Annotated in this window: 59 protein-coding genes and 1 pseudogene (2 of these 60 running past the window's edge); 16 read left to right on the top strand and 44 right to left on the bottom strand. The window is 61.7% G+C overall.

The annotated features are described in order from the left end of the window. The 11 genes from P7228_RS09970 to P7228_RS09920 form a co-directional block, all read right to left on the bottom strand. Positions 1-587, bottom strand: the start of a protein-coding gene (locus tag P7228_RS09970; RefSeq protein ID WP_278015090.1) for a thiamine pyrophosphate-binding protein. 1,123 nt of this gene lie to the left of the window's left edge; only the first 587 of its 1,710 coding nucleotides appear in the window; the start codon lies at positions 585-587; its stop codon lies beyond the left edge, outside the window. Beyond that, positions 584-1,789 (bottom strand): MFS transporter, encoded by a 1,206-nt coding sequence (locus P7228_RS09965; RefSeq protein ID WP_278015089.1) that lies wholly within the window; start codon positions 1,787-1,789, stop codon positions 584-586. Before P7228_RS09965 ends, P7228_RS09970 begins: the two co-directional genes overlap by 4 nt. Continuing rightward, the gene (locus P7228_RS09960; protein ID WP_278015088.1) at positions 1,782-2,342 is read right to left on the bottom strand and encodes a cupin domain-containing protein; all 561 of its coding nucleotides are present in this window, start codon (positions 2,340-2,342) and stop codon (positions 1,782-1,784) included. Before P7228_RS09960 ends, P7228_RS09965 begins: the two co-directional genes overlap by 8 nt. Then, positions 2,339-3,082 carry a VOC family protein gene (locus P7228_RS09955; protein ID WP_278015087.1) on the bottom strand — a complete coding sequence of 248 codons (744 nt, stop codon included), beginning with the start codon at positions 3,080-3,082 and terminating at the stop codon, positions 2,339-2,341. Before P7228_RS09955 ends, P7228_RS09960 begins: the two co-directional genes overlap by 4 nt. Then, positions 3,075-4,400, bottom strand: a complete 1,326-nt coding sequence (locus tag P7228_RS09950; RefSeq protein WP_278015086.1) for an MFS transporter — start codon at positions 4,398-4,400, stop codon at positions 3,075-3,077. Before P7228_RS09950 ends, P7228_RS09955 begins: the two co-directional genes overlap by 8 nt. After that, positions 4,378-5,244, bottom strand: coding sequence for a cupin domain-containing protein (locus P7228_RS09945; protein WP_278015085.1), 867 nt, complete (start codon positions 5,242-5,244; stop codon positions 4,378-4,380). Before P7228_RS09945 ends, P7228_RS09950 begins: the two co-directional genes overlap by 23 nt. A 68-nt stretch (positions 5,245-5,312) precedes the next feature. Then, entirely contained in the window at positions 5,313-5,954 is a 642-nt protein-coding gene (locus P7228_RS09940; RefSeq protein ID WP_278015084.1) for a GntR family transcriptional regulator, read from the bottom strand. Positions 5,955-6,077: 123 nt separating this feature from the next. Continuing rightward, the gene (locus P7228_RS09935) at positions 6,078-6,986 is read right to left on the bottom strand and encodes a winged helix-turn-helix transcriptional regulator (protein ID WP_278015083.1); all 909 of its coding nucleotides are present in this window, start codon (positions 6,984-6,986) and stop codon (positions 6,078-6,080) included. A 114-nt stretch (positions 6,987-7,100) separates the two neighbouring features. Continuing rightward, positions 7,101-8,672: a tannase/feruloyl esterase family alpha/beta hydrolase gene (locus P7228_RS09930; RefSeq protein WP_278015082.1), complete on the bottom strand. Its 1,572-nt coding sequence runs from the start codon at positions 8,670-8,672 to the stop codon at positions 7,101-7,103. 3 nt (positions 8,673-8,675) lie between these two features. After that, entirely contained in the window at positions 8,676-10,094 is a 1,419-nt protein-coding gene (locus tag P7228_RS09925) for a TonB-dependent receptor (protein ID WP_278017748.1), read from the bottom strand. 56 nt (positions 10,095-10,150) lie between these two features. After that, positions 10,151-10,966: a TonB-dependent receptor gene (locus tag P7228_RS09920; protein ID WP_278015081.1), complete on the bottom strand. Its 816-nt coding sequence runs from the start codon at positions 10,964-10,966 to the stop codon at positions 10,151-10,153. 191 nt (positions 10,967-11,157) lie between these two features. Here P7228_RS09920 and P7228_RS09915 point away from each other — a divergent pair, with 191 nt between their 5' ends. The 5 genes from P7228_RS09915 to P7228_RS09895 are packed head-to-tail and all read left to right on the top strand — an operon-like array spanning position 11,158 to position 17,656. Further along, positions 11,158-12,048 (top strand): NAD(P)H-dependent flavin oxidoreductase, encoded by an 891-nt coding sequence (locus P7228_RS09915; protein WP_278015080.1) that lies wholly within the window; start codon positions 11,158-11,160, stop codon positions 12,046-12,048. A gap of 4 nt (positions 12,049-12,052) precedes the next feature. Next, positions 12,053-13,549 (top strand): carotenoid oxygenase family protein, encoded by a 1,497-nt coding sequence (locus P7228_RS09910; RefSeq protein WP_278015079.1) that lies wholly within the window; start codon positions 12,053-12,055, stop codon positions 13,547-13,549. Position 13,550: 1 nt separating this feature from the next. Beyond that, positions 13,551-15,245, top strand: coding sequence for a class I adenylate-forming enzyme family protein (locus P7228_RS09905; protein ID WP_278015078.1), 1,695 nt, complete (start codon positions 13,551-13,553; stop codon positions 15,243-15,245). A 1-nt stretch (position 15,246) separates the two neighbouring features. Continuing rightward, entirely contained in the window at positions 15,247-16,476 is a 1,230-nt protein-coding gene (locus P7228_RS09900) for an acetyl-CoA acetyltransferase (protein ID WP_278015077.1), read from the top strand. 4 nt (positions 16,477-16,480) lie between these two features. Then, positions 16,481-17,656, top strand: coding sequence for a thiolase family protein (locus P7228_RS09895; protein ID WP_278015076.1), 1,176 nt, complete (start codon positions 16,481-16,483; stop codon positions 17,654-17,656). 29 nt (positions 17,657-17,685) lie between these two features. Here P7228_RS09895 and P7228_RS09890 read toward each other — a convergent pair whose 3' ends face one another. Genes P7228_RS09890 through P7228_RS09870 form a run of 5 tightly spaced genes read right to left on the bottom strand, consistent with a single transcriptional unit; the run spans position 17,686 to position 21,278 of the window. Beyond that, positions 17,686-18,057: a putative quinol monooxygenase gene (locus P7228_RS09890; protein ID WP_278015075.1), complete on the bottom strand. Its 372-nt coding sequence runs from the start codon at positions 18,055-18,057 to the stop codon at positions 17,686-17,688. A 46-nt stretch (positions 18,058-18,103) separates the two neighbouring features. Continuing rightward, entirely contained in the window at positions 18,104-18,508 is a 405-nt protein-coding gene (locus P7228_RS09885) for a hypothetical protein (protein ID WP_278015074.1), read from the bottom strand. Positions 18,509-18,551: 43 nt separating this feature from the next. Then, positions 18,552-19,100 (bottom strand): dihydrofolate reductase family protein, encoded by a 549-nt coding sequence (locus tag P7228_RS09880; protein WP_278015073.1) that lies wholly within the window; start codon positions 19,098-19,100, stop codon positions 18,552-18,554. After that, positions 19,081-19,872, bottom strand: a complete 792-nt coding sequence (locus tag P7228_RS09875) for a methyltransferase family protein (RefSeq protein ID WP_278015072.1) — start codon at positions 19,870-19,872, stop codon at positions 19,081-19,083. Before P7228_RS09875 ends, P7228_RS09880 begins: the two co-directional genes overlap by 20 nt. Positions 19,873-19,877: 5 nt before the next feature. Further along, complete coding sequence (locus P7228_RS09870; protein ID WP_278015071.1) at positions 19,878-21,278, bottom strand: hypothetical protein; 1,401 nt, start codon at positions 21,276-21,278, stop codon at positions 19,878-19,880. 118 nt (positions 21,279-21,396) lie between these two features. Here P7228_RS09870 and P7228_RS09865 point away from each other — a divergent pair, with 118 nt between their 5' ends. Continuing rightward, positions 21,397-22,422 (top strand): GlxA family transcriptional regulator, encoded by a 1,026-nt coding sequence (locus P7228_RS09865; protein ID WP_278015070.1) that lies wholly within the window; start codon positions 21,397-21,399, stop codon positions 22,420-22,422. A 107-nt stretch (positions 22,423-22,529) separates the two neighbouring features. On the opposite strand, the gene speB is transcribed toward P7228_RS09865, so the two are convergent. The 4 genes from speB to P7228_RS09845 form a co-directional block, all read right to left on the bottom strand. After that, complete coding sequence (gene speB / locus P7228_RS09860) at positions 22,530-23,495, bottom strand: agmatinase (protein WP_278015069.1); 966 nt, start codon at positions 23,493-23,495, stop codon at positions 22,530-22,532. A gap of 4 nt (positions 23,496-23,499) precedes the next feature. After that, the gene (gabD, locus tag P7228_RS09855) at positions 23,500-24,942 is read right to left on the bottom strand and encodes an NADP-dependent succinate-semialdehyde dehydrogenase (RefSeq protein ID WP_278015068.1); all 1,443 of its coding nucleotides are present in this window, start codon (positions 24,940-24,942) and stop codon (positions 23,500-23,502) included. Positions 24,943-25,194: 252 nt separating this feature from the next. Further along, a complete protein-coding gene (locus P7228_RS09850; RefSeq protein ID WP_278015067.1) occupies positions 25,195-25,914 on the bottom strand; it encodes a Type 1 glutamine amidotransferase-like domain-containing protein in 720 nt (239 codons plus the stop codon). A 197-nt stretch (positions 25,915-26,111) separates the two neighbouring features. After that, positions 26,112-29,174 carry a TonB-dependent receptor plug domain-containing protein gene (locus P7228_RS09845; protein WP_278015066.1) on the bottom strand — a complete coding sequence of 1,021 codons (3,063 nt, stop codon included), beginning with the start codon at positions 29,172-29,174 and terminating at the stop codon, positions 26,112-26,114. Positions 29,175-29,299: 125 nt separating this feature from the next. On the opposite strand from P7228_RS09845, the gene P7228_RS09840 reads away from it, so the two are divergent. Beyond that, a complete protein-coding gene (locus tag P7228_RS09840) occupies positions 29,300-30,211 on the top strand; it encodes a LysR family transcriptional regulator (protein WP_278015065.1) in 912 nt (303 codons plus the stop codon). A gap of 89 nt (positions 30,212-30,300) precedes the next feature. Here P7228_RS09840 and P7228_RS09835 read toward each other — a convergent pair whose 3' ends face one another. The 6 genes from P7228_RS09835 to P7228_RS09810 all read right to left on the bottom strand — a co-directional run bounded on the left by P7228_RS09835 (position 30,301) and on the right by P7228_RS09810 (position 36,657). After that, positions 30,301-31,371 (bottom strand): Ldh family oxidoreductase, encoded by a 1,071-nt coding sequence (locus tag P7228_RS09835; RefSeq protein ID WP_278015064.1) that lies wholly within the window; start codon positions 31,369-31,371, stop codon positions 30,301-30,303. After that, positions 31,364-32,650: a carboxylate--amine ligase gene (locus P7228_RS09830; protein ID WP_278015063.1), complete on the bottom strand. Its 1,287-nt coding sequence runs from the start codon at positions 32,648-32,650 to the stop codon at positions 31,364-31,366. The genes P7228_RS09835 and P7228_RS09830 overlap by 8 nt, the downstream gene beginning before the upstream one ends. Next, positions 32,647-33,705: a hypothetical protein gene (locus P7228_RS09825; protein ID WP_278015062.1), complete on the bottom strand. Its 1,059-nt coding sequence runs from the start codon at positions 33,703-33,705 to the stop codon at positions 32,647-32,649. The genes P7228_RS09830 and P7228_RS09825 overlap by 4 nt, the downstream gene beginning before the upstream one ends. Positions 33,706-33,744: 39 nt before the next feature. Beyond that, positions 33,745-34,407, bottom strand: coding sequence for an RraA family protein (locus tag P7228_RS09820; RefSeq protein WP_278015061.1), 663 nt, complete (start codon positions 34,405-34,407; stop codon positions 33,745-33,747). Between the two features lie 175 nt (positions 34,408-34,582). Beyond that, positions 34,583-35,254, bottom strand: a complete 672-nt coding sequence (locus P7228_RS09815) for a phytanoyl-CoA dioxygenase family protein (RefSeq protein WP_278015060.1) — start codon at positions 35,252-35,254, stop codon at positions 34,583-34,585. Between the two features lie 896 nt (positions 35,255-36,150). Beyond that, complete coding sequence (locus tag P7228_RS09810) at positions 36,151-36,657, bottom strand: MarR family winged helix-turn-helix transcriptional regulator (RefSeq protein WP_278015059.1); 507 nt, start codon at positions 36,655-36,657, stop codon at positions 36,151-36,153. 106 nt (positions 36,658-36,763) lie between these two features. On the opposite strand from P7228_RS09810, the gene P7228_RS09805 reads away from it, so the two are divergent. From P7228_RS09805 to P7228_RS09790, 5 genes and pseudogenes are all read left to right on the top strand, one after another. Next, on the top strand, positions 36,764-38,002 hold the full coding sequence (locus P7228_RS09805) for a cytochrome P450 (RefSeq protein ID WP_278015058.1): 1,239 nt from the start codon (positions 36,764-36,766) through the stop codon (positions 38,000-38,002). Positions 38,003-38,047: 45 nt separating this feature from the next. Further along, on the top strand, positions 38,048-38,323 hold the full coding sequence (locus P7228_RS09800; protein ID WP_278015057.1) for a hypothetical protein: 276 nt from the start codon (positions 38,048-38,050) through the stop codon (positions 38,321-38,323). A 12-nt stretch (positions 38,324-38,335) separates the two neighbouring features. Beyond that, positions 38,336-38,512: pseudogene (locus P7228_RS16115) on the top strand (TonB-dependent receptor plug domain-containing protein); the annotation flags it as partial. A 135-nt stretch (positions 38,513-38,647) separates the two neighbouring features. After that, positions 38,648-40,453, top strand: coding sequence for a TonB-dependent receptor (locus tag P7228_RS09795; RefSeq protein ID WP_278015056.1), 1,806 nt, complete (start codon positions 38,648-38,650; stop codon positions 40,451-40,453). A 23-nt stretch (positions 40,454-40,476) separates the two neighbouring features. Then, positions 40,477-40,872, top strand: a complete 396-nt coding sequence (locus P7228_RS09790) for a nuclear transport factor 2 family protein (protein ID WP_278015055.1) — start codon at positions 40,477-40,479, stop codon at positions 40,870-40,872. Between the two features lie 574 nt (positions 40,873-41,446). On the opposite strand, the gene P7228_RS09785 is transcribed toward P7228_RS09790, so the two are convergent. Next, a complete protein-coding gene (locus tag P7228_RS09785) occupies positions 41,447-41,980 on the bottom strand; it encodes a J domain-containing protein (protein ID WP_278015054.1) in 534 nt (177 codons plus the stop codon). 170 nt (positions 41,981-42,150) lie between these two features. Here P7228_RS09785 and P7228_RS09780 point away from each other — a divergent pair, with 170 nt between their 5' ends. Continuing rightward, positions 42,151-42,318, top strand: a complete 168-nt coding sequence (locus P7228_RS09780) for a hypothetical protein (protein ID WP_278015053.1) — start codon at positions 42,151-42,153, stop codon at positions 42,316-42,318. Here P7228_RS09780 and pal read toward each other — a convergent pair whose 3' ends face one another. The 13 genes from pal to hisB form a co-directional block, all read right to left on the bottom strand. Continuing rightward, complete coding sequence (pal, locus tag P7228_RS09775; protein ID WP_278015052.1) at positions 42,319-42,831, bottom strand: peptidoglycan-associated lipoprotein Pal; 513 nt, start codon at positions 42,829-42,831, stop codon at positions 42,319-42,321. Positions 42,832-42,898: 67 nt separating this feature from the next. Beyond that, positions 42,899-44,284: a Tol-Pal system beta propeller repeat protein TolB gene (tolB, locus tag P7228_RS09770; protein WP_278015051.1), complete on the bottom strand. Its 1,386-nt coding sequence runs from the start codon at positions 44,282-44,284 to the stop codon at positions 42,899-42,901. Further along, on the bottom strand, positions 44,281-45,051 hold the full coding sequence (locus P7228_RS09765) for an energy transducer TonB (protein WP_278015050.1): 771 nt from the start codon (positions 45,049-45,051) through the stop codon (positions 44,281-44,283). Before P7228_RS09765 ends, tolB begins: the two co-directional genes overlap by 4 nt. A gap of 10 nt (positions 45,052-45,061) precedes the next feature. Further along, positions 45,062-45,538 carry an ExbD/TolR family protein gene (locus tag P7228_RS09760; protein ID WP_278015049.1) on the bottom strand — a complete coding sequence of 159 codons (477 nt, stop codon included), beginning with the start codon at positions 45,536-45,538 and terminating at the stop codon, positions 45,062-45,064. Then, on the bottom strand, positions 45,538-46,239 hold the full coding sequence (gene tolQ, locus P7228_RS09755) for a protein TolQ (protein ID WP_278015048.1): 702 nt from the start codon (positions 46,237-46,239) through the stop codon (positions 45,538-45,540). Before tolQ ends, P7228_RS09760 begins: the two co-directional genes overlap by 1 nt. Beyond that, on the bottom strand, positions 46,236-46,691 hold the full coding sequence (locus tag P7228_RS09750) for a YbgC/FadM family acyl-CoA thioesterase (RefSeq protein ID WP_278015047.1): 456 nt from the start codon (positions 46,689-46,691) through the stop codon (positions 46,236-46,238). Before P7228_RS09750 ends, tolQ begins: the two co-directional genes overlap by 4 nt. A gap of 80 nt (positions 46,692-46,771) precedes the next feature. Then, positions 46,772-47,152, bottom strand: coding sequence for a histidine triad nucleotide-binding protein (locus tag P7228_RS09745; RefSeq protein ID WP_278015046.1), 381 nt, complete (start codon positions 47,150-47,152; stop codon positions 46,772-46,774). 2 nt (positions 47,153-47,154) lie between these two features. Then, complete coding sequence (locus P7228_RS09740; RefSeq protein ID WP_278015045.1) at positions 47,155-47,469, bottom strand: phosphoribosyl-ATP diphosphatase; 315 nt, start codon at positions 47,467-47,469, stop codon at positions 47,155-47,157. Positions 47,470-47,484: 15 nt separating this feature from the next. After that, complete coding sequence (gene hisF, locus P7228_RS09735) at positions 47,485-48,249, bottom strand: imidazole glycerol phosphate synthase subunit HisF (protein WP_278015044.1); 765 nt, start codon at positions 48,247-48,249, stop codon at positions 47,485-47,487. Beyond that, positions 48,249-48,668: a hypothetical protein gene (locus P7228_RS09730; protein ID WP_278015043.1), complete on the bottom strand. Its 420-nt coding sequence runs from the start codon at positions 48,666-48,668 to the stop codon at positions 48,249-48,251. Before P7228_RS09730 ends, hisF begins: the two co-directional genes overlap by 1 nt. A gap of 2 nt (positions 48,669-48,670) precedes the next feature. Then, on the bottom strand, positions 48,671-49,399 hold the full coding sequence (hisA, locus tag P7228_RS09725) for a 1-(5-phosphoribosyl)-5-[(5-phosphoribosylamino)methylideneamino]imidazole-4-carboxamide isomerase (RefSeq protein WP_278015042.1): 729 nt from the start codon (positions 49,397-49,399) through the stop codon (positions 48,671-48,673). After that, complete coding sequence (gene hisH / locus P7228_RS09720; RefSeq protein WP_278015041.1) at positions 49,396-50,025, bottom strand: imidazole glycerol phosphate synthase subunit HisH; 630 nt, start codon at positions 50,023-50,025, stop codon at positions 49,396-49,398. Before hisH ends, hisA begins: the two co-directional genes overlap by 4 nt. Then, a complete protein-coding gene (gene hisB, locus P7228_RS09715; protein ID WP_278015040.1) occupies positions 50,018-50,611 on the bottom strand; it encodes an imidazoleglycerol-phosphate dehydratase HisB in 594 nt (197 codons plus the stop codon). The genes hisH and hisB overlap by 8 nt, the downstream gene beginning before the upstream one ends. A gap of 117 nt (positions 50,612-50,728) precedes the next feature. Here hisB and P7228_RS09710 point away from each other — a divergent pair, with 117 nt between their 5' ends. Genes P7228_RS09710 through gmk form a run of 3 tightly spaced genes read left to right on the top strand, consistent with a single transcriptional unit; the run spans position 50,729 to position 52,403 of the window. Beyond that, positions 50,729-51,232: an SspB family protein gene (locus P7228_RS09710; RefSeq protein ID WP_278015039.1), complete on the top strand. Its 504-nt coding sequence runs from the start codon at positions 50,729-50,731 to the stop codon at positions 51,230-51,232. A 41-nt stretch (positions 51,233-51,273) separates the two neighbouring features. Beyond that, positions 51,274-51,699: a hypothetical protein gene (locus tag P7228_RS09705; protein ID WP_278015038.1), complete on the top strand. Its 426-nt coding sequence runs from the start codon at positions 51,274-51,276 to the stop codon at positions 51,697-51,699. 56 nt (positions 51,700-51,755) lie between these two features. Beyond that, on the top strand, positions 51,756-52,403 hold the full coding sequence (gene gmk / locus P7228_RS09700) for a guanylate kinase (RefSeq protein WP_278015037.1): 648 nt from the start codon (positions 51,756-51,758) through the stop codon (positions 52,401-52,403). A gap of 32 nt (positions 52,404-52,435) precedes the next feature. On the opposite strand, the gene P7228_RS09695 is transcribed toward gmk, so the two are convergent. From P7228_RS09695 to P7228_RS09680, 4 genes are all read right to left on the bottom strand, one after another. Then, the gene (locus P7228_RS09695) at positions 52,436-53,440 is read right to left on the bottom strand and encodes a M14 family metallopeptidase (protein ID WP_278015036.1); all 1,005 of its coding nucleotides are present in this window, start codon (positions 53,438-53,440) and stop codon (positions 52,436-52,438) included. 14 nt (positions 53,441-53,454) lie between these two features. Next, positions 53,455-54,876 (bottom strand): glutamate-cysteine ligase family protein, encoded by a 1,422-nt coding sequence (locus P7228_RS09690; RefSeq protein WP_278015035.1) that lies wholly within the window; start codon positions 54,874-54,876, stop codon positions 53,455-53,457. Between the two features lie 88 nt (positions 54,877-54,964). After that, positions 54,965-55,771 (bottom strand): SDR family NAD(P)-dependent oxidoreductase, encoded by an 807-nt coding sequence (locus P7228_RS09685; protein ID WP_278017747.1) that lies wholly within the window; start codon positions 55,769-55,771, stop codon positions 54,965-54,967. Positions 55,772-55,785: 14 nt separating this feature from the next. After that, positions 55,786-56,652 carry the 3' portion of an acyl-CoA dehydrogenase family protein gene (locus P7228_RS09680; protein WP_278015034.1) on the bottom strand. The gene runs 273 nt beyond the window's last position, so the window shows 867 of its 1,140 coding nt (coding positions 274-1,140); its start codon lies beyond the right edge, outside the window — the gene reads right to left on this strand; it ends in the stop codon at positions 55,786-55,788.

Raw genomic sequence — 56,652 nt, 5'->3', positions numbered from 1 at the left:
CTCGCCGCGTGTTCGATCTGCGCCTCGTCCGGCTCGCTTGGTGTCGCCTCAATCGGCTCGTGATTGCACGCGGGCCCTTCTTCGCGAAACAGGTCCTGCGGAATGAACAGCACCGCCGGCCCCGGGCGGTCCGAAATCGATGCGAGCACGGCTTCGCGGACCAAATCGCCCAGTTCGGCCCTGACCCTAGCGATCCTGGCCCATTTGCTCACGGGCCGGACAATATCGAGCTGCGCCGATGCGATCAGGTTGGCAGGCTCGACGAAGCCCGCAGGCGGAATGGCAGCCAGCACGACGACGGGTGAACCGAGTGCGTAGGCGACCGCGAGGCCGCCCACAGCGTTGGCGATGCCCTGCTCGCTGACGATCAAACCCACCCCGGGCCGCATCGGTCGCTGGTCCGCCAGCGCTCGGGCGTAGCCATCGGCGGCCCCTACAGTGCCCGCCTCATGGCGGCTGGGGACGATGGCGAAGCCGCCCAGTTCCAGCTGATCCAACAGGTGGGTGTGCGAAGCACCGGCCAGCGCAAAGACGGTGCGAACCCCTTGCGCTGAAAGGATTCCGGCGATGGCCTCGGCACCGGTCAATGCTTCTCTTCCCTATTCGCAGGAGGCAACATGGTGAGCAGCGCAATGGATACTGCGAGCGACACCATCGATCCCCAGATCACCCCGTCATAGTGACCGGTGCGGTCGAAGACCCACCCTGCAAACGGTGAGGCGAAGGCGGTGAGCGGCACCATCGCGAGGCTCGTCAAACCCAGCGCGCGCCCGAACGAGACCTCGCCGAAATATTCGGCGACGATCAGGTTCCACAGGGGGAGCATGCCGCCGGTCGAGAGCCCCAGCAAGACGCAGGCAACAACCAGGGCCATCATCCCATAGGCGACCAGCAGGAGCGCGAAACCGACGATGGTGAGCGCAATCGCGAGGATGAATAGCGCGCGCGGCGTAAAGCGCTCCGCCAGCGTGCCAAACCCAAGCTTGCCGACCATCGAAGTGATCGAAAGTACCGAGACCATCCCCGCGGCGGCAATACTTTCCACCCCGATCTCTCTTGCGAAGCCGGCCAGGTTGTTGACGAGCCCGATGTAGGTGGCGAGCTTCACACCGACGGCTACCGTGATGATCCAGAAGGCCGGCTGGGCGATGATCTGGGCGATTGTCAGGCCGCCTGCGCTGTCGATATCGAGCGCGGCGCATGCCTGCTCGCTTTTGGGCTCCTCCGGACGATCCCTGATCCCCAACCATACGATCAACGCCATTGTCGCCGCGGTGATTAATCCGATTGCCAGCAGCGCACCGCGCCACCCCATCGCCTCCGATGCAGTTGCGATCAGCACCGGGAAGATGAATCCGCCCAGCGAGGTACCCAAGGTCGAGATTCCCATGGCGCGGCCGCGGCGCTCCGCGAACCAGCGCGTAATGAGCGTGGCGCTGGTCAATTGGCCGAGGAGCACGTTCCCGAAGGGAAGCACGAGGGCATAGGCCAGCCATACCTGCCAGATTGCCTGTGCGACCGAAACCAAGGCCAATCCCAGCCCCAACATCGCCGCACCGATCAGCATCAGTCGTCGTGCCGATCCCTTGTCGACCCAGCGGCCCGCGACTGGTCCCAATGCGCTCGACGCCAGCGACAGGCATGTCGTGGCGAGCATGACTTCGAAACGGGTCGCCCCGAACTCCTGCTCGAGTTGGAGAGCCAGCGCCGAGAATCCGTAGATCAGCAAGCCGGCCTGCGCCGCCTGGGTCGCGACGGTGCTGCCGACGATGGCCCACGGCCTACTCACCGCGCTCTTGTGCCTCGTCCTTGCGGCGCTCGCCCGTGAGGACAACACACAGCAGGCGCGCCGGAACCTTGCCCCTGTTGACCCAGCTATGCGCATTGCCCGCTTGCACCAGCACATCGCCCGGCTTCATTGCCAGTGTCTCGCCATTGTCGAGCACGAGGTCGATTTCGCCTGCCAGGAGCGCGATGTAGTCGAGGCTGTCCTGCTTGTGCAGCGGTATGTCCTCAAGCCCGGATCCGGGCGAGATGTCCGCGATATAAAGGCTGCTGCCGACAAAGCCCTCGCGATAGGCATTGCCTGCTGCCAATCCCAGGTCCTCTTCGACCGGGATCGACACGGGCATTGCTTGTGTCTCCCACAATCGTTCGATCCGCGAACCATTGAGCTCGACCACATTGGGACTTGGCCCGTCGGCGAGGATGAGGGATTTCCCGTCTGCACCCTCGGTCGTCACAATTCGGCGCACCTCGGGCAGCGTATCGTCCTGCGGCTCGGAGCAAGACGACAGGGCGAGCACAAGCCCGATCAGCGCGAGTCCGGAAAACGGCTTCATTGGCCCTGCCCTCCTCCCGCTGCCGCTACGGCGCGAAGCTGCCAGCCGGGATACTTGAGAACGAAGGGGTCGGCGCCTACGATCTCCACGCCAGGGATCGCAACGCCGGGCGAAGGGGTAATGCGGCTGTGCGGCGCGAAAGCCTGTGTCGCCCTGCCCAAACATTCGAGGGGTCTCGCCGACGCACCAAAGAGAACGGCACCGAGCTTTCGCGCACCGTTCGAATGTTCGGTCAGCTCTGGTGCGAATACAATTTCACGGTCGCGATGCTCGACATAGGCGACGAGTACACCCTCAACCATGTCGGACAGGCTGAACCAGCGAAACCGAGCCGTCTCCGAGCCTCGTGAAAGCAACACCGTGCGCGCGGCGTCAGAGACCGGACCGCAGGCAATTCCTGCGGCTTGCAGCCTGTCGCGCCCCTGCTCGCAATCGTCGCAGGCAAATACCAGGATCTTCCATCCCTCGCCCATCGCCAGAAACGGCTCGAGATGGTTGCCGCTGCCGGGATTAGGCGCGCTGATCTCAAGGTAGCCATTCTCGAACACGCAATGCGCGCTGCGCTGCCCGAGCGGGCCTGCTGAAGTCAAAAGCGGTTCGGGATCGCTGACCTTGAGGCCAGTGCGCCGTAATTCGTCCACCGTAGCCTCGATGTCACTGACGACCAGCCCGACATGGTCGATCACCGGCAGGTCGAACGGCTCGGCTTGCGACCAGAGATCTCCGCTTGCCTCATTCATAGGTCGGCATCTTGCGCCGGGCGATGAAGAGCAGCGGCACCCCGATCAGCGAGCTCACCCCGCCAGCCAGGCCCAGCGCCTCGCCCAACCTCGTGCCATCGCCGCCCAAGGCAAAGTCGGAAATGGCCGCGACCACCGTCCCGCCGAGCCCGATCCCCGCTAGGTTGACCACCAGCAGGAACAGTGCCGAGATGCGCGCCCGCAGGTCCAGCGGTGTGGCAAGTTGCAGCGCGATTACCGCCGGCCCGAAGCAAAACGCGGAGAGCGCCATGATCGGCGCGAACGCCAACAGACTCAAGGTTGCGCTCGGCATCAAGGGTGCAATTGCCGTGAAAGGCGTCATCGCGATTGCTCCACCGCACGCCGCGGTGAGCGCGCCCTTGAGGTCGCCGCGCTGGCGCAGGCGATCGGCGGTGTATCCCCCAGCCAGCATGCCCCCGACTCCTAGGGTCAGCACGATTATCCCGATGCCGAAACCGCTGGTCGACTTGCCGACCTCGAAGCTGCGTAGGAGAAACTCGGCCATCCAGGCAAGATAGCCGTTGAAGGCCAGGCTGAGCGACGAGAATCCCAGGAAATGCGTGATCAGGAACACGCGATTCCGCCCGATCCAGGGAAATATGGCGGGCCTGATCTGGCCATTGTCCGCCTGGGTTCCAGAGGCGGCACTCGCCCGCAAGCGCTCGAGGCGCGGCTCGCGTAGGACCAGCAGCGCAAGCGGCGCGAGCAGAAGACCGGGCAATCCGACGATAATGAAGACCTGTTGCCAGCCGGCGAAACTGCCCAGTCCGCCGAGATCGAGCGGCGGCAATGCCGACAGCCGTTCGACCAGCACACCGCCCAAGGCAAAGCTCAACCCGACGCCAAGATAGATGCCGGTTCCGTATATACCGAGTGCACGGCCAACCCGGTCGGCAGGATAGGTTTCCGCAATCAACGAATAGGCGCTGGGCGAAAGCGCCGCTTCGCCCACGCCCACGCCGACGCGCATGAGGAACAGGGCGGTGAAACTCTTTGCGAAACCACAGAGCATGGTCATCAGGCTCCACAAGCCAATCCCAAGCGCCACGATCCGTGGACGGTTGCCGCGGTCTGCCCACCACCCGAAAGGGATGCCGAGCGTGGAGTAGAAGATCGCAAACGCCAGACCGCCGAGCAGGCTGAACTGGGTGTCGGTCAGGCCAAGATCGGCACGAATAGGCCCGACCATCAGCGCGATAATGGTCCTGTCGATATAAGACAGCACATAGGCGGCGGTCAGCAGCGCGAGCGCCGCGTGGATCGATCCAGGGGCCTTAGGCGAGGGGTGGTTCGACATAGGGCCGCGAGTAGGGCTTGAGGCGTTCCGGGACTTGCGGCGCAAACGGCGGCTCCCAGCTGAACGGGCGCTTCTCCGTATCGAAAATGTTGTCGAGCGGCCCGTTCACGGTGCGCACGAAGAGGAGATAGCCGACATCGGTCCCGGCCGGCCCGTGATAGACCCCCTCGCGCCACCAGGCGTAGCCCCCCGGCCCCATCCTGCCGCAGTCCCCCCAGACATAGGTACCGGCAAGGCAGAACAGTTCCTCGACCATCGAATGGGTCCATTGCGGTTTTGCCATCCCGGGAGGAACCCGGTGGGGCGGTGACATGTAGAGGAACGACGTCTCCTGAGTGTAGGGGTCGGTCCTCAGCGGCTTGATCGCCACCCCGGCTGCAAGCTGCGGGTCGACGAGACCCGGATCCCATTCCATCGCCAGCGGATCGATATGGCGGACCAGCAGTGCCTCGTCGAACGGCGTGTCGGGAGTTCCCGGCACCACCTGCGGGACATCGTAGAACATGGTGAGCACCTTCGCCCCCCGGGCGGAGGACTGGCGCTGTCGCACGTAGCCGGCCGGCAGGAAGGCGTAGTGCTGGGGCCCATACACCTCGCCGTCGATCTCAATCTCTCCTTCGAGCACCAGGAATTCCTCGTGCGCTGTCAAGTGCTCGGGCTCAGAGCGGCTCCACCCGGCAGGGTATTCGATCACAACGGTGGCGTCGGTCGCTTGTTCGTCGATCGAGAGAACCTTCGACCTGACCTCAGGCCGAGCGCCCGAATAGAGCCCTTTCTCCCATGGGAGATCCGGCGCGTGAATGAAGAGCGTGTGTTCCCGTGCCAATCCCGATCCCCCAGCCACCAGTCCAATCCTGAGCAAAGGCTAGGCCAGCGAAAGCGGAAGAGTCAATAATTTGGTATACCAAAATTCTATGGCGCGGTCCCCGGCGTGCGGTTCCTCGGGCTTACATGGCGGGACATTGCGTTCGCTGCGGCACCTTCGTCGCCCTTGGCCAGCGCGGCGACAATGTCCCGATGATCGGCGATGGACCGGGCGAAATCCTCGTCGGAATACTCGTCCATGACATTGGTCAGCAACCGCAGGCTGATGGTCTGGTTGATGATCTGCGCTATCCGCGCGTTGCGAGCGATATCCGAAATCGCATTGTGGAATTCATGGTCAAGGCGGGCAAAGGCCATGACCTTCTTGTCGCCCTTCCCGCCAAGCACTTCCTCCATCTGGCCGATCAGATTCTGGAGCTTGCCCAGATCGCGCTTCGTGGCCTTGCGCGCCGCCATTCCGGTAACGTGCGACTGCAGCACGTTGCCCATTTCGTAGATCTCGGCGAGTTCTTCGTCGCCGAAGCTCGACACCCGGATCGATCGGCGCGGTTGCATGTCGACCAGGCCATCGGCGCTCAATCTGCGCAGCGCCTCGCGGACCGGCGTGCGACTGATCCCCAGTTCGGCGCACAGGTCACGCTCTTTCAGGGCCGTACCGCCCTTGAGCTCGCCATCGAGAATTCGATCGCGGAGCTTCCGGTAGGCGATATCGGACGAATTAGCGTTCAAAGGAGAACCTCCTCGTTCAGTCGAAGCGGAGCGATGGCCGCAAAACGACAATTGCTCTGCGAAACGTGGCAAAGCAATCCCGCGGGTGTCAATGCCGGCGCGGCAAGGCCGCCGAACGCCCCGCTAGACTTCGAATGTGGTGTTGCGCGGATCCAGTTCGCCGCTGCACTCGCTGCACAGGACTTTGAGGCGCAGTCCATGCCCGCACTTCCGATGGGTCAGCAACAGCGGCGGCCCCTTGGCGTCGGCAAACCAGGCATCGCCCCACTGCAGCAGGGCAAGCAGGACCGGATAGAGATCGCGGCCCTTGGGGGTCAGGCGGTATTCGAACCTGTCCTGGTGGGTCGAATATGGCACCGCCTTGAGGATGTCTTGGGCCAGCAGCCGTTCGATCCTGCCCGACAAGATGTTCGTCGCCATCAGCGTGTCGCGCTGGATTTCATCGAAGCGATGGATACCAGTAAAACAGGCGCGCACGACAAGCGTTGCCCACCGATCTCCGAACAACTCGATTACCGAGTCGACCATGGTCACGTTGCCGCGCTTCGCGCTCGCCGCGGCGGTCTGTTGGCGACGCCGTGAATAGGTCGGCGTCACTTGCGTGAGGCCTGGGCCGGGCTCCCAGTCGACATCGCGGGGATCGATCTCGAACTCGCACTCATGGCAAACCGGCACAGCCACCATGGCCTTGCCACAGGCACGATGGATCAGCTTGACGTTGATGCTGCGCCCCTCGGGCTCCCAGATCGATTGCCAACGCAGGATCATCAAGGCGACGGGGAACAGGGTTCTACCCATCTCCGTGAGGGCATAGCCTTTCTGGCGCTCCTTCGCCTTGACCAGCACACCTGCCGCAACGAGCTTCGCCAGGCGATTGCTCAAGACCGACCGGGAAAGTCCAGTCCCGACGACGAACTCGTCGAAGCGATGCCGTCCCTGCAGGGCCTGTTCGAGTATCAGCAACACGGGAACGTCGCCGACGACTTCGAGCGCCCGCCAGATCGAACAAGCCCGGATCGATTCCATTTTCATGAACCGAAGCCTCGGCTGTGGACCGAGACACGAGGGGAGCGGGTCGAGGTTTTCCAGCCCGCCTTGTCAGCAATAGTTTCGTTCGGCCGCTTCATCTCTGTTCAAGGTATGGTGTCATTGATCCGGACCGTCAAACTGCGCGCCATCGAGCACATTGGGGCCAGCCCGATATGGGCGATAGTGGATTTCGCTGACTGCAAGATCGCCTTGCCGCGCGGAACTACGCGCAACCAGCACGTCAGGCGCTTGCCCCTGTTCCACCCATTCCTCGATAGCGGTCAAGGGATCGAAATCTTCAGGAGCGGTGGGCGACGGCGCCTCCCAACAATGGCCCAGGCCAGGAGCGAGGAACAGGCGGAAGAAACTCTGGACCTGTTGCGGGCCGCCCATGCGTTCGAGCACCCATTGATAGTAGTCGACCGATTGGGAAGGCACGACCAGAGCGTCTGCCATGCCGTGCCAGAGGAGCAGCTTGCCCCCGTTGTCGCGAAACTCCGAGATGTCTGGATCGGTCGCATTCAGCAGGCTGGCGCTCGCCGTCATGCGCGCGGGATCCGCGTCAAAATCGAAGGACGCCGCAGAGTAGCTGGGGTCCTTCTCGCTGAATGCGAGGTAACGCGTGAAGCCCTCGGCGAGTTGCGTACCGATCGCTTGTGATGGATCCTGCAAATACCAGATCGTCCAATAGAACTCGCTACCGGGCGGCATGCCTCCGAACAATTGCCGCCCGCTACTGTCGGCTGGACCACCAAACCATTGCGCGACCACACGCTTCTCTTCGGCGGTAAGACACTGGCTGGACGTATCTCCGTCAGCGGCGCTTGCGCAGCCCGGTATGGCTGCTACGTCGACTGGGCAACCAAGCTGCGAGATCAGTCCGTCGCTCCGGCCATCCCGGGCGTCACACTGCATCCTCACCTGTTCAGCCAGGAAAGAGAGCTTCCGGTTGAATGCGCTGCCGAGCACCGGCGCGGTGGAGTCTCGGTTCGTCTGAAGTTTCCAGGCGCCGAAAATTCCACCCGATCCCGTCAGATCGAGGACAGGACATCCGCTGATGATGCCGTTGAACAGCCTTGGATATCTTTGCGCCGCGATCAGCGCCACCCGCCCGCCATTCGAACAGCCCGAAAAGTAACTTAGGCGCGGGGCATCACCGTAGAACTTCTTCGCAATAGTGTGACCGGCTGAATAGGCCAGCGGAACCCAGCGATGGGCGAAAAGCTCGACGGCCTCCTGGTCGACGGCCCAGGTCGCGTCGCCGGGTGACGAGCCGGTATGACCGCTGTCGGTGACGATAGCCGCGTATCCCCGCCTGACCGCTACTCCGATCCCGTTCGAGTAGCCATTGGCGTCGGGCAGCACCTGCCCACAGAACCCCCCGCAACCAGCCTGGTAGAACTTGCCGTTCCAGCCTCTGATCGGCAGCCGCATCTCGAAGCCGATGCTCGGAAGCACAACTCCCGTCACTCGGCAGTAGGCGGGAGAACCTTCCCCAGCCTCGACCGTGCTGGCCTCGATTTTCTCGACGTAGCCCGCCCCCAGACGCGACGGCAGAGACTGGCAATCCCCTTCAGGCAGCTCTGCCTGCATTACCGGACTATCGGAACGCTGCTCGGCCTGAGCTCGCGAGGGGGAACAGACCAGCAGCAGTGTTCCGACAAACAGCGAAGAGAGGGTGGCCCTCACTGGCTAGAATTTCACGTCGAACTGCAGCGCGATGTTGCGTGGCCGATCATAAATCGCGTTGTAGGCGATTCCGGTGCCACCGGTGAAGGTGGTCGCCAGTGGCAAGGCACCGGCCGTCTGCATGATCCGCTCATTGGTCAGGTTGCGCCCGACCAGCGCGACGGTCCAGTTGTCATCGATGTGGCCGAGCGAGACCCTCGCACCGATCTTGACGTAGCCGTCCTGGCGCGTGCGCGGATCGAGATTGGCGGCAGCGATATAGCTGCTGGAGAAGTCCGCGTTCAGGTTCACGCCGAACTTCAGATTGCTGCCGACTTCGTGGCTGAAGTCGCCGTTGAGGTTGCCTGACCATTCGGGCGTCAGCGTGTTGCGCTTGCCGGTGTAACTGCAGAAGGTCCCATTGTCGGGCACTTGCTGGAAGAAGCACTGGCCTTGGGGGAAGTTGGTGAACTCGAAGTCGAGATAGGCGACGGCGGCGCTGAAGGTGAAATGTTCGTCCACCGCCCAGCGCATGTCCGCTTCGACACCCTGGGTCTTCGCGCCCGATGCGTTCTTGACGTTGAAGCTCAGCACGCCGTCGAACACGTTCGTCTGCAGATCGCTGTACTTCGTGCGATAGGCGGAGACGTTTATCGCAAGCTCGCGGGTCTGGTACTTGAGCCCCACTTCGAAATTATCGGCCCGCTCGTCCCCGAACTTGAAAGCCCCTGGCGTCCTGACAGTCGTCGAAGTGGGCAGCGAGTTGCCGCGAATATCGAAACCGCCCGCCTTCGAGCCGCGCGCAAAGGACGCATAGAACATCAAATCGTCGGTGACGTCGTATTGGATATTGGCCATCGGGTTGAACGAATCCTCGCTCAGCTTGCCCGAGATGCTGTGCGCCTCGATATTGAGCGCGCGGAATGTGCCGATCACGACCGGATCGATGATGGCCGGAACGGCACCAAGGCTGAGCGGCCCGCGGTTGATCGCCAGCGCGCGGCTACCGGTCTTGCTCTCATGGTTGAAACGCGCACCCAGCGTGATGCGCAAGGCATCCGTCAGCGAATACTCTCCCTGGGCGAAGACCGAGATCAGGTCGGACTTCTGCGAGTAGACGCGGTCGTTGGCGGTATCGCCCAGCGCCCGGAATGGCGTCGCAAAGAAGAACGGGTTGAACTGGACGTGATCGGTCACGCCCAGCTTGGTGTTCTGGTAGTAGACGCCGGCAATGTAGTTGAATGCCGCATCGCCGGGCGAGGCGATCCGCAACTCCTGCGAAATCTGGCGGTAATCCTCCGACTGCGCGGTGCCGTCCAGCAATGGCAGGTTGGTAAAATCGACGTCGATCGTTTCCTCGACATCGTAGTCGAGATAGCCTGTGACCGATGTGAGCGTGTGATCGCCCAGCTCCAAATTTGCGTTGAGAACGGCGTTGAAGATCTTGTTGCGGCTTTCATATCCGCCGTCGGCACGGACATAATCCTCGTCGGTTTCGACTAACAGCGGACCGGCAAAGATCGCACTGTAGGTCCCGACCGGCCAAAAGCTTCGCGCGGCTGTCCCTTGGTCTTGAAGTCCGCGTATTCGAGCTTCAGGTCCGCAGAAAGCGGGCCATTGCCTTCGAATGCCAGGATGCCGCGCACGAAAGCTTCGCGGACATTGGGCTCGTTGCGATCCTGCCGGGTGTTGTAGAAGTAACCGTCCATGTCGCGGTAGTAGCCCACGACGCGCGCCCCGACGCTTTCCGAGATCGGGCCAGAGACTACGCCCGTTACTCGCGCTTCCTCGTGCTCGAATTCGTAGCTCGCGCTGAGGGAGCCTTCGAAGTCGCTCGTCGGCCGACGGCTCACGACGTTCACTGCGCCGGCAATAGCATTCTTGCCGAACAGCGTCGGCTGCGGCCCGCGCAGAACCTCGATCCGTTGCAGGTCTACCAACGGCATTCGGCTGAGCTGGTCGCGACCGTAGTAGATGCCGTCGACGAACATGGCGACCGATTGCTCGAAGCCCTTGTTGTCGCCCGATGCGATGCCGCGAATCGCGATCCGGTTGGCGATGGCGGTTTGGGTGATCTTGAGGTTGGGAATCGAGGAAGAGACGGATTCAAGATTGGTCTGACCGTAAGATTCGATCGCCTCGCCCGAGACGGCGGAGATGGAGATCGGAACGTCGGAAAGGCCCTGTTCGCGCTTCTGCGCGGTGACGATGATGACGTTCAGGCCGCCCTCGTCCTCGACCTGCTCGTCCTGCGCCCATGCGATCTGCGGGGCAGCCAGTATCGTGCAGGCGAGCAACTTGATCGAATTCCTCATGGTAAATTCCTCCCCTAGTTCACGACGCGCCAAAGTGGATCGATTACGCAGCTTGCATCATGAATAAAGTATGTTTATGCAAGTCAGTCTGTTTATGCAAGTATGATTTCCCACCGCGTTTCGATTGGAGAAGAATGGCAATTCCGGCGCCCCTGAAGCGTAACTTGGCGATTCCAGCCATCGCGGCTCCCATGTTTCTCGTCTCCGGGCCGGAAATGATCGTAGCCGCGTGCCGTGCGGGCATGATCGGTGCCTTCCCCACGCCCAATGCGCGAACAAGCGCGGATCTTGAGGACTGGCTTCAAGCGATAACTGGCGCGCTTGCCGAAAGCCCCAATGCCGCAGCCTGGGCGGCAAACCTGGTAGTGCACCCTTCGAACGAACGCCTGGCCGCGGACCTCGCAGCCGTCGTCAGATACGAGGCGCCACTGGTGATCACCGCTTTGGGCAGCCCCGCCCGCGTCGTCGATGCCGTCCATGGATATGGCGGCGTAGTATTCGCGGACGTCAACTCCGTCGCCTTTGCGCGAAAAGCGGCAGCGGCAGGGGTCGACGGCCTGGTCCTCGTGGCGGCAGGCGCTGGTGGGCATACCGGGATGACCGCCGGATTCGCTTTCGTCGAGGAAGTCCGCCGGTTCTGGGATGGGCCGATCGTCCTTGGCGGGGCCATATCAAGCGGCAGCGCAATCCGGGCGGCCGAAGTATTGGGCGCCGACCTTGCCTATGTCGGCACGGCGCTGATCGCAGCGGAGGAAAGTCTTGCGACAGACTCCTACAAGCAGATGGTGGTTGCCGCGGGAGCCGAGGATATCGTCCCAAGCAAGGGTATCACCGGGGTTACGGCCAACTGGATGAGGACCAGCCTCCTTGCCGCAGGCTATGATCCCGATAACATGCCTGAGGACAAGAAGCCGAATTTCGAGAACGCGCAGGACGACGCCAAGGCCTGGAAAAACGTTTGGTCTGCCGGTCAAGGGGTCGGAGCGGTGAATGCCGTTGAGCCGGTGGCGCAGGTTGTTGCCAGACTCAAACAGGAATACGATGCGGCATGCAATCTTCCGCGCTTAGAGGCGAAGGAGTGAAACGATGACAATCGAACTCGTGGGAAAGGTGCGCTCGACGCTCAAGAACACCGATCATCCCTACATGCAGGGCGCATGGCGGCCCACATTCAATGAATGGAACGCGATCTTCGATAATGAAGACGCCGAGGTGATCGGGACCATCCCGGACGATATTGACGGCGTTTATGTCCGAACCGGCGAGGTTCCGGTGCACGAACCCATCGGCCGCTACCACCCGTTCGACGGCGATGGCTTCATCCATTCGATCAGCTTCAAGGGCGGCCGCGCGAGTTATCGCAGCCGTTTCGTCCGCACCAAGGGGTTCCAGGCCGAGCAGGAAGCCGGGCGAGCTCTTTGGGCCGGGCTTATGGAACCGCCGCACAAGTCGACCCGGCCCGGATGGGGTGCACAGGAGTGGCTCAAGGATTCCTCGTCGACGGACGTCGTGATCCACGCGGGCAAGATTCTTTCGACCTTCTATCAATGCGGCGAAGGATACCGGCTCGATCCCTTTACCCTGGAACAGTTTGGCACCGAGGGTTGGGTCCCGCTTGACGGCGTCTCGGCACACACCAAGGTCGACGAGGCGACCGGCGAGCTCCTTTTCTTCAATTACTCGAAGCATGCACCCTACATGCACTACGGCGTGGTCGGCGCGGATAACCGTCTCAAGCACTACATCCCCGTCCCGCTCGCCGGACCGCGGCTGCCGCATGACATGGCGTTCACGCGCAATTACGCGATCGTCAACGACATGCCGCTCTATTGGGATCCGGACCTCCTCAAGCGCGATCTGCATGTCGTCCAGTTTCACCCCGATCAGAAAACCCGGTTCGGGATTATCCCGCGCATGGGGCAGCCCGAGGACATACGCTGGTTCGAGGCGGAGCCGACCTATACCCTCCACTGGCTCAACGCCTGGGAGGAAGGCGACGAGATCATTCTTGACGGCTATTTCCAGGAAGAGCCGCAGCCCAAGTCGCACCCCGACGCGCCCGACGGCCTTGAGCGGATGATGGCCTATCTCAGCCAGGGCCTCATGAAGCCCAAGTTGCATCGCTGGCGCTTCAACCTCAAGTCCGGCGAGACCACCGAAGAGCGGCTCGATGAGCGCATCCTCGAATTCGGCATGTTCAACCAGAAATACGCCGGACGAAAATACCGTTACGCCTATTCGGCGGTACCGGAGCCTTACTGGTTCCTGTTCACCGGGCTGGTGAAGCATGACCTCGAGGCAGGCACAAGCGAGGAGATCTCGTTCGGCCCCGGACGGTACGGCAGCGAGACCCCGTTCGCCCCGCGCATTGGCGCGAAGGACGAAGACGATGGCTATCTTGTCTCGTTCATCGCCGACATGGAGAATGACCGCTCTGAATGCGTGTTGATCGATGCGAAGCGCTTTTCGGAAGGTCCGGTGTGTCGGATCATCCTGCCCGAACGCTTCTGCTCTGGGACCCATTCGGTTTGGGCCAATGGCGACGACATTGGCATGGGCCCCAACACCGTGCTGACGGACTAGGATGATCGTTTCCCCGGAACCGAAGCGCCGGGCATACCGCGAAGCCGGATGGTGGGGTGACAAGACCCTAGCCGATCTCTTCTTCGCCAATGCGACAAGGCATCCAGACAGGCTGGCGCTGGTCGATGCGCCCAACCGCGCGAGCATTGCCTTCGGCGAACCGGCGCGTCTGACCTATGCCGAGATGAGGGACGAAGTCGAGCGGCTGGCCGGTGCTTTGCTGGCAGCAGGCATCGACAAGGACGACGTGATCGTCGTCCAGCTGCCCAACATCAGCGAGTTCGTTGCGCTCTATTTCGCGGCGGCGACCATCGGCGCCATCGTCAGCCCTGTCGCCGTCCAGTATCGCAGCCACGAACTCTCGACGATCTTCGACATCGTGAAACCCAGGGCCTATGTCTGCGGGACGCACATGCACCATGCCGACCACCTCGGCGTTGCGCGTCCACTTTTGCGCGGCGATGTCGCCTTGATGACCTTCGGCCCCGACGCGCCGGAGGATGCGGTGGATCTCTCCAACGCTCAGGCCAAGGCCGAGCTGCTACGCGATTACATCGACAAGACGAAGGTGGACGCGGACGATATCTTCACGATCTGCTGGACATCAGGCACCACCGGCATGCCCAAGGGTGTGCCGCGCAGCCACAACCACTGGATCGCGATTGCCCCCGGTACCTACCAGCCTTCGGGCCTGCGCGAGGGCGATGTGTTGCTCAACCCCTTCCCGCTGATCAACATGGCGAGCATCGGCGGCGTGACGATGAGTTGGCTCAAGGTGTGCGGCACCATGGTGTTGCATCACCCCTTCGATCCGCAGGTCTATCTCGGCCAGATCGCCATGGAACGCCCGCAGTTCACCATCGCTCCGCCAGCGATCCTCAACATGTTGCTGCAAGACGAGGCGTTGCTGGCCAAGGTCGATCTCTCGAGCCTGCGCACGATTGGATCGGGTTCGGCCCCGCTAGCCCCCGCGATGGTCCGTGGGTTCCAGGACCGCTTTGGCATCATGGTGGTCAACCTGTTCGGCTCGAACGAGGGCATGTCGCTCGTCACCGGCCCCGACGCAGTCCCCGACCCGTTCGAACGGGCGAGCTATTTTCCCCGCGAGATGGTGCTCGAACCGATGATGGGCGGCGCCGCGGCACCGATTGCGCAGACCCGGCTTGTCCCGCCGGAAGGTGGCGCGGCGATCACCGAGGAAGGCGTTGCCGGTGAATTGCAGATAAGCGGCCCTGCCGTGTTCGAGAGCTATCACGACGCGCCCGACCAGACCGAGGCCGCATTTACCGAAGACGGCTTCTACAAGTCGGGCGATCTGTTCGAGATCGCCGGCGGCGGCCGGTTCTATCGCTTCGTCGGGCGCTGCAAGGATTTGATTATCCGCGGCGGGGTCAACATTTCGCCCGAGGAGATCGACCAGTTGCTCGGCGGACATCCCGATCTGGCCGAGGCCTGCGTGTTCGCTCTCCCGGATCCGATCATGGGTGAGCGCATCGGCGTGGCGGCGGTGCCGCGCGGCGGTGCTGCGGTCACGCTAGACGACATCACAAGGTTCCTGCGCGAGCAGGACCTCGCTGTCTTCAAGCTGCCGGAACGACTGTTCGAGTTCGACAGTCTACCGCGCAACGTGACCAACAAGGTGATGCGCAGCGAGGTGCGCGATATGGCGCTCGCCATGCTTGAGGGAGCAGACTGAGATGACGGCAGAGGTATTCGTCCTGGGCGGGGCACAAAGCGATTTCGCGCGCAATATGGAGCGCGAAGGCAATGGCATGTTCGAGCTGTTTCGCGAGGTGGCCGAAGCCTGTTTCGCTGCCACCGGGATCGAACCCCGCGAAGTCCAGACCGCCCATGTCGGCAATTTCGTTGGAGAGTTGTTTACCGGTCAGGGCCAACTCGGCGGCTTCTTCGGCCACGTCCATCCCGACCTCGCCGGCGTTCCCGCCTCCCGCCACGAAGCGGCCTGCGCTTCCGGTAGCATCGCCCTGCTCGCTGCCTCGGCGGAGATCGAGGCGGGCCGCTACGACCTTGCGCTCGTGCTGGGCATCGAACTCATGCGCAATGTGCCGGGCCAGACAGCAGCCGAGCACCTCGGAGCCGCGGCCTGGGTCGGCCAGGAGGCGAATGAGGCGCGCTATCTATGGCCCTGGATGTTCTCCAAGGTCGAAGAGGAATACGAAAAACGCCACGGTCTCGACCGCGCCCATCTCCGCGCGATCTCCGAGAACAACTTCACCAACGGCAAGCGCAACCCCAATTCGCAGACGCGTGGCTGGGCGATCACCGAGGATCACTTGGGTGAGAATGACGAGCTCAACCCGCGCATCGAGGGGCGGCTGCGCAAGTCCGACTGCGGTCAGGTGACCGACGGCGCCGCCGCGATCTTCCTCGCCTCGCGCAAATATGCGGAAGGCTGGGCCAAGCGCCGCGGTATACCTCTGGAAGCAGTGCCCCGGATCAAGGGTTGGGGCCACTCCACCGCCCCCCTGATGTACCAGCGCAAGGTCAATGACAGCGAAGGCCAGCCCTATGTCTTCCCCTTCGTGCATAAGGCAATGATGGACGCGCTGGGCCGCGCGGGCATGGCTGATGTCTATGCCTGCGACGGGGTAGAGGTGCACGATTGCTTCTCGGTCACCGAGTACATGGCGATCGACCATTTCGGCATTACCCCGCCGGGCGAAAGCTGGCGCGCGATCGAGGATGGCACGATCGCGCTAGGCGGCAGGCTGCCGGTCAACGCCTCGGGCGGGCTCATCGGCTCGGGCCATCCGGTAGGTGCCACCGGGATCCGCATGTTGCTCGATAGCTGGCGGCAGGTGACCGGAAATGCCGGCGATTACCAGGTCGAAGGCGCCCGCAACTACGCCACCTTCAACGTCGGCGGCAGCGCAACAACTTCGGTCAGCTTCGTCGTCGGCGTGTGAGCGCGTGCACGAGGTATTCCTGTACGATGCGGTACGCACGCCACGCGGCAAGGCTCGGCCGGACGGAGGCTTGGCCACGTTCACCCCGCCTGCTCTCGTTGCCCACCTCGTTGATGCGCTCCGCGAGCGAGCCGGTGAAAGTATCGGTGATCCAGGCGCCTTGCTGCTGGGCTGTGTAACGCAGACCGGATCTCAGGGTGGTCACATTGCGTTGGCAGCGAAATTGGCGGCCGGTCTTCCGCACACTTGCGCGGCCCATACGATCAACAACTACTGCGCTTCGAGCCTTAGCGCGATTGGCCACGCCGTGGCGAGAGTCGCGGCGGGCCAGGAACGATCCGTTCTTGCGGGCGGCGTCGAAATGATGAGCCTCGTCCCCTTCCTGGACGACCGGGCCGAATTCTACACTGCCCAAGAACTCCCTCCCTCCAAGCGCTTCGTCCCTCCGGTACTGGCAGCCGACCGTCTCGCGCATTCCGAGCGAATTGGCCGCGCCGAGCTCGATACCTGCGCGTTGACCTCGCAACAGCGCGCCACCTCCACCGACCGCGATCCCTTGCTGCAAGCCTCGCGGATCGCTGCCGGCGCGCTGACTGGCGAGGAGTGCATTCGTCCCGATACGACTGCCGAAAGTCTCGCGACCATACCTGCTGCCTTCGGCGGTTTGCAGGACCAATATTCTGAGGCGCTTGAAGGCAGCAAGTTCGACCCGCTTCATACCATCGCTCACGCGCCGCCTGTTTGCGACGGAGCCGGGCTGGCAATCCTGGGCGTTGAAGGGGTAGCTCCCGCTCCGCGGGCTCGCATCGTCGCCTATGCCGAAAGCGGAGGCGATCCTGCCGCTTCCCTAACCGCAGGGATTGCTGCGATGGACAAGGCTCTTGCCCACGCGGATATGTCGCTCGGCGATATGGACCGGATCGAGTTCATGGAGGCCTTCGCAGTCACCATCGCCAAGTTTTTGCGCGACCGGTCGCCCGATCCGGGGCGCGTCAATGTTGGCGGGGGACATCTGGCCAAGGGCCATCCAATGGGCGCAACCGGAGCGATCCTCACTTCAACCCTGCTCGATGCGCTCGACGGTTGCAACGGGCGCTATGGTTTGGTGGTAGCCACAGGTGCCATGGGAATTGGCTCAGCGATGATCGTGGAGCGACTTGCAGCGCAGCGCAGGAATTAGGTGACCGTCGAGACAGTCCGAACCCATACTCACATGGATCTGAAGTAACCCATCTCGGGCTTCTCGATCAGCAGCGAGTTGATATGCGACCAGTCGCCCGATTGGTTGATGCGGGTGAAGTGGTCCTGATGCAGTTCCTTTGTCGCCCACACCTCCTCCAGCACGAACACATTGGGTTCGTCGATATCGCGGAAAACCTTGGCGGAGACAAAGCCAGGCTCGGCGGCCATGGCGTCGGAAACACCGTCCATGATTTGAGCAAACTCCTCCACCCCTTGCTCGCTGGCCTCGAACCGGATGATTAAAGTGACAGCTTCATCCGGCGCTGATGGTTCTGCTGTGCATGCGGACAGGGCGATCAGGAGAACAGTCATGACCGAGAATATCGATTCAATCTTCATGAGATCTCTTTCCAAGACTGCGATCGAAGCGGAATGCAGCGATCGTTCATTGATGAGTGGATTTTGCGGTGGTGGGATCGTCGCTAGCCATTGTGCGCCAGCCCCACAAGCTGAGCGCCAGCATCCCCGCATTCGCTGCCAGGTCGAGCGCCAACCAGCGGCTGAAGACCGGGACTTCGAACACGAACCAATAGTTGAACCAGAAAAACGGCAGCAGGGCCAAGGCGTAGATAAGGAATGTCGTGCGGCGCCATTGGCTGAACCAGATGAATAGGCCGCCGAGGACTGCCTGCGCTCCGAAACAGCCGATCAGAACCGCGCTGGTGGTGTTCAAGACCTGATAGTCCGGGGCGATCGTCAGCTGCTCGACCATGCCCGGGGCCAGCAGGCACCATCCCCCGAGGATGAAATAGGGCAAGGAGATCAATCGCTGGATATGGAGAGGATGCATGGTCTGGGGCTCCCGGCGGTTTCTTAGGTCGAGCGTAGGATTGTCAGTTGTTCGCGCCACCATCCGGCAAGCGGAACTCCTGGTAGATGTAGCCATCGTCGTAGCAGCGCGTCTCCGCGTGCTGCAGGCCCGTCTCGGCGATGCCGCCTTCGAACAGGCGAACGCCGCCCCCTAAGGTAATCGGTGCTCGCTTAAGGCGGAGAATGTCGATCAGGCCTGCCTCCATGAGCGAGCCTGCCAATCGACCGCCCCCGCACAGGTAAATCGGACCCGTGGACACGGTCTTGAGACGACGCGCACGATCTACTGCTGGCTCGCGAACGAGCTCAACCCTCGATCCCGCTGGCAAGGTGAGGGTTTGCGAGAAGACGTGGCAATCCATGGACGAGTAGGGAATGTCTCCGGGTTTCAAGCCGAAGCGGTAACCAAACTCGTACGTCGCCCTTCCCATTATCGCGAAAGCATAGGTTTCGAGCCTCGCCAGGTAGTCGTCCACGACGGGCCCGCTTTCGCTAAAGCCGGTGATGTCGCCATCGGGCCCCGCGATGAACCCATCGATCGATACTGCGACGTCATAGATGATCGGCTGCACAATAATCTCCTGATTGAGGCCTCTGCGGATCAAATGACGAGCTCCGCGATCTCGCGAACGGCAAGAAAGCTGGAACGCGCTCGCGATATTCGCGATAGGGTTCACCGATCTTCTCGATTAGGTCGGCCTCTTCAAACGGTGTTGCGACAAGCACATAGATCACGGTAGCGACCGCGAAAACGAGATGCCCGACCGTAAAGTGAGAGACGAGGAAGGGAGAGATCATCCAGCCGAGGCTGATCGGATGACGCACCACGGCATAGAGATACCTTGCGCTCATCGGACGCTGCTCCGGGGTTACTTGTCGGAAGTTCTCCCACGCCTGAGCGAGGCCGAGAAACCTGAAGTGGCCGAAGTGGAAGGTTGCGGCCACCATCATGACCCACACCCCGGCATAGGCCGCGAGTATCAACCCTACCAGTGCGGGCGACTCTACACGCCAGATCGTGATCGGAATGGGCGTCCAGTAGTACATCAGAAACCCGACATTGATCACCGTCATGTAGAGATATGTGGCCCGCTCGATCGATGCAGGGACGATCTTCGTCCACCAACGCTTGAACGACGACCTGGCAGTGATCGAATGATGCAGCCCGAACATGGCAATGAGGACAGCGTCGATCGTGATCGCGGTCCACAGCGGCAGGCGGTCGCCATCGCTGATGGCCTTGGGCACGTCGAAGTCTGCGATGAAGCCAACGATATAAGCGAGGCTCGCCAGGCTCAGCACATATGCGACGCCCGCGAAGGCGAGTATAAGAGACCTGCGCATCGTGCTTACCAGTTCCGGCTGTTCTGCGCGTGAGTGCGCAGGTAGGCACCGGGTTCGAAATGCTCGTCGTAGAAGTCGGTGTCGAGCTTGTGGGCCTGCAGATACATCAGGGTCAGCATGGCAGGCACCTTGGCCGGGAAACGCCCGAAGGTGTCCTGGATGTACTGCGCCATGTGAGCGACGCAATCGATGAACTCGTCGTTGATCGGTGCGCCTTTGCGCCGGACGGCATCGGTCTCCTTGTAGGGGCCTTTCGTCCCTTCATTGAAGGGGCCGCCGCTGCCGAACTTGCGCCTCACAACGGATTCGACCGCGGCGCGCATGTCCTTGAAATGCGGCTGTGTGTGACCTTCGAAGACACCGTCCAGACCAGTCACATGCGGCAGGGGCTCGCCTTCGATCATGTCGTAGCGGAAGCCCAGGCCCGGGACCTCGGGATCGCCGCTGGCGCCCAGAATGCTGAAAGGATTGAGGCCGTTGAACATCCAGCCACCCAGCCCCATCGCCTGCAGCATGAGCGCTCCGGCATAGCATGCGCATGAGAGCTCAACGGTCACTTCGGTAGCGCTGACCTGCTCGACGTAAGAGAATGGATAGGGGTTCTCGATATCGACCAGGTGCTTGTACTTCTCGAGCCCCGGGATCGGTCGGTTGTTGACGTCGTCGTAGATGCAGACGCCGTTCTGGACGAAGTAGCACAGCCCCTGGATGATGTGCTGCGCCAGGTCGGCCACCGGAATGATCAGCGTGCTGCCGGGGATGTTCACGCACCAGTCGTTGTGCATTTCCATATGTTCGGGCCGCGCCGGAGTGGCGAGGCGCCCGTCGGCAATCTTGACGATCCGGCTCCGGTGAGCATCGAGATAGGCGTTGAGATCGGTCTCTCCGTTTGCCGCTTTAGCTTCAACTGCGGGCATGTCCCGCGTCGGCAGGAAGTAGACGCCATTATCGTCGGTGTAGAAGAACTCGGTGATCTGGAATCCTGCCGCCGAGGGGAAGGTGCGCCCACCGGCAGCACCCGCATAGTTCGGGATATTCGGCAGGTAATTGCGGTTGTACGGGATGAGGTTCGACCAGCCGGTGTTGCCGGCCACGGTCGTGAGCAGCATCATCTGTTCAAGCTCGGACAGCGGCTGCGGCTGGTGCTTGGACGCGTAAGCAAGCGGGCCCCCGGGGATCGCCGCGCCGCGCGCGAACCTGCGCGATCGCCTCCCGTGGATGGCCTCGATGAGTGGGAACTCTACGGCCTCGGACAGCCCCTTGGGCAGGTCGGGAATACGGTCCAGCATGATATTTCCCTTGGTCTTGAGCGTCTTTGCGGTCGCGCTGGCACCCAGGCCTGCGAGCACTGTCCCCGCGCCCAGCATGGATGCGCCGAGCATTCGGCGTCGTGATGTGTCAAACATAGTCAATCTTTCCTCGGAAGCGGGCGGTCCCGCGTTGAGGTGCCTTCTGACGGCAAAGAGATCGGCACAGTTAGGGCCTGAATCGACAAAAACAGGTCAAATATGCCAGTATGACCGAATGCCTGCATCCGCCCCCCAGAGACCCGTCTCGATTAGCCTGGTTGCCGTTCCGGAGGTATCGGCTGCCATCGTGCTCAGCCTGCACGAAGTGTTCGCCTATGTCGGAGTCGCCTGGGAAGCCCTGACCGGTGACAGATACGAAACGCGATCGCTGGTCCCGCGCATCGTCGGGCGCTCGACCGAGCCTATCCGGACCTCGATCGGCGCGATGCTCGTTCCCGACCATACGTTCGCGGAAATGCACAGGTCAGATGTCGTCATTGTCGCGGACCTTTTCATGGACGACGGGCTTGGTCCGGTTGGGCGTTGGAAAGACGAGATCGCCTGGATTCGCAATCAGTATAGCCGGGGCGCGATCGTCTGCTCGGTCTGCACGGGATCGATGATGCTGGCCGAAGCGGGACTCCTGGATGATGTCGATGCGACCACGCATTGGAGCGCGACCCAGACCTTCGCGGAGTGCTATCCACGCGTTATCCTCCAGCCTGAACGACTATTGGTGCCCGGCGGCCATGAGCATCGCATCGTCACGAGCGGCGGATCGGCCAGCTGGACCGAGCTCGCGCTCTATCTGGTTGCGCGCTTTTGCGGAGAGGCAGAGGCACGGCGCACCGCAAAGATATTCCTGTTCGGCGACCTCAGCCATGGACAGATGCCCTTCGCCGCGATGGTACGCCCCAAACAGCATGACGATGAGATCATCGCCGATAGCCAGCAATGGATCGCCGAGCACTACGCCACCGCCAACCCGGTCTCTCGGATGGCTTCCAGATCAGGTCTTGCCGAGCGGACGTTCAAGCGGCGTTTCGCCAAATGCACCGGATACGCGCCGCTCGATTACGTTCAGTCACTCCGGATCGAGGAAGCCAAGCAAATGCTTGAGACGACCGACCGGGCGATCGACGATATCGCTTTGGACGTCGGCTATGAGGATCCAAACTCGTTTCGTCGTCTCTTCAAGCGAACCACGAGCATCACACCGAGCCAGTATAGGCTGAAATTTCAATCTATTGCGGCGCTCTGACAGCAACCGGAGTCCGCAAACCAGACGCACATTTCAGTAATGTCGGTGGACCACCATGCCGGCCTTTGGCTAAGTCGACAGGTGCGAAATATTTGAAGGCATCGGTGCTAATTCTCTCGCGGACTAGCCAAGATCGCGAGGCAATGTAGCGCGATGGTAGCAGCGGCGAGCGCGGTAATATCGGCGGAATCATAGGCAGGCGCGACTTCGACCACATCGGCCCCGCGCACATCCAGCCCGCCCAATCGCCGCAGGATCGAGAAGCTCTTGGCCGTGCTCGGCCCGCCTGCCACCGGCGTTCCTGTTCCCGGCGCAAAGGCCGGATCGATGAAATCGATATCGAAGGTGAGATAGGCCGGGCGATTGCCGACCACCGCCTTCACCCGCGCGGCGATGTCATCCGCGTCCATCCGATCGATATCCTCGGCGGTGAGGATATTGAACCCCAGCGTGTCCTTGTTGTTGGTGCGGATGCCAAGCTGGATCGAACGGGCCGGATCGACGATCCCATCCTTCACGGCGTGGTAAAACATCGTTCCATGATCGACTTCGCCATCGTGCGGCCGCCAGGTATCGGTATGGCTGTCGAAATGGATCAGCGAGATCGGCTCGCCCACCTGCGCGGCGACCGAACGCAGCACGGGCCAGGTGCAGAAGTGATCGCCGCCCAGCATCAGCGTCTTCACACCCTGTGCGTGAATGGCCGCGAACTGGGCCGCGATATCTTCCACCACCTGCATCGGCGAACCGTAGGGGATCGCGATATCGCCGAAATCGACCACGTCGAGCCGGTCGAACGGATCGAAATCCCAGCCCCAGACCGTATTCCAAGCAATCATCGCTGAACCCTGCCGCACGCTGCGCGGGCCATAGCGCGAACCGGGCCGGCCGGTCGTGGCACTGTCGAAGGGGATGCCGACCACCGCGACATCGGCACCCGAAACGTCCTTCGAATAGCGCCGCCGCATGAAGCTGAGCGCGCCCGAGAAGGTCGGCTCGACGATGGTGCCGTCCGCCCCGCCCTTGCGGGTAAAGGCGAGATCGGTCGGCAGCTTGGATGATTCGTCGGCCATGATCTCAGATCGTCAGGCTGACGTATTTCATCTCGACATATTCATCGATGCCGTACTTCGAGCCTTCGCGGCCCAGTCCAGACTGCTTGACCCCGCCGAACGGCGCGATCTCAGTCGAAAGAATGCCCGAATTGACGCAGACCATGCCGCTCTCGATCGCTTCGGCCACACGCCACACGCGCGAGAGGTCGGTCGAGTAGAAATATGCGGCGAGACCGAACTCGGTGTCATTGGCCATCGCGATTGCTTCGTCTTCGGTCTCGAAGCGGATCACCGGTGCGAGCGGGCCGAAGGTCTCCTCGCTCGCGACCAGCATGTCTTGCGTCACGCCGGCAATCACGGTGGGCTCGAAGAAGGTGCCGCCCAGCGCGTGGCGATGCCCGCCCGCGATCAGCGTTCCACCCTTGGCGAGCGCGTCGGCGACATGCTCCTCGACCTTCTCGACCGCCTTCTCGTCGATCAGCGGCCCCTGCTCGGTGCCATCCTCGATCCCGTTACCGACCTTGAGAGCCTTGGCCGCTGCAGCGAGCTTCTCGATGAAATCGTCATAGACACCGGCCTGCACATACAAGCGGTTGCTGCAGACGCAGGTCTGGCCCGAATTGCGGTATTTGCTTGCCATCGCGCCCTGCACCGCAGCGTCGATATCGGCATCGTCGAACACGATGAAGGGCGCATTGCCGCCCAGTTCGAGGCTGAGCTTCTTGATCGTCTCCGCGCTCTGCCGCATCAGCAACCGCCCGATCTCGGTCGAGCCGGTGAAGCTGAGCTTGCGCACCAGCGGGTTGGCGGTCATTTCGCCGCCGATATCCTTGGCGCTGCCGGTAACGACCGACAACACGCCCTTGGGAATGCCTGCCTCCTCGGCCAGCACCGCCAGCGCGAGCGCCGAATAGGGCGTCTGCGCGGCAGGCTTGATGACCATCGGGCAACCCGCCGCCAGCGCCGGCCCGGCCTTGCGCGTGATCATGGCGTTGGGGAAGTTCCATGGGGTGACGGCCGCTGTCACGCCGATCGGCTGTTTCAGCACGAGGATGCGCTTGTCGACCATATGGCCCGGGATCACATCACCGTAGAGCCGCTTGCCCTCCTCGGCGAACCATTCGATGAAACTCGCGCCATAAGCGATCTCGCCGCGGGATTCGGTCAGGCTCTTGCCCTGCTCCAGCGTCAGGAGCTGCGCCAGGTCCTCCTGATGCTCCATCATCAGCTCGTACCAGCGCCGCAGGATCAATGCCCGTTCCTTCGCCGTCTTGGCTCGCCACGCCGGGAAGGTTGCCTGTGCAGCCTCGATCGCACGGCGCGTTTCATCGGCCCCGCAATCGGGCACCGTGCCGAGCTGTTCGCCGGTCGCAGGATTAGTCACAGCGATGGTGCCGCCACTGTCGGCGCCGACCCATTGGCCGTCGATGTAGCAGGCTTCGCGAAGGAACGGGTTTGCGGTCATATCAATCCTCAAGCAAAAATTCTCGGTCTGGGCGGCGTTTCGTCGGGGCCTCTATGAATGATAACGATCATCTCGCCGATCGGTCCTGTGGAAATGACCAGTGGCAGGTACATCGCGGTATCATCGCGAGTTGCCCATGCCCTTACTCCATACGCGATACGCTAGTCGCGCACGAACAGTCGGGTCACGCCTTGCTTGCCGCGTCATCCCATCTCTTGGGGTATCGAAGTGGTGAGGTTACCTTGGGGTCGCTCAAGCGTCGTGGAGCGAGACAAGCTGGATAAAGGAAGGGATGCCGAGGTGCTCCTCCACCAGCGCGCAGCGCGCTTCGGCGGCAATTCTCACCCCTCGGGTCAGTTGTTCGTCCTGGAAGTGTAGCGCGACACCATCGTCGAGCGCGTACACGGGAAAGCGCGCCCTCTCGTCCGAAAGGAAAGAGGACAGTTCTCTGCGGCGTTCCTGGCGAGCATCGTGGTGGACGCAGATCGTCCCCGGGATCAGTCCAATCCCTTTCCACGGCATGATCGCGGTTCTTATACTGTCGGTCAGGCACCACTCGAACATCATTGAAGCGCCTGCGCTGGCCCCGACGATCACGGTTCCCTCGCGATAGGCGTGCTTGAGCGCAGAGATCGCATTCCACTCGCGCAAGATGGCGAGCAGGTTGCGGGTCGAACCGCCGTCGATGAAGACAATGTCTGCACCCTCGAAGAAACTGGCCGGATCGCCATCCTCAAGCTCGAAAAAGCTCATGACCTCGGGACGGAACTGGGCTCGATCCGCCAGGCTGTAGAAGGCGCTGATCCGCTGAGGCTGGTCGCCCTTTGCCGCACCAACATATCGAACGACCGGGTTTGCGCAGCTGGGCGTATCGAGGATGTAGTCGAGCATGTACGTGGGTTGCCACGAGGGGACGAATAGCGATGCCGAATCGCTCAATGCGATAAACTGGCGTGATCGAGTCTCGGCCATCCTATCCCGTCCTCATCGCAGATGCGCCAGCCCGCGGGCATGCGCATGAAACAGGGCCCTGAAATCCCGCCAAACATCCCCAGCGCATGAGCAAGCACCGCAAGAAATGCCGCGAGCAGTATCAGCGCTGGATAGGAAATTCGGGCGGGCGCTGGTCATGATTGAACTGCGCCCGCCCCTAGGCCCGACCCGAGGGCTCAGAACCGGACTCTCACACCCGCGTAGAATTCACGCCCGAGGACCCGGCTGAGAGCGGAGTCGAGATTGTAGCTCGATCCGTAGTCGAGTCCCGTCGGTACGAAGGCACCAAAGTCATCGAACAGGTTGTTCACACCCCCATAGACGCGGAACCGGTCATCCTTGCCGAAGTCATACGACATGTAGATCCGGTGGAAATCCTGGTCGCCAACCTTGAAGTAACGCTCATCGGTCGGGTTCGAGTGCTGGGCGATGTTGTCGACGCCGCCACCTTCATAGGTCATCGTGTAACTGAGGCGGAACGGTCCATTTCGATAACCGAGACGAAGGCGGAACTCGTCCTCACCATTACCGATCTCCCCAAGGGGCGAAGAGGTAATGATGGTACCGCCAATACCTTCGAAGGAGACTTCCTGCTCGAAGTAGTGCGAGTAGCGGAAGTCCACATCGAAGCGCCCCGGAATGAACTCCGGATCGAACCGATACATGAGCTGGACGTCGATCCCGGAGACGATCTCGGTGTCGAGGTTTTCCTGGAAGTTGATCACTTCCGTAATGCGTCCCACCCCATCGCGGGTAATGACGTCGCAGAACTTGTTGTTCGGGAAATCATCCGCCGCGTAGCACAGGGAAACCGTGTTCTGGGTCGATACCGACGTAATCGCGTCCGTGATCTTGATCCGGTAGTAGTCGGCGACCAGCGTCAGGCCGGGGATGAAGGTCGGCGTGAAGGCAAAGCCGGCCGTGATGGTGTCGGCGGTTTCTTCCTGAACGTTCGGATTGCCCGCATTCGGTCCCTGTGTACCAGTCTGATCGTCAGTGAACGGATCACCCGCATTATCCGGGTCGGCGAAGAATGCCTGGATCCCGGGTTCGGTCAGGCAGTTCTGCGCCACGAGGACCAGGTCGGCGTTGTCCGCGCCGTCACCGGTGATGCCGGTGATGCCGGTACCATCGGGCAGAAGGCCCTCACACGGATCTTCCAGGCCATCGGCATCGGGGCGCGGTGGGGAGAAGATCTCGGTGAGATTGGGTGCCCGCTGCGAGCGCGAGTATTGCGCACGGAAGGCAATGTCCGGCGAAGCCTGCCATACCCCGCCGATATTGTAGCTGAAGATGGTGCCGATGGTGTTGTAGTCCCCGACGCGTGCGGCGGCCTGCACATTGAACCCGTCGAACACCGGGACGTCGATTTCGGCATAGGCTTCCTTGACCTCGTAACTGGCCGACACGCTGGGGAATGTCGCCAGCGACGTAACGTCGAAGTCGCTATCGGGAACATAGCCCGGCGTGTCCCGCGTCGCCCCGTCCTGGAGATCGCGCACTCCATTGATGCCGGCGAAATCATCGCCGTCGGGATCCCCGTCGGTCACCTGGCTCTCACGACGCCACTCGACACCGGCGGCAAATTTCACGTCGCCAGCTGGCAATTCGAACAGCGACCCGGACAAGAATGCGCCGGCGGTATATTGCTTTCGCACCTGCTCACCGTGGCCGTTGTGCCGTATGTAGTCTGCCGCTGCGGTCGAGATCGTCCCTTCGCCGAAGGGATTGAGCGGGCTACAGCCATCCGCCCGCGCGGCGGCATCGGCGCATTGGAACCCACCGTTACCATCCGCCTCGACGTCGAGGGCAAATCGCGCCTTGAGGAAATTGTATTCGTTGGGGTTGTCCTGGACCTGCTTGAACCGTCCGTAGGTCCCGTAGACTTCATAGCGAAGCGTGTCTGACAGATCCCCGGTGAGATCTGCGATAAAGCGCATGGTGCGGCGATCGTTGATACGGGCCTGCTCGCCCAGTTCGATCAAGCGGCGGTTAAAGCTGACACTGCCGCTGCGGGTCTCCTCAACTTCCGGTGGGATAAATGGGTTGGACGCCGAAATGTTGCCGATATCGGACCCGTCGCCGAGCGTGTCGCCATTATTGAGCGTCTCATACCCGGTGTAGTAGATCGTATCGACGTCCGAATAGGAGCCGGTGAGCGAGAACTTGGCTGCGTCGGAGAACTCGAAGGTCGAATGAAATGCGAGGTTGAGTACTTCTCGCTCGGGAAGATTCGAGCGACCTTCGCGGAAGTTCCAACCGTCGAAGTCGGTATAGAAATCCGAGCCTGGCGGCCTGGCGCCCGGGCCGGTCGTCGGACGGAGCGAGAGATCGTTGAACCATTGTCCGTCGACAAACCATGCATCGCCTTCGAACACGCCGCCGGGCGTCGAACTGCTACCGCTCGGGAGGATGCAATGTCGCTCGGTATCGATGCCGAAGCATCCCGGGTAATTGATCTCGTTGGTCCAGCCATCGCTGCCCGTCGATGAGATCGGATCGTCAAATTCGAGGTTGGCAAGTGTCAGCGGACGAGTGGAATCCGCGAATACTTCGTTCTCGTTGCGATACTCGACGCCAAACAGCACATAGCCACGCCCATCGGCGAACTCCGTGCCGGCAAGTGCATTTATCCGATACTCCTCACCGCCGCTCGCTTCTGGTGTGGAATAGCGCGCATCCAGTTCGATGCCGGTGAAATCGTCCTCTAGGATGAAGTTCGCCACCCCTGCAATCGCATCGGAACCGTAGACCGCCGACATGCCGCCGGTCAGTACTTCGGTGCGCTCAACGAAGCCTGCCGGAAGTGTCGACAGACTGACCCGGTCGGAATTGCCCGAGTTGGAGACGGCGCGCTTGCCGTTGATCAAAACGAGCGTGCGGTCGTCGCCCAGGCGGCGCAAGCTGATGGTCGAAAGGCCACTGGTCTGAATGAGGTTGTTCGAGCTTTGCGGAGAGATCGATTCCGAAATGCCGGGCAGTTCAAGCACGGCTTCCGCAAGATCGGTCGAGCCCGATTCCTCGATATCCTGCGCCCCCAGCACCTGGATTGGAACGGCGCTTTCCTCGATGGTGCGCTCGATGCGACTACCCGTGACGACGATCTGGTTCTGCGGAGATTCGGTTGTTCCGGAAGGTGCCGGAACCGATTCCGGATCCTGCGCCAGAAGTGGCGAAGCGATGCTCGCTGCCAGTGCCAGACCCGAACAACCAATCATTCTTGCCGTGGTGGCAATCATCGTATTCTCTCCCTCAGTTCGTCATCCCGTGAAATAATTGTTCGCCTGAAGGGTCCTTGACATCCAATTCATTATCCGCAAACGTTGATGCGAAAAAATGCAAGATATTGTAAAAAGGAGCTATTTTGGAACTTAAGTGGTTCGAAGATTTAATTGCTGTTGCTGAAACTGGACATTTTTATCGAGCAGCCGAAGCGAGATTTCTCACTCAATCGGCTCTCAGTCGGCGAATAAAGTCTCTTGAGAACTGGGTTGGTGCCGAACTGCTTGATCGCACTTCACATCCAATCGCTCTCACGCCCGCCGGATTGGAATTTATTCCGACAGCCAAGGAAGTTCTGGCCAGCGCCTATGAGGCACGCGGGCGGGCGGCGGAGCTTGCCCGGCTCTCGGATCGTTCCATAACCATTGCCTGCCTGCACACGCTCGCGCTCTATTTTGTCCCGCAAACGATCTCCGAGCTTCAGGACGAAATTGGATCCTTCGAAGTTTCTATTGTCGCTGAAACGCGCACCATCGACGAATACCTCGTGAGCTTGCAGAGCGGGGCGACCGACATTTTCATCAGCTTTGCCCACCCATCCGCACCGATCGACCTTGATGACGCCGAGTTTCCGATGATCGTTCTTGGGACCGAACGGATCATGCCCTTCGTCAACCCCGAGCATGTCGAGGTTGATCTGTCGGACAACTCGCGGAAGCTGATCCCCTACCTAGAGTTTTCGGGCACATCATTCATGTCGCGTGTGCTCGACAGCGTATTGCGAAAGGCCCGGTTCGCGAAAAGGCTACGTACAGTATATCGCGCCTCGCTGGCGGAAAGCCTGTGCACCGGCGCACAGAAAGGTCTGGGCGTCGCATGGCTTCCCGAATCCATCGCCGAGAACACGCAGAATCGCGCTCCGCTCGAATGCATCAGCGAGAAATGGTCTACCGAGTTCGATATTGTGGCAATCAGGGCTGCATCGAATACGAGACCGATCGTCGAAAATATCTGGAACGAATTAGCGTCTGGCGGACCACGCTTGGCGAACTAAGGGCGCGCTGCTGGTGCCGTCAGTCGGACGCGAACTCTTGAAGCGCCATCAATTGTCGATTGCGAAAAAGCAGGTACCTCAACCTACTATCAGGTGCTTTGGTCTGTTAGTGACTGATGCGGAGGTACGCCGAGTTCGCGCGCGAGCCGACGCAATGCGTCGGCCGTCGTTGCCACTATAGGGATGCCCAAACGCGCACTTTCCGCCTGTTCCATTTCGCGCATCTGTCCCGGAAGTCGCAGCTCATCGCCGGGTGAGGCGCCAGCCAATGTGCGTATCAGCAGGTCCATACGTCCGTCCCAGGCGGCGTCATCCATCCAGCGACTTATGTCGAGGGCCAGGAAGAAATGTCCGCTGCGACTGGCCCTGTCGAAATTCGCATAAAGCGACCCCACTTCGTGCGCGATTCCGGAACCCGTCAACACGCCTGCCAGCACCTCAACCATCAGCGCTAGCCCGAACCCCTTGGCGCCGGCGGCTGGCAGCAATGTGGCCGATTGCGCCTTCTCCGGATCAATCACAGGACGACCGTCTTCATCGACAGCGATCCCCTCAGGCAGCGGAATGCCTGCGCGCTGCGCATCGCGGATGGTCGATCCCGCCACCGCAGCAGTCGACATATCGACTAGGAGCCTGCCGCCAGCGTAAGGCGCTCCGAAGGCGAACGGGTTGGTGCCCAGTGCGGGCCGCGTGCCGCCGGGGACCGCAACTTTGGGATAGGAATTCGACAGCACCAGGCCAATGGCACCTTGGTCGACCATCCGCGCTAAGAAATAGGCACCAGTCCCGAAGAAGTTACTCGACGACACACCGACGACGCCGATCCCAGTCTTTTTTGCCAGCGCCACCGCATGATCCGATGCAAGCGTCCCGGCATGCTGGCCAAATGCATCTCCAGCGTCGAGATGCGCGATTGACGGGCCAAGGTCCTGAAAAGTTTCCTGCGCAGGGCACTTGATGAGCCCGGCTTGAACCCGCTTGAGCAGGATCGGCAACCGTTCCACTCCGTGGTTGCGCCGCCCCGAAGCGTCGTTCCACACCAGATTGTCGGACACCGTGGCGATCTGCGCCTCATCGACCCCAGCCGCAGCCATCAGCCTGTTGATAAAAGCTGCAAGTTCGGACCGCGCGATCCGGAAAGGTTTAGTATCTTCAGCCAAGGCTGCGCCAAGTCTTCTTGAGCGCCCGCGACAGCGATTGCATTAGGTTGACGAGGCCCGGCATCGGATCGTGCAGCCGAAACAGGTTTGGCACTTTCCTTCCCTCCAACAGGCTACGGAGCCACCCAGCGAGGTTCAACTCACCTCGACGACGAAGCTCCAGAAAGGCCATGGCATCGCGGATGAACGCGAGCATTCGTACATCCTCGGCTACCTGTGTCGCGCGCCATACGTGTTGGCCGGTTATGCTGCGATAAATCAACTCGTCCGTCGGCACGCCGGATGCAACGGCAAGTGCCTGGGCCGCCGTCAGGCGCGGGTTGCACTCAATTACCTTGAGCTTTCCGTCGCGCGGATCGCGCTTGAACTCGACATTTCCCATGCCCCGCCAACCAAGGCCGTCGAAGAACCGGCGTCCCATTTCTGCCGTCTCGGGAAGCCAGATGGAGCGATGATAGGTGCCACCGCCACGATTGACCGGATAGCGACGAACAACGCATTTGGTGTATTCGAACAACCGTCCCCCCGCGCCATCGACATAGGTGTTATAGCTGCTCAGTAGGTCATCCGGGCCCGGGATCATTTCTACCAACATGACCTCCAGTCCATGCGAGAAAGCTAACGCCAATTTCTCGCGAACCGCGTCGATACCGCTTTCGATGATGAACAGTTTCCGACCGAAAACCGGCACGAACAGGTGCGAATGGATCGGCTTGATCATCAACGGAAACACCAGCTCATCGGCCAAATGATCAAGGTCAGTCAGGCTGGCGACCTCCCAGAACTTGGGAACCGGAACACCGACGTCGCGGGCACGGACCAAGGTTTCCCGCTTGTCGAGCATGGCAAGGCGTAACGCGGGATCGAATGATTCGAGCAGGTAGCGGGCGGAAAGCGCTTCGTGATGGTGGCACACGAACGTTATTGAATCATCACATAGTGGCAGCAAGACGTGCCCGTCGAACCGGCGATCCTCCGACAAGAGAAGATCGCGCCAGAAATCGGCAAGTGAAACGCCCCGCGGTTGCCGGTAACTTGCGACGCATGCGTTCGAACGCGTGGCCCAAGCACCGGGGCCACCCGCCGCTGAAATCCGTACACCCAACCGGCCAAGATTTCGAGCGACGGCAACCCCGTTGGCCCCGCCACCGAGAGCCATGAGCGGAACGGTAGGATCCAGTGGACCGGCCGCTGCTATCTGCTCCAGTGACGCGCCGGCTGGCGGTTGCTCCAAGGCCTGGGACAGGACGCGAGTATCAAATGCGAATTCGCGAGTCATGGCATCATCACCCCGGTCCGCTCCTCGAAAAGGTGTTCGAGGATCAGCAGCGGAACGGGTACAGCAATTGCCGGATCACGAACAAGCATATGGTGGTGGATACCGGGGTTGACGTTGACCTCGTTGATCACGGATCCACACTCGCCAAGCGGTCGGGTCAGGTCCCCGCCGATCAAGTCCACACCGGCAAAGCGGATCGCCATGGCTTGCACCAGATCACCGATACGCCGAACGATATCGTGGTGCACAATTCCTTTGACGCTGTGGTTATCCGATGCAGTGTTCTCGTTGACCGCTCCTTTCACTACCAACCGCTCGCCCTTCGCCGGACGGTACGCAAGAGAAAGTCCTGCGCGAGCAAGCGTATTTTTCATATCCGAGTCTATCCTCAGGGGGCTGAGCGCGGTGACCGGCGGTGCAAGCCGCCGCCTATTTTCCCGCCCGACAAGCTGCCCGATGCTGTGCTTATCGTCGCCAGTCACCGACGGCGGGTCGCGCCGTATGGCGTCAATGAACTGCCCGTCGAGGTAGAGTAGCCGGTAGGATGGGCCACTGACTTCTTCCTCGATCAAAAGGTTGGGTCCGAACCCGGCCGCATAGCGTGCCGCTCGGTGCAAGCCGGCCTTGTCGATTACCCCTGTTGTCACGCCCATCCCACCGCCCGTACCCGCAAGCGGTTTGACCACCGCAGCCTGACCGATCCGTGCGAGGAACGCCTCTGCCTGACCCAGCTCGGTCAAAGTAAAGGCTGCGTGACGGGGCACCGGCAAATCACGCGCCAAAAAGCTCTCGTAGCAAAACAGCTTGTCGCTAATCACCAACGAAGTCAGAGCATCGTCTAACGGTAGATTTGATCGCTGCACATGAGTGACAAGCCCATCGCGACGAATGCGGATCAGCCCCAATCTGGCAACCTCCACCTCCGCACCGAGATCGGAAGCTGCGCTGCGCCACAGGTTGTCGTAAAAGGCCGCCCGGATTGGCAACATCCTACGCCGCTGCAAGACACTCTGAAAATCCAGCAAGCGGCGGGCCCGCGTCAGGCGAGAGAACATCGTCCCTCCCTGCTGCGTGGCGAGACGCGAGCCTCAGAATCAGTCATGAAAGATGCAACCATCCGCCTTGAGTTGCGCATCGACCCAGTCGTTCGAGAAATCCCCGCGCAACACACTTGCCACATATGCGGCGAGCCTCTCCCTTGCATCTTGCAGCCGGGTTAGAATTGTCTCTGCATGAGCCTTGGGAATTACCGTGACACCGCTGGAATCGGCGCGGATAAGGTCGCCTGGATTGACGACGATACCGCCGCAACTGATCGGATAATTGATTTCTCCCGGGCCGCGATGCAGCGGCCCGAAAGGCGTCACCCCCTTGGCGTAGATTGGCAATCCGCACTCGCGCACGCCCGGCAAATCACGGATCAACCCGTCAATCACGAAGCCAGCAATGCCGCGATGTCGCGCCTTGTTAGCTACAAGATCTCCGATGACCGCCGCGTTCATGTTGCCGCTGCCGTCTACAACCACGATGTCGCCCGGCTGAGCGATATCGAGAACCTTGTGCACCATCAGGTTGTCACCCGGAAAAACCTTCACGGTACAGGCCGGTCCGGTCAGTTCCGCATCGTTGACCAGGTTATGGATTTCGCTTCCCATCGCGTACATTCGATTGAGCGCGTCCGAGATATCAGTGGATTCGAAGCTGGCGAACTGCGTAACGACTTCTGCGGGCAATCGGTCGAAAGTCTTGCGCACCATAAAGCCCGGGCCAGGTGACATCTCCGAGGATTTGGGTTTCTCGGAACCTGCTGAGTCACCTCGCATTGGGTAGGGCCTTTCTCATTCGCTGACCACTTCTCGTACGTGGTGTATTTGAGCTGGTCCGGTGTTCAGACGGCGGGCATTTCCACAGGCTGCCGGACCCGAGATCGGTTCAGACCGCGACGGTGGCGCGCCCATAGATATTCTCGCCCAGCGGGTCGTCTCCCTCTCCGTTCGCCTTGATGTACAGAACCGCGGTGCCCGCGCCCTTGACCCGTTCATGATAGAGCGCGGAACCCAGGAAAACGATCACATCGCCGAATGACTCCTGCAACATCCGCGCTTCAGGCCCATCATACAACGCCTTGATAGCCTCGGGATTGTCGTCTTCGAGGAACTTGGCCCTATGCTCCAGGTTGGGACCCGGGTCGAGGTCGGGAAACACGCAGACCGTCGAGCCCTCTGGCAGATGCACCGGCAACCCAATGGAATAGTGCGATGCCGACCTGTCCTTGTGCGGCGCAGGATAAGAATTGGCGTGGTCGTCATAGACTTTCAGGTGCCGCTCGGAGATCGTGAAGTCGGGAATCGGAATTCCCGTCAATTCCGCCATGCCTTGGCGGAACTCGTCCGCGTCATCTTCAGACCGAAAATCGAAAACGAACTGGCGCTTCTTACCTGTGATCTTCCAGTCATCTGCTTCCAGTGCAGCTTCCCGCATGGCAGTGTCGAAAAACTCGCGCAGGTAGGCCTTGAAATCGTCAGTGAGCACGTCCTTGAGAAGAACATAGCCCTGCTGTTCGAGTTCAGGCTTAAGGTTGCCAGGATTATTCTTGAATATCATGAGTTTAACTCTTCGAAACCTGACATGAAGTCTGCGTAGCTGCTAGTAGATTGTCAATAACGCAAAGGGCTAGTCGCTAACGCAAAGGGTTAGTCAATAACGAGTAGCGCCGAGCATGGGCAAACAGGGAGTTCTCCTATTCGGCGTCTCAGAAGGGGCCCGCAGAGTAACTCAGAATTTGAGGCGGAATTTGTCTCGATAGGGCGCTCCCCGAAGCATCGATGCACACATCAAGGCGCGGAGAATTACACGATTCTGCGACCCAACTTCTCAGACGTCAGTCAGTCATTGCTGAGACTACGGGGCGGAGATCTCGGTCTATTGCTAACTCGTTTCAGCACCAAACTCGTCAATCGGGTGCGCTTGCTTTGACAATGCCAGCCTGACGTTTCGCTGGGATAGAACCCTGGTTCATATTCGCCGTGAGTTTCCCGAGAGTTTCCTCGATAAGAGCATTGGCAAAATGAGATTGGCAGACAAGGATTCGGTAGTCCGCATACTTATGACTGGAAGCGCTCTACGCGCTATAACCGTCTGGCAGCATTTGGACGAGACGGGTTTGCCTTCATGCAACAAAAGGCAGCTCGCTCGGCGGCGAAAGACTTTTCCCCTGAGGCATCGCCGCTGCCTGGTAAGAGAAGGGCGATGCAATCGATCTCGAGCTTCATAATGAAGGCAACCAGTGGGTCATGAAGTCCACACGGATGGCGGTCTAAGCCAGCTAGGAGAAGTTGGTCCATTCGGGCGTTTCGCGGTCGCAATTATGGCGCAGAGCGGCCGCCTAGCGATAGCAAGCTCAATGGTGCAGACAAACTTGACTGTGCCCCGCCCCAAGATCGGAATGGTCGTCCAGCCGGTCGAACTATGCCAACTCTATTACAGATCGGTCGACTTGCTTAGCTTAAGCTGCTTCGTAATATGTTCACCCGGTCAACCGTTTGCTGCAAAAAGTGTAGGCCGTTCTTGATCTCATCTTCGGTCCAGCCAGTTATGATCCGGTCGATCATCCTGTTAGCGCGGTCCATCATTTGCTCGATTTCATGAATTCCCTGATTTGTGAGCTCGACTAACTTTTCTCGTCCTGACGTTTGACTGTTGCGAATCTCGATTAGAGGTTGTTCACGGCCTGCCATGCGTTTCAGCACCTTGGTAACGGCTGGACTGCCCAATTCGTACCAACTGGAGATCAGCCTTTCGATCTCTTTGCGCGGTATGCTCTTGCCGTTCTCCGCTTCCGAATGAATCATCCACAGGATTACCGCTTCGTGGTGGCTAAGGAACGGACCTTGTAGGGCTTCCTCCATTGCCGCACCGACCATGTAGTGAAACGGGTAGAACAGCCGCAGGAAATCGGGCGATGCCTCATGCGGCGGCACTTTCATGTCATCGGAATCTCTGACCATGTGATCGTCCATAAACTGCCTGCGCAGAATTCCTATCTCTTCAATCTTGACAATAATAGTGTCCTATGGAAAGTTTCCATCGGACACTATTTGGGAGGGAGAGTAGGTGGAGGATACCGTCCTTGAGGATCTTTCGATTTTGGGCGCGCCGGAATCGATCGCCGATCCATATCCGATCTATGATCAACTGCGGGCGAAAAGCCCGCTATTTGGCTATCGCGATTTCCCTCCCGGAACGGTTCCTGGCATTGACGACCCGCAGCCCGCTTGGGTCGTGCTCCGGTTTGATCACGTCTCTCAGGTTGCCTACGATCACGAGCGCTTCTCATCGCGCGACAGCCTTCAGGAAGAATCGAGCGCGCCGACCCTGATGCTGGTCAACCATGACCGGCCGCAACACACCCGCCTACGCAAGATTGCGGCCAAGGTCTTCCAACCCAGCTCAATCAAGGCCTTTCACGAAGAAGCAAAGGTCCTTGCCGCTCAGACAATGGACGAGTTTCTGACCCCCGGCGAACCTGTCGACGTAATGGAAGATTACTGCGCAATGCTGCCCAGCCGAATCATGGCAGCCTTGCTCGGCGTGCCCATGGAGCGTGATCGGGATATTCGCCGCTGGGCCACGGCCTTTATGCTTTCGGAGGATCTGTCACCCGAGGAACGGCAGAGCCGCAACGTCGCCCTGCTTGAGTTTTTCGACGCTTTCGTGCGTGACTTTGTGGCAAACCGCGATGCCGCAGCGACTTGCGCACCTCTGTTGCGCGCCTTCCTCGACACGGAAGTCGAAGGCGAGAAACTCAGCACAGAAGAGGTCATCCTGTTCTGTGTGACAGTCACTGTCGCAGGCGCGGAAACGACCTCGTTCCATCTGGGCAACATCTTCGCCGTGTTCGCCGATGAGTCAGGAATCTGGGAGCGCTACCAAGCCAATCCCTCATCGTTCGATCGGATATTCAAGGAAACCCTGCGTCGTCATGGTCCGCCCCAGCGTCTTTTCCGGGTCGCCACCCAAGATACCCAGGTCGGCGATGCCCTCATTAAACGCGGCGAGTGGGTCGCCGTATTCTTCGGCGCGGCCAATCACGATCCGGCTGTATTCCCCGATCCCAAGACCTTCGATCCCGATCGAGAAAATCTCAGCCGCCATATGAGCTTCGGCTACGGGATCCACCGCTGTCTTGGCGCACCGCTCGCTCAACTCGAGCTCGAAGTTACCGCAGAGCTACTGCGCGAGCGTTTCGAGCGGATCGAAAGAACCGAACCGGCCGAGTGGCAGGGGGTCAGCCTCCTGAACCATGGCCTAGCCCGCAACGTGTTGAAGTTCATTCCTAAAAACCAATCCTGAAACGATCAGGCATGCCGGCAACCACCGGTCCGATGGGAGAGTATGATGGCAAATCAAGTCGTTGGGGCTTCATCCTTGCTGGCGATCGCAGCACTCGCCGCGCCGGCGCATGCTCAGGATAATGCAACCGCAACCGATACACAGGAAGCGAAAAGCGATGAGTCAGTCATCGTCGTGACCGCCACCCGTAGAGAAGGCGCATTGCAGGATGCGCCACTGGCCGTCACCGCACTTGGAGAACAGGCGCTACAGGACCGCTCGGTGTCGGCAATCGAAGATATCGGCAATTTCGCCCCGGGCGTACAGATCGCGCGTTACTAGGGCGATACCTCGATCTTCATCCGCGGCATCGGCACGCCCACGATCATCGCTGGCAACGACAGTTCGACGGCGGCCTATCTCAATGGCACTTACCTCAGCCGCGCTGCCGCCATCGGACCTGCCTTCTTTGATGTCGAGCGGATCGAGGTCCTGCGCGGCCCGCAGGGCACGCTTTACGGCCGCAACGCCACCGGTGGCGCGGTCAACATTTTCACCAAGCGGCCTAGCGACGAACTCGAAGGCGATGCGCGCCTAACACTCGGCAACTACGATCTGCAACGCTTCTCCGGGGGGGGTGGAGGTTCGCTTGTCGATGGAATGCGCGTGCGCCTAGCGATGCAAACCGAGACCCGCGATGGCTATGCGACCCTGATCCGGCCGGATGATTCCACTCAGGATACAGACGATGCGCAAAACATCGCCGCGCGACTGACAGTAGCACTCGACATCGCGCCTGCTGCCACTCTTACGGTGATGGGAGACTACTATCGCGCCGACGACCGCGCCAATGCCTATTACTATGCCAGCGCAGGATATGGTGAAGGCGATCCGTCCTGGTACATGACCCGTGAAGGCATCCAGACGTTACCCTATTTCGCGATCAAGAACGCAGGCCGCGTGACCGAGCGCAAGTCTCGCGAACTGTATGCCGATGTCCCCTACTACAATGATGTCGAGGTCTGGGGTATCACCGGGCAGCTTGACTGGGATCTCGGTGGATTCGGGTTGCAATTGCTCTCCTCTTATCGAGAGACCAAGACGGACTCGCAAAACGAGTTCGATCTGTCCGACAGCTTCAATACCTATGTCGGAAGGGCCGAAGGCCACTGGCAGTTCACCGCTGACGTCCAGCTCTCCTCCCCAATCGGAGACGCTGTCTCCTGGATTGCCGGCGCCAGCTATTTCAGCGAGGACAATCTCATCGACAACGATGTGTTCGGAGATTTCTGGGAGCCGATCCTGATCCAGGGTCTGACCGACTTGCAGAACGCCAATGTCCTGCCGCCTTTCCCGATCGTGATCCCGCAAACTACCGCTTGCTGCGAGCTGCAGTTGAGCGGCGCGCAGGATACTGAAGCCTTTGCGGTCTTTGCCGAAGCTGACATCGAACTTTCGGAGCGGCTCACAGCACGGGTCGGCGGCCGCTATAGCTGGGAACAGCGAGACGGCGCCCAGCGCTTTGAATTGCTGGTTCTGCCGGGCATCCGCTTCGCTCCGGAAGTGCTGTTCTTTCCGAACTCGGTGACCGATGATCGCAATGCAGCGCAACCAGATCCCTTCGGATTTCTGGTTGCACCGGTGCGCGGCCCTTCAACATTCGAAGCCTTTACCCCGAAGTTGGGGTTTGACTTCGAAGCGTCGGACGATGTGTTGCTTTATGCGACCGTGCAGCGCGGCTTCAAGAGCGGCGGATATAACATTGGCAGCAGCCAGCAAGACCCGTTCGACCCGGAAAAGATTTGGTCTTACGAGCTGGGCGTAAAGGGCGAGCTTGCCGACGGCGCAGTCGGGCTCAACAGTGCAATCTTCTATTACGACTACACCAATCTTCAGGCCCAGGACAGCGTGGCCAACCAGCCGATCATCCGCAATGTCGGCAAGGCAAGAGTGCTCGGCTTCGAGTTCGAAAGCTACGCGAAAGTGAGCGATACATTGCGTCTCGAAGCCAACGCTACGCGGCTCGACGCGACGTTCACCGATGGCGAATTGACCGAACCGCTGGTTCCCGCAGCGCTTACCGAGGCCCCGGGCAGCGTGCTGCGCGATCTTGACGGCCTGCGCCTTCCACGCGCTCCGAAATGGAAGTTTGGCGGTGCTGTCCAATGGAATGGCGACGTGTCAAATGGCGGCAATCTCGTCGCGCGCCTAGCCTATAACTGGCAGAGCAAGATCTACTTTACGATCTTCAATATCGAAGCTGCTTCTGAACCGTCCTACGGGCTGCTCGATGCGCGCCTGGCATACACTGGCGCGTCCGGTTGGTGGTCAGTTACTGCCTTCGGCAAGAACCTTACCAACGAGACCTACTTCACCAACCAGATCCTGACCGGAACAGTCTACGGTGCCGAGTTTGTCGGGCCCCTGGGGCCGCCGCGAACCTACGGCATCGAAGTGTCGGTCAGGTTCTAGCGCTGCACGGGAGAGGAGACATCATGACGCCGCTCGAAGTCACCGAAGAAGTCTTTGCTGCATTCGGCGCAGGCGACGTTGATCGGATCATGCGATCGCTGCATGAAAATGCTCGAATCGAATTCTACGGACCCAAAGTAATTCCCTATGCCGGAAATTTCGATGGTAGTGCCGAGTGCCGCAGTTTCTTCGAGACAGTCCTATCTTCGGTCGACATCCACCAATTCGATCCGGAAGAGTTTATCTGCGAAGGCGACAAGGTCGTCGTGACCGGACATCTCAACCTGACTGCACGATCGACCGGCCGCAAGATCGATTCCGATTTTGTCCATGTGATCACAGTCGCTAACGAGAAATGGCTGCTCTTCCGCGATTTCATGAACACGGCCAACGCACAGGCGGCCTTTGGCGCACCCTGATAGAAACCGGAGAAGTGGCATTGCCCAATCAAAACTAGCAAATGCCGAGTGGTCACGGAGAATGTCCGCTCCTAGGCATTTCCCGGCTTAAGCCGAGTATCCGACATTGCGGCGCATAGCTGCTATTCGCTGGCTTCCCACCACACGGGCCTGTCGACCTTTTGCGGCGTTCCGCTGTTTGCGAATGTCTCGCGCAGTTCGGCTTGCTTCAGGCGGCGACCTCCCAAGCGCTGCAGCGCCGCCTCGAAGATCCAAGGGTTTGATTCCCGGCGTCCTCACTTTTGGTGACGAGGATATTTCAGGACGGCCAACCATTGGCTTTCGAGTACGACGTCAACACCAGGACCGAAGGTCTTCCAGATGTTCTTGAAGGGTCAGTTGCCATGATCCAGGCGCTTCGAATAGCGACCGGAAGCAGACGCTGTGCAGCAAACCGCCTCCACATCGCCCACCTCCGTGGCGCTTTCATCATCCTACGATAGCTCGAGAGGGACCAGACTTGGGCCTTTGCTGAGCTGTGATGTTCAAGAAGTCGATCAAGAGCGTGAATTAATGTGTTGAGAGCAGACGCTGACTACCCCCGCCACTCCCGCCGTTCTTCAGCGGCCTTGAGCACTTCATAGGCGAGTTGCAGCTTCTGGAACTCGGCGGCTGCCTCGGCATCGCCGGGCTTCACATCGGGATGGACCGTCTTGGCCTTTTCGCGCCAGGCCTTCTTGATCGCGGGGAACTCGGCATCGGCCTCGAGCTCGAGCACGTCAAGCGCGCGCATTTCGTCGGCGCTGCGCGAACCGTCGCCCGACCCGCTCCAGCCGTAATGCGATGCCTCGGCATAGCCGGCGCTTTCCTGCCGCTCAGCCTTGGCGCGCTCGGCAGCCTGTTCCTTGTCGAGACCCTCGAAATAGTCCCATCCCTTGTTGTATTCGGCCGCGTGGCGTTGGCAGAAGTACCAGCGATCAGGGCTGTTGGGCGATTTGGGCGCCGGGCAATCGCCCTTCTCCTCGCATCCGTGGCGGTCGCAGATGCGCACGCTGGTCGCTTCGCGCGACGAGCCATAGCCGCGCCAGCGCGGGAATCCCCAGTCGTTCGAACGCCGCGCCTTAGGCATGAAAGGGCACCCCAGGCGCCATCGCAAATGTCGTTCGTCCGGCCATCATGGCGCTAGTCTAGGGATCGTTGTGCGGGAATGGAAGGCGTGGGAACCAGTTTCGAAGTGAAATGTTGCATTGCAACAGTATATTCATATCTACGCCCTATCGGCGCGACACGAGACCATTGATGAGCAAGCAACTCGCCCTTTCCAGCGCATTCGCAACCTTCGCCATGGCGGCGATGGTGCTGCTGCACACGCCCGACCATGGCGGCCTGGGCGGCGGCGAGGCGTTTGTGCCGGTGCAGGTCGATGCGCCGTCGCTCGACCTGCCCCAGCCGTCTTTCTTCAACTGATCAGTTGATTACCACGCTGACCGCGCGACGGTTCTGCGCCCAGGCGGCTTCGTTCGAAGCGAGCGCAACGGGCCGCTCCTTGCCGTAGCTGACGGTGGTGATCCGGCTCGCATCGATGCCGAGCCCGACGAGATAGTTCTTCGCCGCATTGGCACGCCGTTCGCCCAGCGCGAGGTTGTATTCGCGCGTGCCGCGTTCGTCGGCATGGCCTTCGATGGTGATACGGATCTGCGAATACTGGCCGAGGTATTGCGCCTGGGTCTGCAGGGCGGCAGCATCCGCGCTGTCGATATTGTAGCGGTCGGTGTCGAAGTAGATCACGTTCTGCCCGTTGACCGCATTCTCGAAATGCGCCTGCGTGCCGAGAACCGGGCCGGATGGGGTCGTGTCGACCGTGGTCGGGGCCGAGGTTTCCACCGGCGGCGGCGGCAGTTCTTCGGGGGCCTTCTTCGAGCAGGCGGCGAGCCCAGTGGAGCCGGCCAGGAGCATAACGGCTGCAAAACGCGTATTCATAACGGATCGTCCTTTCCCAAGGGGCCAAGCGGGGGTGGTGCCCCTGTGACTACTACTTCAAACTCATTCAGGGGAGAATCGGTCCCCACGCCGGGTCCGACGCGTCGACCGGCGTCGGCAGTTTCCGTTCATTACGACCGGTCAGGTCGACCTGGTAGAGATTCGACCGGCCCGAGTTTCGCTCGGTCCGGAAGAACTGGATGATCCGGCCGTTGGGCGCCCAGGTGGGTGCCTCGTCCTGCCAGCCATTGGTAAGAGTTCGCACATTGCCGCCGGAAGGTGACATCACGGCGATATTAAAGTCGCCGGCGATGCGGGTGAAGGCGATCTGGTCGCCGCGCGGGCTCCATTCGGGCGTAGCGCAACGGCCACCGCCGAAGCTGATGCGCCGCTGGTTCGATCCGTCGGCATTCATCACATAGCATTGCTGGCTGCCCGAACGGTCGCTCTCGAAAACGATCCTGCTGCCGTCGGGTGAATAGGAGCCGCCGATGTCGATCCCCGGCGTGTCGGTCAGCCGCACGCTCCGGCCTCCGGTCGCAGGAACGCGGTAGATGTCGGTATTGCCCGCAATCGCCATCGAATAGAGGATATGGCGGCCATCGGGGCTCCAGCGCGGGGCCAGCGTCGGATTGCCGGTCTGCGCCACCAGCGTCTGGCGGCCGGTGCCAATGTCATAGACATAGATGCGCGGATTGCCGTCGACATAGGAAAGGTAGAGCAGTTTCTTGTAGTCGGGCGAATAGCGCGGGGTCAGCGCAGTAGCGCTTCCCAGCGTCAGGAAGCGATGGTTGGCGCCGTCGCTGTCCATGATCGCGAGCCGCTTGACCCGGCGATCCTTGGGGCCGGTCTCGGCAATATAGGCGATGCGGCTATCGAAGAACGGGCTTTCGCCGGTCAGCCGGGCGTAGATCAGGTCCGAACACTTATGCGCCGCACGGCGCCAGTCGGCCGGTGGGACGACCCAGCCCTCGCGCACCAGCTCGTCCTGCAGCGCCACGTCATAGAGATAACAGCCGAACAGCAGCCGCCCGTCGCTGCGCGCGCGGACATATCCGTGGACCAGCATTTCCGCGCCGCGCCCGCTCCAGCTGCCCCAGCTAGGCGCCGTGATCTCGGCAAAGCTGGGCTGCGGCAGGCTGTCGGGGCCGACCGGCTTGAACAGGCCGTTGTTGCGCAGGTTCGCGGTGATGACGCGCGCCACCTCGCGCCCTAGCGCGGCAGTGCCATCGGAATTGGCGGGGGTCGGCTGATCGCTATCGGTGGCAAAGCCGGGGATCGCGATGCCCAGGTCCTGCCAGTCGCTTTCGTCGGTGACAGTGAAGGTCAGCCCGTCTTCAGCCTCGCCCAGCGTCTCGACCTCGCCACCTTCGGGAGCGGGTTGGCCGAGGTCCTGGTTCTGCGCGGCGAGCGGCGCCGCCACGAATGCGAGAGCGAGAATGAGCTTTTTCATCGAGACAAATTCCTATCGAAACGGGCGCCGCGGATCGACTTCCATGCGTTGTAATACTCGGGGGGCAGATCAAACGGAGCCGCCTTAATGACGGCCGCGATTGCTCGTTCGGCGTGAATGTTCGCCTGCGGGCGATTTGATTCGTTGATACCTGACTGGCCGCGCACGGTCGGTCGCCCCTTGAGGCGGCCGTCCTCGTCGAGGTCGAAATCGAGTAGCGTGACGAGCAGTTCCACGTCGACGCCCGACGGCGCGTTCCAATGCGGCCTGATCTGGCGCGCGAGCGCCTGCTGCAGGCTGGCCTTGGCGCTCGCACCGATCTGCGAGGCGGGAATGCGCGTCTCGTCGGTCCTGGTCGAGCTGCCTGCCCCGCCGAGAAAATCATTGCCGACCCGGCTGCCCCCGCCCGTGGCAGGCTTGGGCGAACTGGTAGCGCGCGGCTGCGGCGTATTGCGCGGCCTGGGCGAGGTGATCGCATTGCGGTCGGGCTGTACGGTGGCACTCGGTTGGGGGCGCGGCTGATCGACCGTGGGTGCGGGTTCGTCGGCCAAGGTCGGGGCAATCGACGCGCGGCTTTCCGGCACCGGCTCGGGCGCGGTCGCCTCGAGCCCGACTTCTTCTGCCAGGCTGACGGTCATGCGTTCGGGAATGTCGAGCACTTCGGTGCGCGAAGGCTGGATCATCAGGACAGCGGCCAGCAGCAGGTGCAGCCCCAGGGCAATGCCCAGGCCTATTCTTTCCTCCCTGCGAAACTGCGTCGCTTCCATTGCTCCTCGGCTATTCCTCGGCGTCTGAACCGCTGCTGACGGCCGGTTGTCGCGCACCGGAGTTGGTCACCAGCGAAATCGAATTGAACCCAGCCCGGTTGAGCTCGCCCATCACCGCCATCACGCGGCCGTAATCGAGCGCGCGGTCGCCGCGCAGCACAATGATCGGGCCATTGCCGTCGCCACCGCGGTCGAGCCGCTCAAGCGCTTCGGGCAAGCCGCCCACCGGCACGCGGGTGTCGTCGATGAAGACATAGCCTTCGCTATCGATGCTGATCGTCACCTGGTCGGGCGTCTGGTCAATCGGGTTGGCACGGCTGTCGGGCAGTTCGATCGGCACGCCCGAGGTGAGCAGAGGTGCCGTGACCATGAAGATAATCAGCAGCACGAGCATCACGTCGACGAAGGGCGTGACGTTGATCTCGGCCATAGGCGCGCGGCGCGACCGGCGCGTCCGTCCTCCGACCTGGGCGATACCCATCGCCATCAGGCTTTATCCAGCTCGCGCGACAGGCCCGCGTGGAACTTGTCGGCAAACCGGTGCAGCCGCGCTTCATAGCGGTTCACCCGGTGGCTGAAACGGTTGTAGGCGATAACGGCGGGGATCGCCGCGAACAGACCGATGGCAGTCGCGAACAATGCCTCCGAAATGCCGGGCGCCACGACCGCGAGCGAGGAGCTTTCCTGCGCGCCGATCTGGAAGAAGCTGTTCATGATGCCCCACACGGTGCCGAACAGCCCGACGAAGGGCGCGACCGAACCGGTGGTGGCGAGGAAGTTCAGCCGCTCGGCCAGATCGTCGGCTTCCTGCGCCACGCGGCTCTCCATGGCGGTATGGAGCCGCTGACGCACGCCGTCGCGGTCGACCGCCTGGGTCTTGGTCGAGCGCTGCCATTCGTCCAGCCCCGCCCCGGCCACGCGGGCCGTGGGAAGGTCGGCACGCGCGCGCTTGCCCAGCATCCGTTCGTGATCCTGGCTTTCCCAGAACTCTTCCTCATAGCTGCGCGATTTCTTCTCCAGCTTGCCCATTCGCAGGCTGAAGGAGACGATGATCATCCACACCCAGATGCTGGCGAGGATCAGGCCGGCCATCACCGCCTGCACCACGATATCGGCCTGCAGGAACAGGTCGATCGGATCGAGACGGCTCGATCCACCGACCGAGAGAAGCGAAAGCGTGGAGGTCATGCGAGATTGTCTTCCATGAAATTCGTGAACGCGGCGCGCCATTCGCCCGGCTGACGGCGCGGCCTTCCATCGGGTGCAACGAAGCCGACGCGCAATTGTGCCTCGGCGAGCAGTTCTTCGCCACGAAAAGCCTTCTGGTGCATGCGACAACTAGCTGCACCCATCTCGGTGCAGCGCGTTTCGATCACCACGTCGTCATCGAGCTTGGCGGGGCGGAGGTATTTGAGATTGATCTCGGACACGGCATAGGCGCCCTCGCCTTCCTCGATCGCGCCGCGCTGGTCGATGTCGAGCATGCGCAGAAGGTCGCTGCGGGCGCGTTCGAACCAGCGCAGGTAATTGGCATGATAGGTGATGCCCGAAAGGTCGGTGTCCTCGTAATAGACGCGCACCGCATAGAGGTGCCGCGGTCCGTCGAAACAGCCGCCGGGAGGATGGGGACGAGCGCTCATTTGTCGGTCAGCGCCTTAGCGGAGGCGCGAGTCCCGCGGCAAGCCATTCCGACGAAGCGACTCTGGCCTGCGACGAATACCTATCTGCGCATCAGCATCGGGCCGAGCGGATGCCCGCCGAAGATATGCACGTGCAGATGCGGCACTTCCTGATGGCCGTGCCCACCGACGTTGGCGAGCAGGCGATAACCCGGCTCGACCAGTCCCTTGGCGCGGGCAACCTCGCCCACGGCTCGCACGAAACCGGCGATCTCATCGGCCGATGCCCTGGCGGAGAAATCGTCCCAACTCACATAGCGCCCCTTGGGGATCACCAGCGTATGGATTTCGGCCTGCGGATTGATGTCTTCGAAGGCGAAGGCCCAGTCGTCTTCATAGACCTTGTTCGACGGGATTTCGCCGCGCAGGATCTTGGCGAAGATATTGTTGTCGTCATAGGGCTGGGTCGCGTCGATCGGCATCTCTACTCGCTCCTGCTGGCTTTTTCCTCGAGGCCGGATACGCCGTCACGCCGATCGAGTTCGGCCAAGACCTCGTCCAGCTTGATGCGGCGCGCCTGCAGCAGAACCATCAGGTGAAACAGCAGGTCTGCGCTTTCGGTCACGACCTCTTCGCGCGATCCGGACAGGCTGGCGATCACCGCCTCGATCGCCTCCTCGCCCAGCTTTTGTGCGATCTTCTCGATGCCCTCGGCATTGAGCCTGGCGACATAACTCTCGTCCGGCGAGGCATTGCGCCGTTCGGCGATGACCTGTTCGAGGCGCTTCAGCGTGTCCATCGCAGATCCTTTGGTTCAAACCCCGCGCGCGGGCAAGCCCGCTGCGCGCAGCGCCTCGTGCGCCTCGGCGATCGAATGCGTGCCGAAGTGGAAGATCGAGGCGGCGAGCACGGCACTCGCATGCCCTTCGGTGACCCCATCGACGAGGTGCTGCAAGTTGCCGACGCCGCCGCTGGCGACCACCGGGATATTGACCGCATCCGCGATGGTGCGCGTCAGTTCGAGGTCATAGCCGGCCTGCGTCCCGTCGCCATCCATCGAGGTGACGAGCAGTTCGCCCGCGCCCAGTTCGGCGACTTTCCGGGCGTATTCGACCGCGTCGATCCCGGTGGCCTCTCGCCCGCCATGGGTGAAGATCTCCCATTTGCCTTCGCCGACGCGCCGCGCATCGACGCTTGCCACCACGCACTGGCTGCCGAACTTAGCAGCAATCTCGCCGATCAGCTCCGGTCGCGCCACGGCAGCCGAGTTGATCGCGACCTTGTCCGCCCCGGCGAGCAGCAGCGCGCGCGCATCCTCGACGCTTCGCACCCCGCCGCCCACAGTCAGCGGCATGAAGCAGACCTCGGCCGTGCGCCGCACGATATCGAGCAGCGTGCCGCGCCCCTCGTGGCTGGCCGAGATGTCGAGAAAGCACAGCTCATCCGCCCCCGCCGCGTCATAGGCCTGGGCCTGCTCGACCGGGTCGCCCGCATCCTTGAGATCGACGAAGTTGACGCCCTTGACCACGCGCCCATCGGCCACGTCGAGGCAGGGGATGACGCGAATACGGACGGTCATTAGTCGGCCTCCACCGTTCCGGTCAGCTCCAGGCTGCCAACCTCGACCCTCAGCTGTTCGCCGATCTCGAATTGCGGGATCGCCTCGCTGCTCATGCCCTTCCAGCGAAACTCGAGCGTGCTGCCGTTCCGCTCGAACTCGGAGATCAGGGCCTCGCCGCGGAACAGACGAACCGGTTCATCGCCTGGCGGAAGATCGCGCAGGACCAGGCTGAATCGCTCCTGCCCGTCGCTCCAGCGATCCTGGGCCAGCTTGCCGTAGCGCGTTGCGCCATTGCGGAAGCGGCACTCGACATCATGGGTCTTGAGCACCCCAGGGCCGGTCACGATCATGCTCGGGCTGTCCGCAAGCTTGTTCTTGAGCAGCATCACGACCACTACGCCGAAGATGATGAAGCCGATGATCGTGAACAGCGACATGACTATTCGCGCGCCCCGATCGCAATCGCGGTGGCGAGATCGAGCCGCCCCTCGTAGAGCGCGCGGCCGGTGATCACGCCCTCGATCCCCTCATGCGCATGCAGGGCGAGGACATGGATATCGTCGAGGCCCTTCACCCCGCCGCTGGCGATGACAGGAATATCGACCCGCCGCGCGAGATCGAGCGTCGCATCGATGTTGCAGCCCTTGAGCAAGCCGTCGCGCCCGATATCGGTGAACAGCAACGAGGCGACGCCCGCATCCTCGAACCGGCGGGCCATGTCGACAACGGAAACGTCCGAAACTTCGGCCCAGCCTTCGGTTGCGACCATGCCGTCGCGCGCATCGACGGCGACGACAATGCCGCCTTCCCACTCGCGCGCCATCGCCTTGACGAAATCGGGGTCCTTGAGCGCGGCCGAGCCGATCACGATCCTCGCCACTCCGAGGTTGAACCAGAATTCGACCGCTTTAGGCGTGCGGATGCCGCCGCCGAGTTGGACGTAGCCGGGGAACTGCTCGATGATCGCCTGCACGGCATCGGCATTGCGGCTCTCGCCTGCAAACGCCCCGTCGAGATCGACCACATGGAGATGTTCCGCCCCCGCCTCGGCGAAGAGCATCGCCTGCGCCGCGGGGTTATCGCCATAGACGGTCGCGCGCGCCATGTCGCCTTCGGCCAGCCGGACGACTTCGCCACCCTTGAGGTCAATCGCAGGAAAAACAATCATCTCGGGTCCCAATTGAGAAAACGTTCGAGCATCGCAATACCATAGGCCTGGCTCTTTTCGGGATGGAACTGCACGCCGAGGATATTGTCGCGCGCAACGGCAGCGACCAGCCCCTCGCCGTGATCGGTCATCGCCGCGATCGTGTGCGGGTCGGTTGCCGCGAAATGGTAGGAATGGAGAAAGTATGCTTCGCCCTCATCTATCACCTCGTGCCCCCGGGCATGGGGCATGATCGCGACATCGTTCCAGCCCATGTGCGGGACCTTGATGCTGGCGTCGGAGGGCTCGATCAGGTGTACCTCGCCCTCAATCCAGCGGAGCCCCTTCGTCGTGCCGTGTTCGAGCCCGCGCGTCGCCAGCAGTTGCATGCCGACGCAGATGCCGAGGAAGGGCGCGCCACCGACCAGCACCCGCTCCTCGAGCGCGGCGATCATGCCGGTGACCTTGCGCAGGCCCAGGGCGCACGCCTTGAAACTGCCCACGCCGGGCAGAACGATACGGTCCGCCGCGCGCACGACGTCGGGATCGGAGGTGACGGTAACCTTTGCGCCCGCCTTGCCGAGCGCATTCTCGACGGAATGGAGGTTGCCCGCGCCGTAATCGATCAGCGCGGTGACCTCAGCCACCCAACTGCCCCTTGGTACTCGGGATCGCCCCACCCTTCCGCGGGTCCTGCTCGACCGCGACCCCCATTGCGCGGGCGAATCCCTTGTAGATCGCCTCGCAGATGTGGTGGTTGTTGGTGCCGTAGAGCAGCTCGACATGCAGGGTGATCCCGGCGGTCTGCGCGACCGACTGGAACCAGTGTTCGATCAGCTCGGTGTCCCACTCGCCCAGCTTCTCCTGCGTGAAGCCGGCCTTCCACACGAGGTAGGGCCTGCCCGAAATGTCAAGCGCGACGCGCGCCAACGTCTCGTCCATCGGCGAATAGGTCGCGCCATAGCGCCCGATCCCGCCCTTGTCGCCGAGCGCCTCGGTCAGGGCCTGGCCAAGCGCGAGCGCGCTGTCCTCGGTCGTGTGATGCTGGTCGACATGCAGGTCGCCTTGGACCTTCATCGTCACGTCGATCAGCGAGTGCTTCGAAAACTGTTCGACCATGTGATCGAGGAAACCGATCCCGGTCGTAACATCATAGCTGCCCGTGCCGTCGAGGTTGACCTCGACGACGATGGCGGTTTCCGCGGTCTTGCGCTCGATCCTGCCGGTTCTCATGCGGTTGGCTATAGGCGCTGAGACGGTGCGCGCAAGCACCCCTATCGGGCGATATTCTCCCCTGTCCTCAAGCGAATGTTGCTTGACCCGCGCCTTCCGCAACGCCACCTATTGGCCATGAGCGACGAGACGCCCGACAGCCTGATCCCTTACGACGAGATCGTGCAGGAAGCGCTGCGCGCCGTCGTGGGCCGCGTGCTGGGCGAAATCGAGCAGACCGGCGGCGATCTGCCGGGCAACCACCATTTCTACATCACCTTCAAGACCGGGGCAGCCGGGGTTTCGATCCCGCCGCACCTGCGCGAACGCTTCCCCGATGAGATGACCATCGTGCTCCAGAACAAGTTCTGGGAACTCGAAGTGGGCGAAGAGGTGTTCTCGGTCGGCCTCAGCTTCAACAAGGTACCGGCCAAGCTCACTATTCCCTTCGCCGCGATCACCGCCTTCGTCGATCCGGCCGTCGATTTCGGCCTGCAGTTCCATGCCACGGTTCCGGACATGGCGCCCGAAATGCACGAGGACGCCGAGAACGATGGGTCGGAACAGGGCGGCGACGCAGACGTTAAGGGAAGCGACGACGGTTCGAATGTCGTGACCGTCGATTTCGGCCGCAAGAAATAGCGCGCATCACCTTGCGCGCTGCTGCGGATAGCAGGGGCTCCATGGCCAAGAAACCAATCGGCGAGAAAGTCAGCGACCAGGCCGCAGAAGCGGCCAAGCCACTGGCGCGCGTGGTCAAGCAGCAGACCGGCGGCATGCCCGGCCCCAGCACCAATCCTGCGACCAATATCCTGATCGCCGATATCGTCCTGCGCGGCGCGGGGCGCATCATGCGCAACAGCATGCAAAAGGGCATGCTGCGCGCCGGCTACGATCGCGAGACGGCGCGCGAAATGATCAACAACCGGACCATGGCGAGCAGCCTGATCCTCTACGGCGCCAGCAAGATCGCGACGCGTTCGATCCCCGGCGCGCTGCTGGTAGGCGGCGGACTGATCGCGAAGACGCTCTACGACCGCGGGCTTTCGAAGCGCGAAGCGCGGCGACGCGGTGAGAAACAGATCGAGCAAATGACCGAGAAAAAGTGACGGCGCATTTGCCCACCGCCCCTTGATTCACCTCGCCAGCTAGGCCAACAGCGCGCATGGCCGACAGCACACACAATTCGGACAAGCTCCATCGCCGCGGACTGATGTTCATCCTGTCCTCGCCCTCGGGTGCAGGAAAGACGACCATCTCGCACATGCTGCTGATGGCGGATGATGAGATCAGGCTGTCGGTCTCGGCCACCACGCGGCCCAGGCGCTCGGGCGAAGTCCACGGCGTCGACTACTTCTTCGTCGACGACACCACCTTCGACAAGATGGTCGAACAGGACGAGTTCTACGAATGGGCCCACGTGTTCGGGCACCGTTACGGCACGCCCAAGGGTGCCATCCGCAAGGGCCTGAAAGAAGGGGAAGATTTCCTCTTCGACATCGATTGGCAGGGCACCCAACAGCTCTACCAGAAGGACCAGCAGGACGTCGTTTCGGTCTTCATCCTCCCGCCGAGCCTGCCCGAGCTGCGCCGCCGCCTGGAGAGCAGGGCGCAGGACAGCGCCGAAGTGATCGATGCGCGAATGGATCGCGCGCGCGGCGAGATCAGCCATTGGGCCGAATATGATTACGTCGTGATCAACGACGATGTCGACGAATGCTTCGTCAAAGTCCGCGAAATCCTGCATGCCGAGCGGATGCGCCGTACGCGGCAGACCGGGCTGATCCCCTTCGTCCGCGAATTGACGCAGTAGTTTTCGCTGGGGCGACCCGACACCCGCTTGAGCTACTCAAGCCGCTCCATCAGGTAGCACAGGCAGTCCTGGCGGATGATGCGCTCGTCGAGCGTCAGCATGGCCGGTATTGCGGCCTCGCTCAGCCGCAGCACGCCATCCTCGACCTGGAAGAACCTGTCCGCGATGTCGCGGCCCGTCTCGTCGATGAGCTCGAGCGGGCGCGGATGGTCCGTCTTGCCGAAAGCGGTTGCCGCGGCAACAGGCTGGAAATTGTACTCGTCCAGATGCGGTTCGAGCGACAGATGCGGGGATGCGGAACCCGGCCCGAGTGAGATTTCCGGTTTGACCCTCACCACACCGAGCGTGTGATAAAGTTCGAGCCCTTCGCCCGCCGACGCCCCGCTCGGCAATTCCTCCAGCGACAGCACCGCTTCGATAAAGCGCGCGCCTGCAACCGCATTGGCATCGCTTCCCGGCTGTCCGCACTCCGCCGTCATCGCCGGGACGAGACCGCTGAAAGAGGCCGTCTGCGTCCCCGGCAATCCGCGAAACAGCACCGCACGCGGCGCGAACAGCGCCGCCAGCCCGCGCACGCCGTCATCGCGCGTGCAGATAACGCCATAATGCGGGTTGCGCCCGGTGTTGTTGTGGAGGTCGAGCGCGGCAAAGGCTCCGCGTTCGACTACGCGCCGATGCACCTCGGCCATGACCTGGCCAGCGGGCGTATCGCTGCCCTGCTCGGCGCCCGGCCAGATCCGGTTGTAATCGGGCTGGTTCTCCACCCTGCGCAGCCCCTCCCGTGCTGCCTCCACATTCCCGATGAGCAGCATCAGCGGGCGAGGCAGGCTCCGCCCCGTATGGGCGCGCAGCACGCGCTGGATCGCGCCCAGTCCCGAATCCTCGTTCCCATGCAGCAGGATCGACACGAACAGCGGCGCCCCGCTTTTTCCCGGGAGTTCGATCAGCGTCGGCCCCTTAAGGATGCGGTGAAGGTCCCTCGCGCCGCAGTCGAGGAATCCGTCGGGCAGCGCCTGCAGGAGTGTGAGCGAGGTCATGTCGCTTGAAGCTTTCAGAGCGGCCACTCGTGGACCGGAAGTCCGGAGCGTTGGTGCGACAGGTAGTCGGCGGTCAGCCGATGGACGTCGCCGTAGCGTTCGAAATGCGCGAGTTGCCAGCTGGCGCCGTTGCGACCGCAGGCCACGCGCAGCGCAATGACCGAGAGGTATTTGTCGATCAGCTCCTCGGCCATGCCTTGCGCGCGGAGACCGCGCTCGGCCATTGGCAACAGTTCCTTGATCACCTCCCGGACCGGTCGCCGCCCCTTGCGCCCGAACCAGTCGATTTCCGCACCCAGGCCATGGCGAGCGGCGGCATAGAAATTCGCGCGCGCCTTGTCGAAGGGAAGTTCCGCCTTGGCGGCAGGCGCGAAGCTCGCCAATTCGTGGACGGTTCCGAAATAGAAAGCGGCGTTGGCCATCATGTCGAGCACGCTCGGCCCAGCCGGCATGACGCGCTGCTCGATCCTGAGATGCGGCGTACCGTCGCCATCGAAGCCGACCAGCGGCCGGACCCAGCGCCACAGGGTGCCATTGTGCAGTCGCAGGCAGGCGAAGGCGGCGTCGTCTCGATCATCGCAGAACGGCAGCATCACAGGATATTCGCCGCAGTTCTCCTCGAATGTCTCGACGAGGTCCGCCTCGGCATAGCTCGATCCGAAGGTCACTCGCTGGCTCGAGGCCGGTTGCGCCAACGCCTGTTCGAACACGGGAATCCGCGTCTCGTGCCACAAGGGGCGGCCGAACAGGAACGGAGAATTTGCGGAGATTGCCACCAGCGGCGCGCTGAGCATGAGCGAGGCATTGAAGGCGTGCAACAGGCGCTCGGGCGGAAGCTGGAGGTGCAATTGCAGCGACGTCGTCGCCGCTTCAAGCATCACGTCGCGGTAATCGGTGCGGAAACCTGCCGATCCCGCGATGCAACCCTCGATCTCGATCGCGATCGGGGCGCCGCCGCGCATCCGCATCGCCTCATTGTTGAGCGCGCTGTAGCGATTGGATGGCGTCATCATGTCGAGCGACAGGTCTTCCTCGCGCAGGGTCGGCAAGGTGCCGATGGCGACCACGGTATCGACATCGTCATGCGCGTTGGCGGTGCAGCGGCGCATTGTCTGGCTCAGGTGGGCATGCATCCGGCCCAGCCCCTCGCCCGCGATCTCTTCGACCGGGGTGTTGATTTCGATATTGAAGCGCGACAACTCGGCGACCACGGACACGTCGTCCAGCCGGTCGAGAAACGACTGGTTGTGCGGCGCGGGATAGAAATTGTGGTCGATCAGCCAGGCTTCGAGCTCAAGGCCGATACGAGGCCCGGCTTGCGAGAGGCTGCCACTCTCGAGAGTTATGCGCAGCAGCGCCGTTTCGCGGGCCAGCCGGGCACCGAACCGGGAGCGATCGTCCTCCGTGAAACCCTCGACGCTGATTTCCTGACCCATCGCCTTCACCCGCTATCGCAACGCTGCGACCTTCCTAGCAGGCAAGATCGACCTGTCGCCAGCATTCGAGGCTCCGGCCCGGCGGCGATTACTCCCCGCTTGGATCGACGAAATTGCCCGCGCCGATATTCGCATTGACCACGCCGCCGTCGATCGGGATCGTCGTGCCGACGACATAGTCGCCCGCACGGCTGAGCAGGTAGATCGCGCCTGCGGCCATGTCCTCGGTCACGCCGACGCGGCGGGAGGGGACCCCGCGCCTGACCATCTCGGCATTGTCGCGGGCGGCACGGTTCATTGCCGACGGGAAGGCGCCAGGCCCGATACCGTTGACGATGATATTGTCCTGCACCAGTCGCGCGGCCATCCGGCGCGTCAGGTGGATCAGGCCCGCCTTCGACGCCTGGTAGGGATAGGTTTCCCATGGGTTGGTCTTCATCCCGTCTATCGAGGCGATCATCAGGACCTTGGCCGGGCGTTCCACGCTCGCTGCGGCCTTGAGCAGCGGATAGAGCTTCTGCGTCAGGAAGAAGGGGGTCTTGAGATTGAGGTCGACGGTGCGGTGCCAGCCCGCCTCGCTGAATTCCTCGAACGGCTCACCCCAGGCAGCTCCCGCATTGTTGACGAGCAGGTCAAGCTTGTCCTCGCGCTCGGCGATTTCATCGGCCAGTTGCTGGATGCCGTCCATCTGCGACAGATCGCCGACCAGGCCGATCACCTTTTCGCCCAGCTCGTTGGCGGTTTCTTCAACCTGCTCCTTCTTGCGCGCGACGATGTAGACGCGCTCGCAGCCCGCCTCGAGCAGCCCTTCGACGATCATCTTGCCGATGCCGCGCGAACCGCCGGTGACGAGCGCGACGCGCCCTTCCAGACCGAAGAGATCCCTCAAATTCATCATTGCCATTCTCCTCAGTAGCCTGACAGTTCGGCGACACGGTTGGCGTGGTAGTAGGCGTCGCCCATGAATTCCTGCAAGGCGCGGTCGCGCTTCATATAGAGCCCGATGTCATACTCGTCGGTCATACCGATGCCGCCATGCATCTGCACGCCTTCGCGGACTGCGAGCCCGGCCGCCTTGGCCACCTTGGCCTTGGCCACCGAAGCCATCAGGTCGGCCTGGTCGCTGCCGGCATCGAGCATCTGCGCGGCCTTGATCGTTGCCGCCCGCGCGATCTCGACCTCGGAATAGAGATGCGCCGCGCGGTGCTGCAGCGCCTGGAACTCGCCGATCAGCTGGCCGAACTGCTTGCGCTGCTTGAGATAATCGATGGTCATGTCCATCGCGCCGCCAGCCACGCCGACACCCTCTGCCGCCGCGCCGACTCGGCCCGCCATCAGCACCTGGTTGAGGATTTCGCGCCCGCCATCGACCTCGCCGATCACCGCATCGCCATCGAGTTCGACGCCGTCGAAACTGGTGTGCGTGGCCATGGAGCTGTCGACCAGCCGCACAGCATCATGGCTCATTCCGGCCGCATCCTTGGGCACGGCGAACAGGGTGATGCCATCGGCATCGCTGTCGCCGCCCGAGGTGCGCGCAGCAACCACGAGCATATCCGCGCTGGCGCCCTGGATCACGAAATCCTTCCGCCCCGACAGCTTGAAGCCATTGCCCGACCTCTCGGCCTTGCAGGCGACCCGCTCGGGCCGATGCTTGGCGCCCTCGTCGATCGCCACCGCGAACACGCTGTCGCCCGCGAGCAGGCCGGGCAGGTAGCGACCCTTGAGGTCGTCGCTGCCGTGCTTGAGCGCGGTCGCGGCCAGCACGCTGCTGGT

Origin of the sequence: Altererythrobacter sp. CAU 1644 (genome assembly GCF_029623755.1) — a bacterium.
GTDB classification, from domain to species: domain Bacteria; phylum Pseudomonadota; class Alphaproteobacteria; order Sphingomonadales; family Sphingomonadaceae; genus Erythrobacter; species Erythrobacter arenosus.
Note: the sequence above shows the minus strand (reverse complement) of the source record. Positions and strands in the feature narration are given on the sequence as shown.

Bases quoted from the DNA above. Each gene is read 5' to 3' on its own strand.
- P7228_RS09695 (WP_278015036.1), bottom strand. From the start codon at position 53,440: ATGACCTCGCTCACACTCCTGCAGGCGCTGCCCGACGGATTCCTCGAC.
- P7228_RS09830 (WP_278015063.1), bottom strand. From the start codon at position 32,650: ATGACTCGCGAATTCGCATTTGATACTCGCGTCCTGTCCCAGGCCTTG.
- P7228_RS09815 (WP_278015060.1), bottom strand. From the start codon at position 35,254: ATGATATTCAAGAATAATCCTGGCAACCTTAAGCCTGAACTCGAACAG.
- P7228_RS09760 (WP_278015049.1), bottom strand. From the start codon at position 45,538: ATGGCGATGGGTATCGCCCAGGTCGGAGGACGGACGCGCCGGTCGCGC.
- P7228_RS09900 (WP_278015077.1), top strand. From the start codon at position 15,247: ATGACGGCAGAGGTATTCGTCCTGGGCGGGGCACAAAGCGATTTCGCG.
- P7228_RS09825 (WP_278015062.1), bottom strand. From the start codon at position 33,705: ATGTTCTCTCGCCTGACGCGGGCCCGCCGCTTGCTGGATTTTCAGAGT.
- gmk (WP_278015037.1), top strand. From the start codon at position 51,756: ATGGCCGACAGCACACACAATTCGGACAAGCTCCATCGCCGCGGACTG.
- tolB (WP_278015051.1), bottom strand. From the start codon at position 44,284: ATGAAAAAGCTCATTCTCGCTCTCGCATTCGTGGCGGCGCCGCTCGCC.
- P7228_RS09750 (WP_278015047.1), bottom strand. From the start codon at position 46,691: ATGAGCGCTCGTCCCCATCCTCCCGGCGGCTGTTTCGACGGACCGCGG.
- P7228_RS09820 (WP_278015061.1), bottom strand. From the start codon at position 34,407: ATGGTGCGCAAGACTTTCGACCGATTGCCCGCAGAAGTCGTTACGCAG.
- tolQ (WP_278015048.1), bottom strand. From the start codon at position 46,239: ATGACCTCCACGCTTTCGCTTCTCTCGGTCGGTGGATCGAGCCGTCTC.
- P7228_RS09780 (WP_278015053.1), top strand. From the start codon at position 42,151: ATGAGCAAGCAACTCGCCCTTTCCAGCGCATTCGCAACCTTCGCCATG.
- P7228_RS09950 (WP_278015086.1), bottom strand. From the start codon at position 4,400: ATGTCGAACCACCCCTCGCCTAAGGCCCCTGGATCGATCCACGCGGCG.
- P7228_RS09910 (WP_278015079.1), top strand. From the start codon at position 12,053: ATGACAATCGAACTCGTGGGAAAGGTGCGCTCGACGCTCAAGAACACC.
- P7228_RS09790 (WP_278015055.1), top strand. From the start codon at position 40,477: ATGACGCCGCTCGAAGTCACCGAAGAAGTCTTTGCTGCATTCGGCGCA.
- P7228_RS09740 (WP_278015045.1), bottom strand. From the start codon at position 47,469: ATGGACACGCTGAAGCGCCTCGAACAGGTCATCGCCGAACGGCGCAAT.
- P7228_RS09710 (WP_278015039.1), top strand. From the start codon at position 50,729: ATGAGCGACGAGACGCCCGACAGCCTGATCCCTTACGACGAGATCGTG.
- P7228_RS09935 (WP_278015083.1), bottom strand. From the start codon at position 6,986: ATGAAAATGGAATCGATCCGGGCTTGTTCGATCTGGCGGGCGCTCGAA.
- P7228_RS09905 (WP_278015078.1), top strand. From the start codon at position 13,551: ATGATCGTTTCCCCGGAACCGAAGCGCCGGGCATACCGCGAAGCCGGA.
- P7228_RS09800 (WP_278015057.1), top strand. From the start codon at position 38,048: ATGGCAAATCAAGTCGTTGGGGCTTCATCCTTGCTGGCGATCGCAGCA.
- P7228_RS09810 (WP_278015059.1), bottom strand. From the start codon at position 36,657: ATGGTCAGAGATTCCGATGACATGAAAGTGCCGCCGCATGAGGCATCG.
- P7228_RS09915 (WP_278015080.1), top strand. From the start codon at position 11,158: ATGTTTCTCGTCTCCGGGCCGGAAATGATCGTAGCCGCGTGCCGTGCG.
- P7228_RS09890 (WP_278015075.1), bottom strand. From the start codon at position 18,057: ATGAAGATTGAATCGATATTCTCGGTCATGACTGTTCTCCTGATCGCC.
- speB (WP_278015069.1), bottom strand. From the start codon at position 23,495: ATGGCCGACGAATCATCCAAGCTGCCGACCGATCTCGCCTTTACCCGC.
- P7228_RS09870 (WP_278015071.1), bottom strand. From the start codon at position 21,278: ATGTTTGACACATCACGACGCCGAATGCTCGGCGCATCCATGCTGGGC.
- P7228_RS09705 (WP_278015038.1), top strand. From the start codon at position 51,274: ATGGCCAAGAAACCAATCGGCGAGAAAGTCAGCGACCAGGCCGCAGAA.
- P7228_RS09875 (WP_278015072.1), bottom strand. From the start codon at position 19,872: ATGCGCAGGTCTCTTATACTCGCCTTCGCGGGCGTCGCATATGTGCTG.
- hisF (WP_278015044.1), bottom strand. From the start codon at position 48,249: ATGACCGTCCGTATTCGCGTCATCCCCTGCCTCGACGTGGCCGATGGG.
- P7228_RS09960 (WP_278015088.1), bottom strand. From the start codon at position 2,342: ATGAAGCCGTTTTCCGGACTCGCGCTGATCGGGCTTGTGCTCGCCCTG.
- hisB (WP_278015040.1), bottom strand. From the start codon at position 50,611: ATGAGAACCGGCAGGATCGAGCGCAAGACCGCGGAAACCGCCATCGTC.
- P7228_RS09955 (WP_278015087.1), bottom strand. From the start codon at position 3,082: ATGAATGAGGCAAGCGGAGATCTCTGGTCGCAAGCCGAGCCGTTCGAC.
- P7228_RS09920 (WP_278015081.1), bottom strand. From the start codon at position 10,966: ATGAGGAATTCGATCAAGTTGCTCGCCTGCACGATACTGGCTGCCCCG.
- P7228_RS09690 (WP_278015035.1), bottom strand. From the start codon at position 54,876: ATGGGTCAGGAAATCAGCGTCGAGGGTTTCACGGAGGACGATCGCTCC.
- P7228_RS09865 (WP_278015070.1), top strand. From the start codon at position 21,397: ATGCCTGCATCCGCCCCCCAGAGACCCGTCTCGATTAGCCTGGTTGCC.
- P7228_RS09845 (WP_278015066.1), bottom strand. From the start codon at position 29,174: ATGATTGCCACCACGGCAAGAATGATTGGTTGTTCGGGTCTGGCACTG.
- P7228_RS09885 (WP_278015074.1), bottom strand. From the start codon at position 18,508: ATGCATCCTCTCCATATCCAGCGATTGATCTCCTTGCCCTATTTCATC.
- hisA (WP_278015042.1), bottom strand. From the start codon at position 49,399: ATGATTGTTTTTCCTGCGATTGACCTCAAGGGTGGCGAAGTCGTCCGG.
- P7228_RS09685 (WP_278017747.1), bottom strand. From the start codon at position 55,771: ATGAATTTGAGGGATCTCTTCGGTCTGGAAGGGCGCGTCGCGCTCGTC.
- P7228_RS09765 (WP_278015050.1), bottom strand. From the start codon at position 45,051: ATGGAAGCGACGCAGTTTCGCAGGGAGGAAAGAATAGGCCTGGGCATT.
- P7228_RS09785 (WP_278015054.1), bottom strand. From the start codon at position 41,980: ATGCCTAAGGCGCGGCGTTCGAACGACTGGGGATTCCCGCGCTGGCGC.
- pal (WP_278015052.1), bottom strand. From the start codon at position 42,831: ATGAATACGCGTTTTGCAGCCGTTATGCTCCTGGCCGGCTCCACTGGG.
- P7228_RS09745 (WP_278015046.1), bottom strand. From the start codon at position 47,152: ATGCCGATCGACGCGACCCAGCCCTATGACGACAACAATATCTTCGCC.
- P7228_RS09850 (WP_278015067.1), bottom strand. From the start codon at position 25,914: ATGGCCGAGACTCGATCACGCCAGTTTATCGCATTGAGCGATTCGGCA.
- P7228_RS09730 (WP_278015043.1), bottom strand. From the start codon at position 48,668: ATGTCGCTGTTCACGATCATCGGCTTCATCATCTTCGGCGTAGTGGTC.
- gabD (WP_278015068.1), bottom strand. From the start codon at position 24,942: ATGACCGCAAACCCGTTCCTTCGCGAAGCCTGCTACATCGACGGCCAA.